The organism is Leuconostoc carnosum, from assembly GCF_014207505.1.
Classification (GTDB): Bacteria; Bacillota; Bacilli; order Lactobacillales; family Lactobacillaceae; genus Leuconostoc; species Leuconostoc carnosum.
Map to the genome: position 1 here is coordinate 50,358 of NZ_JACHGL010000005.1, position 57,671 is coordinate 108,028.

Sequence of the window (57,671 nt, forward strand, 5' to 3'; positions counted from 1 at the left end):
TGGGATTTAATACTAATCCTGGTGATGGAAAAAAGTTTAATGGTTATTTGATGCCACAGCAAGGCTCAATTGGATGGGATACATCTAATCTGTTAGCAACTGCCACTGTAAGGCTTCAGGATGGGAAAGTGATTACTGTTACTCACAAAGTTACCCCAGTAAATAATTAAATTGAGCGACTGCTATTATTTAATTCTAGCTTTTATGTAAGCATAATTTAAATATAATATTTAAGTAGGCCTCTTCGTAATTTTGACGAAGAAGCCTACTTTTATTTTGTGCTGAATTTATATAAATTTTGCTCGTACAATTGAATATTTTGAAGAGATTTAATCGCATTATCTAGCTCATTGTTGATCTGATGATACTGTTGTTGCATTTGTTTGTCGTTTGAATACCATGACAGACTTTCTTGATTAAAAATCTCAAGTGAACTCTCAGTCAGGTGATAGGACAATCTACCAAATCACTTTGTTTTCCAAAAACGCCACCAACTTTTAGGTATGATTCTGCTCAGAAGTCAATAAATTAGACTATTTTTATTCAGTTACTTAGGCAACATTTGAGATACGATTTCGATTATAAAAATTGATATACCAACCAATGGCTGCTTGGACTTCAGTTAATGTTTGGTATGCCTTCAAATACACCTCTTCACGCTTCAATATTGAATGAAACGCTTCCATACGGCCATTATCGTACGGATGTCCTTTGAGTGAATAAGAATGTTTCAAGCCATAATTTTGGCATTTAATATTAAACTCAGCACTCGTGTATTGTGACCCCATATCTGAATGAATAATTAATGGCTTTCGATGCTTATCTAACGCCATCTGTAAGGCACTTGTGGCTAGCTCGGCTGTCATTGTATCGCCAATTTTATAGTCCAATACTTTTCTCTTCTCAGGATCCGAAACGGTCGCTAAATAGACCCATCTGTGATCAGTCAACTGAATATAAGTGATATCTGTTTGCCAAACACCGCTCAAATCATGCAAGTGTCTAATCAGATTGGGTTTTTGCTCAACCGTCACAACAGTTTTGGGTTTGCGATAACGTTTTTGCATGCGGGATTTAATCCCTAATTCACGCATCAATTTGAGTGTCATATACTCAGATACTTTCGGACCGTCGGTTTGTTGACTATAAGCAGCAATACGGCGATAACCATAAAATTTAAAGGTTTTCCAAACGTCTAAAATATAAGGTTTCAGGGATTCTCTACGCTTTTCTTGTCGACTGGGCTGCCAATGGCGCCAGTTGTAATAGGTACTAGGTTTGATTTTAAGTGCACTTAAAATACGCACAAGCGCGTAGCCTTGTGCTAAAAATTGGTTAACTAGCGGCAATCCCACATTACGGACTATTTTTTGGCTAGTAAGATGGCCGCTCAATGCCTGTCAGGCTATGCGTGATAAAATTTCGTTTTCTTCCTCCAAAATAGCGAGGCGCTTCTCTAGTTGCTTGACGTCTTTTAAAGTCTTTGACTGACCCTTGATCATGATTGGGGTAGCTTGTTTAACCCAAATAGCAATAGAATCTTTCGACGGACCAAATTCTTCTGCTAATGATTTAAGTGAACGGCCTTCTTGGTGAAGTTTAACCAATGAATCTTTGAAATCTTGTGAATAACGAATTGACATAAAAAATACTCCTATACTTTCATTTTACGGACTGAATAAAAATAGTCCATTTTTTTAGTATAAGAGCATCAGCTATTGATGCGGCATTGAAGAAGCAACAAGCTGCTAATGATGCTTACGATAAGGAAGAGGCACAATACAAGGTGGACAAAGCCAAGTACGATAAAGACAAAGCCCAATATGACAAAGACAAGGCCCAGTATGATAAGGATGAGGCTGCCTTTGAAAACAGGACTGATGTCAATACTGAAATTCAAGCGCTGACCCAAAATCATGATAATCATGATCAATATGATACTTTTATGACAGCAGACGTTAACCAAAAAACTGGTGAGTTCACACTGACTCATGACATGAATGATGGCGTATCAATCATTGGTCATGGTGTTTTGAAAGGTAAATTTAATTGGAAAGTCACTTCAAAGGGCGATGGATCTGAAGTCATCATTGCAGACTCTATTACTTTAACGTCATACAAGTATACAAATGAACATCCTAACACAGCTGCTAATAAAAATATCAATTTCCACGTCTATGATAATTCTGGCAAGGAATTATTTGTTGTCAATCATGATGGCGAGAGCACCTTTACCAAAGACATCAATAAAACGGTATCACTGGGTACGAGCTTTACTTTGAAACCTAACGAATCAACCGATAAGCAACAAATTTTGAAGGTTGATGATAACTGGGTTTATAATACGCATGGTCAAATCTATACGAAATTTACCAATACAAATAAACAACCAACCGCACCAACACCACCCAAAGCTCCAACTGAACCTGCTAAGCCAACACCAATCAAGGGAACCTATGGCTTGACTCAATTTATTGTGACCCCAGAACCTAAAAAAGATGTTGATGCAGGTCAAAATGCTGGAGATAAGGATGGTTCTGATAACAGGAAGTCTGTGATAAAGGGTGATGAGTTAACTTATTCATTGAAGACAACAGATTTGCCAGCTGATCGCACTGACGATATGAAGACTATCAAGTACGTTGACACATTGCCAAAATAAGTGGACTACAAGTCAGCGAAAGTCTATTCCAAAGATGGCAAGACTGATTTAACCAAGTATTTCAAAATTAGTTATGATAAAAAGACACGCATGTTTACAGCGGAAGCGAATGCAGATTATTTGAAACTGATTAACGCAAATAAGACAAAAGCTTTCGAATTACCAATTGTAGATGTCTATGCGATTGCCAATACTTCAAATGCTAAGTTCGACAACACATACGATATTTGGGAAAACGATTCAAAGACGGAATCAAATACCGTTGAGAACACCACACCTGAAATTAAGTCTAAAAAAGATGTTGAATCAGGCGAGGCAAAAGGTGACTCTGACAAGTCAATTGATGGTGATGAAATCAAGAAGGGGCAAGAAATTACTTATACGCTAACAGTTAACGACTTACCAGCCAACCGTGCCAGCGATTTAAGGACATTTAAATACGTTGATACATTGCCAAAGGAAGTGGATTATAAGTCAGCGAAGGTCTATTCAAAAGACGGTAAGACTGATCTAACTAAGTATTTCAAGATTAGTTATGATGAAGAGACTCGAGTCTTGACAGCTGAGGCTAACGCAGACTTTTTGAAGTTAGCGAATGCAGATAAAACAAAAGCCTTTGCCTTACCAGTGGTTGATGTTTATGTAACAGCTAACAAAGATAATGCCACGATTAAGAATACGTATGACATCTGGGAAAACGGTTCAAAGACGGAATCAAATACTGTCGAGAACAAAACGCCAGGTGTTACACCAACACCCACGCCAAATACGAGCTATGTTGAAGCGCCAAAGGGTGGGTTATATGGGGCGATTGCGACGATTGCACTAGCAGGCGCAGCCTTTGGATTTCGCAAGCCAATCAAGAAATGGTTCCACAAATAACAATATTTGACAGTGCCCCAGGGCATTGTTTTTTTGTTTTGTCCTTATCAATCGATAACACAATGAACAATATACCTTGTTTTGTTATTCACAAAGTGGTATATTTAAGAGGATCAGAAGAGGTCTTGACATGCGATTTCAGTAGTCTGCTTTCATCAAAAATTACAATTAACTTGCAAGAAATTATCATATCTCACTTCATATATTTACTGTTGTTGCATGGCTTTTCAAAACATTTTTCTAAAGTTAAACAGTGAGTCAATCAAACCTGATTTACTGCGCAAATAAAGCCGTCCATTGATGGCTTTTTTGTGTTCGATTATAAACAAGCGCACTTGTCAATTGAGACAGACATAGTTACTTGACGACTATTAATTAAATTGATTAGCACAATATTATGAGAGGATCTTACCAATCGTTTTAGTTAAAATCCAGTCTAATATCAATGTCAATAACAGTCTAACGGCTAACATACACGTCAGTATATTACAAACATATTCACGTGTATGTTAGTCACTATATACGTAAATATAGATGTGTATATAAGCGTGTATATGTTAGCCCATATAATGATGTTATATACACTAACATAAATACATTACCTACGTCTTAAAACCTTGTTATAACACTATTTGCTCAGTTGTTCACTTTTGTTTTTCTTAACATTTTAACTATTGACCGAATGTCAATTTTATAGTCTTATTGAGAGAAGGAATAATTGCCACATGACTAAGAAAAACCCAAATTCCAAATATGGTCGCCTTAATTTTACAGAGCGCGTTACCATCAAAAATATGATTGACGCGGGTAAAACCAATGCGGAAATTGCTCGAAAGCTAAACCGACCTCGAGCAACCATTACACACGAATTGCAGCGTAATGCTCGTGTCATGACTTGGCGTGGCAAAAAGAAAATATTGCGCCATACCTACGAACCTGTGCAAGCCACTAGACGTGCTGAGTATTATCAATCAAAGTCGCATCGTTCACAGCCTAAAATCACACCTAGAAAACGCGAAAAGATAGATTACTATCTCAAAAAGAAACATTGGTCCCCAGAACGAATTGCACATGGTGTGCCACGAATTGGTGTATGCACACGAACAATCTATAACTGGATTCTTAATCGCAACCTGAGTGCAACATTAAATGATTTACCGCTTAAAGGCAAAAGACGCAGGCATCTAAGAGCCAAACCAGTTAATCCAGAACATAAACGGATGATGATTGAAACGCGTTCAATTCACAACCGTCCAGAAGTCATCAATAATCGTTCAACATTTGGTCATTGGGAAATTGATGGGGTGATGAGTCCTCAAGATTCCCAATCTTTCGTGATCACATTTGTGGAACGAAAAACACGTTTTATGGTTGGTGTCAAAGTTAAAAGTAAGAGTTCAGATGATGTCAAAACAGCCATTGATACCTTTATGTCAAGGTTTGAGAATGTTTGTGACAGTATAACATGTGATCGTGGCACAGAATTCACCAGTGGTTTATTTATTTACAGCATTGAAGATACGTATGGCAAAAAGTTATATTACGCTGATCCACAATCACCAGGTCAACGAGGTACAAACGAACGCATGAATCGTGAATTAAGGCGTGTATTTCCTGCTGGTTATGACTTTACTAAGATTACTCAACGTAAGCTTCAAAACGCCATTCAGGACATCAATGAGCGTCCTAGAAATGTGCTCAGGTTTAAAACCCCTGAAAAAGTCTTTACTAAGCGAATCATGGCAGCTTAATCATCAATAGATGCTAAAAATCGCTAATTGTTAAGACAGTTCAAAGTCAATAGCTTTGGGCTGCATTTTTGCGTATAATAATAGCCAGATAAACACGAATTTAGGGTTTGATTGGCTTAAAAAAGTCAAAATGACAATGCAAAAACTAAATATGCGACCAACATCAAACATCAAAAATAAATTATGGTAGCTGAAATTTAGAAACGCAAAACCGCAAATAGCACAAAAACAGTCTTTGTAATCAGATTGTAAACAAATCCGCTATCACAATAGCGACAACGGATTAGCGAAAATCAAATCAATTTTTTTTGATTATTTGTTACTTTAGGGGTTGACCGGAGTCTGTAGAATAGTAAGCATAAGGTTTGATATAGGAGTTGAAATACTTCTGTAACATACCTTGTGCTTTTAATTTTGTAAAAAGGTTTAGTTTATTAAGAAAATCTAAAGAATACAAAAAAGCACAAAAAAAAGGCCAGTCAATGACTAGTCAATTTGTACATTGAAAACAAAATATACTCTTGATTGATAAAATAATGCCTTCGACAACGTTATTAATGAGAATCAAAAATTAAAGTTATTTCCAATAATCTAATTTTATATGATTATAAGCCATCAATCAAGCGCAGGTACAGAGAGAACAGTTTGGTACTGTGTTGAAAAAAATCATAAGACCGATGAGATGAGCACTTATAGTGGCATATAAGTTGCGCCTAAGGCTTATGTTGCATAGCAATCATCAAGTGTGAAAAACTTTACAATATTCAGAGAGAAGCGTTTGACGATGGTTACCAAGGCAAGCTATATACTTTATTTCCATGAGCTGTATTTAACAATTGAAATTTTTCTAAATTAAAATTTTATTATATTTCTTCTTTAGATCATGCACTATTTCATTAAGATCTTTTGTAGATGTGGGGTCATTTTTTTGCAAGTAATCAGCATACAGCTTAATCATATTTGAAGTATCAACACCAAAAGAATTATGTATTTGGTCATTCTCATTGACTATTTCAAGTAAATATTTCCAGTTATCATCATTTAAATCATTAGTAATTAAAATAATATTTTTCAAATAAAGATCTTTTGCTTGTGCATACGATTCAGAGCCCGAAAAAATTGAAATGATAAGTTCATGTAAGATAGGCAATTCATCTTTTAGTTTGAAGCATTCAATTAAATCTAACATATCGGCTGGATCAATAGCTCCATCTATAGAAAGTTTATTTAGATCCGTCCTCATAGAACCTTCGATTTTGATAATTCTTTGAATTTCATCTACTCTGTCTTTATAATTTTCACTATTGATCACAAATGGATATAGCAAATACTTTCCAAGATTTTTTTGGAAATTGTTTTCTATAATACTTTTCTGAGTTTCCGATAGTGCTTGATATAAACGATTGTGTTTTCCTATAAATTTTTCAAAATAATTAACTCTCTCATCTATGTCTGTAAGCTCAACTTTATGTATTAATACTGTGTCACTTATCAATAAATCAGTGTATCTGGTAGGATTGGTCCTTAGTATTGCACATAATGCTCTAAAATTAATATCACGATATTTCTCAAAATTATCTGTTTTACTAATAAATACGAACTTAAACATTGATTTGACTAATTCATCTTTTTGATCATCATACATTTTGTTGAGAAAAGAATCTTTGATGTATATATCCATTTTCTCTTCATTTTCAATTAATAAACTCTGTTTTTCTGCCAAAAAATCTAGGAATTTACTGGTTATGTTGCCAATTAAAGACGGAGAAACAGTAAATAATTGATTAAACAATATATGAAAAAAGTGTGCAACAACGTACCTATCAGGTGTTTCTAAGTTTGCACCAAAGTCATTTAATGATGGATGTGAGCTGAAGTTTCGCCATTTTTTTAATTCAGTTATAGTTTGATATAATGTTTCCGAACTGAGTATAGGTGTCTTGTGTAAAGATTCGATTAGTTTTCCCTCCCAAGGAATCCATTTATCATTTTTAATATTATACTCAATGTTTTCATTAGTAGCATCTATTATTCTTTTCGCCTTCTCGTCATCATAAAGGCTAGATAATACGGTAATTTTCTCGATTAAGTCAACTATCATAACAGAATATAAAGAATTAACGGCAGATCTATAATTATGGTCATTGTAACAATTAATTGCTTCTTTAACGTATTCCTTTGTTTTTGCTGACACAATACGTTCTTGTTCAAATTGAAAGTCCATATAACTATCTCCATTTCCGATTGCTTCAAATAAATTATCCATCTTTTAATATATTTTGTAAATAAAACTATTAACGTTTATTTTGATTTTTCAATATAATTAGTATTCTTTACCAGAGTAATTGGGAAGTCTATTTATCACTAATCAAAACAATCAAGAAAAAGACTGTATAATTTGAGACGTCTGTAAGACACATATTTTAACATACCCGAAGTTAATATTAAAACACTGCTTTTTAACAAAATTTTCTTAAAACAATATATTTTTAATTTGTTCAATATACAATCTATATTATTTAAATATAATCAATCTTACAGTGGTAAAATAATCATTGTAATCAATAGAATGATAATAATTAACTTTTAGGGAGAAATGGTACATGGCACTGATGTCTGAATGGCATAGATGGGATCTTCATATTCACACGCCAGAAACGCTGGTTAATGATAATTTCACCGATGAAAATGGTCATAAGGGGAATAAAGATTTAGTTTGGGAAAACTATATTACTAAACTAAATGATTACGGCGCGGAAGTTTTAGGAATTACTGACTATTTTTCAGCTCAAAATTTTTTTAAGCTGAAGCGGGATCGTCGTAAATGGGGATTGAACTCGGACATTGTTATTTTTCCAAATATTGAAATGAGAGCCAATGATTTGGTTTCAAAAAAACGACAAGATAATGGCAAAGCTACTAGCTACGTTAATATACATTTTATTTTTAGGCCGGATGTTTCAGAAAAGAAAATAACTAAGTTTTTAAGAGAGGTCAGATTTACAAAAGATGGTGGTGAAACTATAAATGTTTTTGAAAACATAGATGAGATTAAAGTTGGATCTAACTTTGTTTTTTTACCAACCACTTCCCAAATTTTAAAAGGTTTAAAATCGGCATTTGGTGAGAAATTTACGGATGAAGTTATGATTATGATTCCAAACAGTGGAGATGGAATAACTTTGTCAGAAGGAAATGGTTCTCAAAATGGAAAGGAGTTTCTAAAAAAAGTAAATCTAATTCAAGCTCGAACAGAAAATGCAAGAGGTGATCAGGAATATTTATTACAAACAGATAATAAATATACGGAGGCATTTCCCGCTGTATCAGGATGTGATGCTCATGATTATAGTAAGATGGAAAATTTTCCTTCATCTTCATATACATGGATTAAATGCGATAAAACTTTTGAGGGACTAAAACAGATAACTTATGAACCAAGGACAAGAATAGCTATACAAGAAACTAAACCACAGGCTTTGCTACCATCAAAAATTATCAAAGAGGTCAATTTGAATGGGAATTTTTTTACAAATAAACATTTGGAGTTTTCTGAAGGGTTAAATACAATTATTGGCGGTCGCTCAAGCGGGAAATCCGTATTACTTTCTATCATGACAAAACTGTCCAGTGGTAAAAATATTTTTAAAAGAGACAATGATGATTATAACAAATTAATTGAAGATTTAAGTTCAGATTCAATATTGAAGTTTGCAGGTGGCAAAACAGCTGATGGCAACGATCAAATCGAATTTATTTATCAAGATGGCCTGCAAGAAATTGCAAGAGACAAAAAGAAACGAAATGTTTTTATTGAAGATACTTTAAATGGAATTGTTAGTGAGGAAATAGAGTTAGCCCAAAAAGGCATGTCCAGCTTTCTTCAAAAAAAACAAAATCTTTTTCGTCAAAATATCGATAAATTGACTACCCTCGAATCCAATATAGCGTCTCTAAGTGAAAGAATATCAGGTTTTCAAAACTCAGTTGCAATCAAAAAGAATTTACAGTCGTTAAAAAGACGATTGTCTTCATTAGAAAGTTCGAATGAACTAGTTCCCCATGATGTTATTAATCCAATATTGCATGAAATTCAAGAAATTCATGCAACTATCAGTAAATTGAAATCAGATAAAAAAGAATTGAATGAGTTCAAAAACATGACTTTACTACAAGTTAATCCTGTTTTAAAACAATTTCATTCTGAAATTTCAACGAATATAATTACAGAGTTAATAACTCGAAGTAATATAATTGAAGCAGAAATTCAAAATCTTATCGATACTGACATTAAACAAATACATGTAGATCTTACAAACATGCAAACAAAGGAATCCGAACTACAAAATTTGGATATATATTTAAAATATCAACTCTCAGAAAAAATTTCTCCGGAGATTCAAGAGATTCGTGAAGCAATTCAAAAACAAGAACTAGATTTATCTAATTATCGAAAGACACGTCAATTATTGGACAAGGCGATCTTTGAACAACGGCAGGTTTATAGGCAGTTACAAATAGATAGTTTTTTCAAAAGTATTTTACAGGAATTTACTATTTATGAAAATGATTCTCTTGACATTAAGTATCGCACAATTGTAAATTTCGATAAATTTATTCAATTATGTCAAAATACTTTCAAAACAACGACAAATAATTTTCGTCAGAATATTTTTGACTTTTCAATGGGAATAAAAAATGAAGAGGATATAATTAAAATAATTCATAATATTGCCAAAATGGCAAGTGTGAACCAATTACCTTTTCGAAATGGACAAAATATCTATACTTGGTGTGAGACCTTTTCACACATGAGTTTTCTAGAATCAAATTATCATATATACTATAAGAGAACTAATACAATAAATAATTCAATCAAATTAGAGAAATTTACTGCCATGTCAGAAGGTAAACAGGCTTTTATTCTTTTATTGATGAAGCTCAGTCTAGCTCCAAAGGATACGCCTTTCTTTATTGACCAACCTGAAGATGAACTAGATAATAAGGCTATTTATGAAGACTTGGTAACCCATCTGCGTAGACAAAAGCTAAGTAGACAGATTTTTGTGGTAACTCACAATGCTAATATTGTTGTCGGAGGAGATAGTGAGTGTGTGACCATAGCGGAAGAAAACATAGATTTAAGTTCCCCATTGGGGCACACCTTTAGTTACAAACAAGGACCAATTGAGGACTTGAGCATTCAGAATGCAATTTGTGAAACTCTCGAAGGAGGGCAAAGAGCATTTAAAATTAGAGAAAGTAGATATACATTTCAATAAATTGCCACTACACTACTAATTACTTTTTAAAACAAGCCAATTTCATAAGAAGCTTGTTTTTTTGTGGAGTGAAGAAAAGTAATTTTAGCTAATAAATTTCTAGTATGAAATAGTCAAATTTAAATACAACCCAATAACATTGAAAAACAGCTGACCAGCTGTTTTTTTATTATAAAAAATTATAACAAGGAGAAAAATTATGGTTAACAAATTTAATAAATTATCACTACAAGGCAAGAGCCTAGGAAAATTAACCTATGTAGGTCGTAACAAAGTTGGGACGAACGGTGATATTTCTGTCGCTGTACTCAATATCAATGACACTCTAAATACTGAAAACATTACACCACAAGCTGGATTTGATTTTACTAAACCTTTTGGTACTGAATTGAAGTTAATCAATGCTTCAATAATTGGTGGTGAAGCTCGTAGTAATCGGAGAGGTGGCGCAAGAGTTGCCACTAAGTCCGGAACATTATTGCCAATGTCTGATTCAAAGACCGATGACATACCCGAAGTAGAATATGATGCTGTATTTGTGTCCGGGAAAGACAAAACACCAGTCGGACGAGTTCGTTCCGCTGATGCCTTTGATAGTAACGATTTGATTTTATTTAGTGTTTCACCAAACTATCAAACTGATAATAGAAATAATCCAGTTCGTGATGATAATGGGGAACCAATTATTTCAAATTACCAATTTAATTTCATGCAACAAAGTAAGTCGGGAGAAATTAACGATGATGATACGTTCATTCGTATCTTAATTGATCCAACCGAAAGCGAGAAATTACAAGTTAATTTGAAGCCTGGGGCAAAGTTAGTACCGCAAGGATTAAAGTTTGCTTTTGTTGGTAATAATGCCACTGATTGGACAGTGTATGCTGATACATTGATACTATTAGATAACACCAATTTCAATAATCATCAGCGTAAGTCGTCATCTAAATCAGAAAATGATTCAAAAGATAAATAGTCCAAGAAAAATTTAGACAAAAATGTATTTTCAAGAGCGTATAATAATTTTAAAGATACAATCAAAATAATACTTCATGTATTATTCTCAGGGGGAAGTATGGAATTATCACAAATTCATTCATTGATAGATGATAATAATAAATTAGATTCTTTCATTAAAAACCAATGTGATTTAAGTATTAACGTCTCTTTTTCGGAACTTTTAGACTTGTTTATTGTAAAGTCGCTGTTAGAACAAAAAAACTATTGGAACACTGACAAATCACTGAGTGTAGATGCGTATATTAGCAATTTAAAAAAAAAGATTTCAAAAACACTAAATACTACTTTTTACTTAACAAACAGTTTAATAACTAATTTTTTGCAACTAAACAAAGACGAGGCTACAAAAAAAACTTTATATTTTAACAAGTTACTTACAGAAAATAAATTATGGACTCGTTTAGATAATAACGAATTTCAACTATTTTTGAATAGTGAATACGCTGAACTATCTTGTATATTAAGTGATAAAAAAGTTGCTGATAAGTTTGAAAACATTATAGTCAATTTTTTTATTGAACCTAATGATAAATTAACTTTACTGTCAAATTTTTTGTTTTTAAGGTCTGCTGTTTTTAACGATTTTGATTCCTTAATATACTTTCCAAAAACTTTTGAAAAAAAATACTGTTTTCAAATCACGGTCAATAAGTTCATAGATTCAATATTACCGCTTAAACCCGATGAAACTTTGTTATTAGCCGATTTAACTTTAGTTAACGATAAAAATTTTTATCTAGACGAAGTTACAAAGACTAAAATTGAATACACATTAGACAAATTTGTGAATAGTTCTCAATCATTATCTACTAAAAATTGGGGTGTAATAGTCCAGTTTGGTCAACATGATCATTATTCACAAAAAGATAATAATATAGTCAACATAACTATTAACAAAAATGCACTTGATTTAACCCATACTGATATGCTTTTGGTTTATTTGCTTTCTATGTATTTTAATGATGTTTACTATCGAAATAACACTGTTGGAGTTATAAGAAGTACTAATGTATTTTCCGAGTTATTTGTTAATAATTTCAATAAGTATAGTTCATTATTCAATAATCAAGAATATTTTGAAACATATAATTTAGCTTTGATTGATAAGCTTTCAATTTATCTCAAAAAAAGGAACACTTCATTTGAAAAATTGATATTTAATTTTTTTGATAAATACATTCCAAATACCTTTAATATTCAAGATTTTAGAGTTGCTTTGGTTGAGGACACACTGCCTTCAGAGACTAAAAACAAGTTATTTGTAATTGAAATCGAATCAATACTAAGACAATTTATCTTGCTCCAAAAAGAAAATAAAATTGATGTTCATAATTTAAAATACATGCATCAACCAAGATATGACAATATTCATTCATTTATAAAAAATAAATATTTAGAAATTAATCAGAATGTCTTATTTAAATATTTTCAAAATGACAATAAAATTATGAAAATATTTAATTCTTTTAATTACGTTGAAGAAAAATTTTTATCAAAAACAACATTAAACAGCATATTGAAAGCAACTCCGCATGTTACCAGATACTCAAATTTATTTTCTACAAGTGAATCTAATTATTTAAGTTATTGTCTTGATAATTCTCTATTTAGTGACGCACTTGCCTTAAGAAACATATATTTACATGGTGCGTCTAAACATTTTTCAGATGAAGATCACCGCATAAATTATCTTCGAATTTTAAATTGTATGTTAATTATTATTGCTAATATTAATGATGAATTGATTTATAAAGTAGATACTCTAGAAAAGATTGAGACTGATAATTAAGCAAAGCACGCTAATGTAATTACAGTATCTTGTAAGAACGCATCAAGGTGTTTAATTAAATAATTGTAAAAGTAAAAATTTATTTAGGAAAGGAGCATAGATGCCCAAAATTCCAAAACTAAAAATCAACTTTGAGTACGAAAAAAAGAAAAAAGAAAAACCCATCAAAATTCCTAAGGCGCATACGTTGAACTTAGGTCGGGTTCGTTCAATTGTCCTATCAATCTTAATAGGGCTTTTTATTTACTTTAGTTATGTGCTGGTTTTAGCCAATGCGACTGCGCATAAGAATAAAACCTTACAACAAACAGTCGCCACTTTGAATCATCGCATTAATCAAGAAAACGCTGGGACAACGAGTTACAATCCACTAGTGGATCAGTACATGACCCAGTTTTTAAAAATCTACTATTCGCCAGCAAGTGATGATTCAAATGGTCGAACGAAACAACTTAGCCAATATTTGGCAAGCAATTTAACTTTGCCGAGTACCGATAAAAATACTGATTTAAAACTGGTTTCATCAACATTGAATGGTATTTTTACAATCGACACAGTCAAAACAGCGCAATACAGTTTAACGGTTGAAGCGAATAATAAGCAAAATCATGTGACAGTGGATATTCCTTACCAACAGGCTAATGAAAAATTAACCGTAATTGGCTTTCCGTATGTCGCCAACTCCATTAATAGTATCAGTCATGTGGGACAAGCTCGATTAACCAATACCGGGAAAACACTGAATAGTGAACAAACCACCACAAAAGTTGCCAAGTTTACCAAACAATTTGCTCAAAAATATGTCTCTTCATCAACGAAAGATATGGCTTTTTTGATGGCAGATCCTGTTGGCTTAGATGGCGCTGTTGATTTTGTTTCACTTGATGATAGTTCCATAAAAGTATCTGGTACTAGCAAAAATCCGATAGTAACGGCAACTATGACCGTCAAAGTTCATGATTCAGATATTGCTCAAGTACAAACAATTCGCCTGTATTTAAAACAACAAGACTCAACTTATTTTGTCACTAAATTTATCCAAGCATAGAGAGGAGAAACAAATGGATATTTACAATGCTTTAAAACCTGTGTTACTAGGACTAGTTGTTATCATAGCAGGTGGTCGCGCTATTCAGCACTATGGTAAAAATGAAAACAAAGATATGTGGGTCACCATTTTAATTGGTGGGTTAATTTATTTCTTTGTCAATGGGCCAGCCAACACTTTAAATGCCTTTTCAGGATTAATGAATTCCGTCTTGAACTTTATTCAAGGATTAGGAGGGTAAAAATGTATAATTATCGTCGGGTGTATACGAACTCCGCCAAGTTTCGCACGATTTATGGCGATTTAAAATTGCCAGTCTTTATTGATTCAAGAGTGGCGGGACTATTAACGATTACCACAGTAATTGATGTGTCAATTATATTTATTTTTCAATTGTATCAAATTCAAAATGGCCGACTAACTTTTGGCTTTGCTTTACTAGTCATCTCACTATTTACCGTTTATAAACTCGATAAAGTTTTGAAAATAGATGATTTACCTTTTGAAACTACGCTTAAATATGCAATCTTACATTACTGGCGTTATTGGTTTCAGAAGAAACAACTTTATCAAGATCAACATTTAAACAGTAATCAGAAAAAATATCAAATATTGTAACTAAAGAGCATGTGTAAGCATGCTTTTTATTATGTCATCGTCAATTCTTAGAGTAGGACAGGTTGGGGCAGTTCCAACCAAATGACACCATAACATGAGTTTATAAAATTACACTCGAAAGGAGTATTACGATGAAAAAATTTCATTTTAAACAGCGTGCGGTAAATACACCAAAGCTACCATATTTCAGGTTAATCATTGCGGTTATCATACTAATAATCGTCATTACCTCATTACTATTTGTATTTCACAATAAACAATCATCAGAATCACATTCAGAAACTAGTCAATCTTCATCACAAGTCCATGATCAACCTACGGAGGGAAAAGACTATACGATTCAATACAGTAATTCATCGTTAATCAAACAATCGACATTGAACACAGCTTTAAAAAAAGCTGGTTTGCTTGATTTTAGCTACTTATTAAACACTAGTGACGATGGTGGAAACGATGCTAAGATTTTAGTTTACTACAATCAAGCCAACCAACAATTAATTTTTAAGTTCTATCAAAATGGTTATCAATCAGACAAGGATTATCAAATTGGTGGCTATGATCTCCAAAAGCAAATGGGTATTCACGGCTTACAACCATCAGCTTTTAATGGGCTACCACTAGTTTATACTTGGGAGAATTTACGAACAAAATAATTAAAAGGAGGAAAACATGAAAAGAATATTAATTATCTTGGCGGTGTTATTGGGCGCGGCTTTTTTTGTACCACAAAATGTGGTGTTCGCTGATGGCACGATTGGTTCAGCTAATGCGAATAGTAGTGTGATTGGCAAGAGTAACAAAAGTAGTTTGAACACAGATACTACCAAACAAACCAATAGTCTCAGTAATGATGGCTCACCAGCAAATCAAAGTGAAAGTACTATCAGAGACAAGCTAGGCGAAACCAGTGGGTCACCTGATATGAATTGGGTGACGAGCAACATTTTATCCAATTACAAATTGTATCACGAAGATGGTTCGATTACTGACTTTGCTTTGGGCGCTTCACATATTGTCACTGATTTATTTACCGCCATTAATTTAAATATTGTTTATCCTTTGTTTGACCAATCCTTATCCACGATGTTTGATCTCACTAACATTACCAATGGGGTAAACAATATCTTAACGGACGTGGGTCAATACACGAAAAGTTCCTGGCAGAGTCAAGCTTTTAAAGGCTTACTTTACTTAGCCTTTGGTGTTGGTCTCGTTTGGGTGTTTGCCAAAACCTTTAATCATGGTGGTGGGTTAAAATCTATATTAACCGTCTTAGTGATTGCTATTATTGGTACCGCTTGGGTTGGTTCAGGCAGTAAAGTTTTACAAATCATTAATACGTTAACTTCGCAAGCCCAAACACAAGTGTTTACCGCTACGAGTAATATCAACCAGACGAGCTTTTCTGATACCGGTGATAGTTTTCAAAATGCTTTACGTTATGTCTACTTTCAAAAAGCCGTAGCACGGCCTTTTGCTTTAGGTAATTTTGGTCAAGCTGATGTTGCTAGTGCCTATCAAAATAAAGAGAAACAAGGGAATCCCTATCGTTTAATTGGGGGCAATGTTGATGACAAAGTAATTGCGAGTTTTGCTAGTAAAAATCATTACATCTCCAAAGACGGTGGTCTTGAATGGTATCAATCAGCGATTGCTTTTATGTCACCGGTCATGTCCGTTGCTTATGGGGTGCCATTACTAATGATTGGATTAGCCAATTTATTAGTACAACTAGGAGCTGTCTTGTTGTATTATCTAGCACCATTTACGATTTTGATTTCATTATTACCAAAATTTGCCAATAGTGCTTTGAAAACAGCCATGGGAGCACTTGGCTTACTTTTTGCAAAAGTTGGTTTATTATTTGGCATCATGTTTGTTTCTTGGGTAGGTAATGTGACTGATGTGGTTGTACCGGTTAAGGGAAGTGCCAGTGCAATGTTAAACTCAATTATCTACATTACCTTAATGATCTTACTATGGAAAAACAAAAGTTGGCTCGTCCAAACAATCACTGGTTCAAGTGTCGCGGATAATGTCATGAATAAAATCAGTATGACCAAAGCGGGTCGTAAAGCCTTAAATGCCACTGGTGAAATGAAGAATCGAGCGAATCAACTATATAGTGGGGCTAGAAGTGGTTTAAATCAAGGCAAACAATGGCGTGATAACTATCAAACGAAACATAATTCAGAATTTGATGACAACGCCTTACGTGATGAATTGCGATCCGAACAACAAGCGCAACGGAAACAAAATCGCAAAGAATACTTGGCCAAAGACATGCAAAAACATGCTCGGAAGATTCGCAAACAGCGAGCTGAACGTTTAAATAAAATGAAACAGCAAAAACATCAAACAAATGTTGCAAAAGATAATACTGACAATCCGCCTCGTTATCAACGTTCTAAAAAGCTCAAAACGGACTGGGTTTCCACACAAGAATATGTAAATCAAGTGGTTAATCAAGAAAAGCCTCGAACACGATATGTTGTCAAAAATACAGCCAACGCCATTACTCACAAACCATACTTACGTGCCAAAAGATTGAAAAAGCGATCACCCAACGATTTCAATCAGAGATTACAACAAAATATTGACCAACACCAACAAAGAAAAGAACGACTGGAGCAGGATTTGAAATGAAGAAACTGCTCAAAGGTTATTTAATAGCGATTCTTGGTCTGGTGTTTTTAATTGTTTTAATCTTAGGTATGTTTGCGGGGAACAGTAACCAATGTCAATCAACAAACACTAGTGTCACGGTGACGACTAGTACCGATAAGGAGGCAGTAGCGCAATCGATTCACGATAATTTGAAAAAAGTCTCTGGTGTCACTGAAGCTGGCATTGCTGGCTATTTGGGTAATATGGAAGTTGAAAGTGGCTTCAACCAGAAAAGTATTGAATCCAATGCTACCTATGATGAAAGCAAAGCCATGAACGCTAGTTTAAGTGGTTACGCTTTTGGTTTGAATCAGTGGGATAGTGCCAGACGGGTGGCTTTATTAACTTATGCCAAAAGCCAAAATAAGCAGTGGTCGGATGCTAGTTTACAACTAGATTTTGCTTTAAATCATGACGGTACTAATTCTGATTTGTTAAAACAAGGGTTGAAAATGACTGATGTCAATCAAGCCACAGAGTTTTTAAGAGCCGAATGGGAACGAGGTGGTCAAGGCACAACCACTAAACGGCAAAGTTTTGCCCGTAATTGGTATGCGAAATTCTCAAATGGCACCTCAAATACAGCCATTGATACCGCAACTAATGGCACCGAAACCACACAAAATACGGATAACACGACCAATAATGCTAGTGGTTGTACAACTAATGTGCCACAAGGTATGGGCACAAGTGGGGCGCCGGTAAAAGAAATACCCAGTGCTTATAAAAGTAAAATTAAAGACACTAATTTTACAGCCACTTCGTCCACGAATACTTATGCTTTTGGACAGTGTACTTGGTATGTTTATAATCGCATGCAAGAGTTAGGAACACCAGTAGAATATGGTTTAGGCAATGGGGCTGATTGGTCTAAGAATGCCAAAGCAAAAGGGTATAAAACGGATAGTCAGCCACATGTGGGTTGGGCGGTTAGTTTCTCACAGGGTGCAGACGGAGCAGATGCCGTCTATGGTCACGTAGCTGTTGTTGAAGCAATCAGTGATGATAAAAAGCATTTCTTAGTCAGTGAATGCAATGTCGTTAGTAGTGGGTCTGGTACAGTGAGTTTCCGTGAGTTAACAGCTGGAACAGGTGTCACCTTTATTCAAGGCAAATAAGAGAAAGGGGTAAGCATGAAAAATAGTCGTTTAATCATCTTTGCTAGTCTGGTGTTAGTTGGTATTTTGATCACACAATTGAATCAGATACCGAATCTCGATAAACAATTAGATCAAGCTAAAGCAACGTTAAAACAAGCAAAAACTAATCAAAAGCAATCGCAAACCATTGTTTCTAGCCCACAAGCACAACAAGATAATGTATCCGGCAGTACAAAAAAGGTTACTTCGTTTGTGAAAACCTTTAGTAATCAACCGACTTCAAGTTATTCCGATACTTTGAAAGGCATGGCATCACAAAAAGTAATTAATGAACTAACCCAGACCTTTGCGTCTAGTGTGACTTTTAGCGATAAGGCACATTATGAAGTACCAATGGTCGCTATTAGAAATGCTTGGGGTTCTGATTTGGAATATTTGTTTGTCGCAAAAAGTGATGCACAAAGTGTGGCTTACACTATCACTTATGATACTGATGAAAAACAAATCACAGATATGTCACGACTAACTTTAAAAGGAGCATTCGATAATGAAAAATAAAATCTTACTTAGCATTATAGGTTTACTTTTAATTTGTCTTGGTATCATGATGTCTATAACTAACGGTAAACGTGCGCAAATCAAACAGGTTAGAAACCAAGTGTCGCAAGTGAATAAGCAACAAAAGCATGTGACTACTCAAATGAATCATATACAAACCACGTATAATGCTAACGACGAGCAAGCAAAAAATGATTTACTAGCATTTGCAAAAACCTATTATACTTTTAGTAATCAATCAGATTATGACAAACGTTTTAGTAAAGTGTCCAGCATTTTAGCATTATCTAAAGACCAGGAAAACAATTTATTTGATAATGGGCTTGATGCCACTGGTGGCTCACGTATTGATAATTTGGGTCTAACTAGTCATTATCAAACAGCCACTAGTTATACTAGTGATTTAGACAATCAAACAATTGAAGCCCTAGCAACTGTTATTATTCAAACTAGTGGGACAGGTCAAAAGGCAATCAACCAAACTGTTCTATTGCATGGCTTGTTTGATATTCAAACACAGAAGTTAATTTCAATCAAAATAAATATAGTACAATATTAAATAATATTAGGAGGATTTATCATGCTAATGGGTCTAAATCACGATCAATTTTTATTAATGAAAAAAGGTACGAAAAAAATTGAAATTCGGTTGAACGATGAGAAACGTTCAGATCTTAAGGTAGGTGAGGCTATAACTTTTAGAGATACTGCAACTAACGAGAAGTTGACAGTTACGGTTGAAAAAATAAATAAGTTTAAGACGTTTAGAGAATTGTATAGTAATTTTGATGCTATTGTAGTCGGTAGCCCAAAAAATGATAGCTTAGACAAAATGGTTTCAGATACTTATACTATTTATTCGCCAGAACAGGAAAAGAAATATGGCGTATTAGCACTAAAGGTCAATATAATTGATAAAGAGGAAAAATGAAAAAAAGAATAAAAAAACTTGATAAAAACAAACCATCATGGTCACTAACAAAAATAATCATAATCAAAGTATTACCGGTCATTGCATTTCTAGTGGCTGGTTTTTTGTTGGTTCCGTACGGATCGATGTATTTCCAAAACAATAAAGTGGCTAATGTTAACACAAAAGCAGAAGCAATACTCTTCTACAATGCCAATTGTCCACATTGCCAAAAGGTCTATCCCAAAATATTTTGGCATAATGTTTTGCACTTTAACAATGAATCGAAACAGATCCAAACGATTAATATTCAAAATGCTAATAACAAGCACTACTTTGCTGACTTTGCCATTCAATCGACACCAACATTCATGAAAACAACCAATACCAATCAAAGGTTAGTTTCTACCAGTAGCCAACAAATCAATCAATTTATTCAGACAGGAGGTCATTAATCTATGGGTAAAAAAGTAAACATCAAATATGAAAATCCAGTCGTGCAGTATCAAGATAACTTGCTATTAACTACGGTCGGTGACGTTTGGGCTTATTATCAACTCAAACCTTTTCAAATCAATGTTGCCAATGCTCAAGACAAACAAAGCTTTAAAGAAAGTTTTATTGATGTCTTTGAACGCTTACAAAAATATGATGATGTTGATTTGAAACTCATTCCCGCTGACATGGACTTAGCTGGACGGATTCAAGGCACTAGTCCTGATTGGGCTAAAGATATATCAGACGTTGCGCAATACTATATGGGGCAAGAAGAAATAAATATTTTAGAAAGTGAATTCCAACCGGCTATTCGTGATGAATTTTATATTGGGGTCAAACTCAAAAATACTAATGTGGGCGATGATTTAAAAGACAAGTTTCAATTTGCCACGGATTTAATTTTAAGACGTTTAGCAGAAACAATGCGTTATCAAGTGAAATTTGATGCCTATTTTTTTGACCGCTTTACGGCCATGAACGATGATGTGCTCGGTATTTTAAGACCGTTAGATGCCAATAAAATCAGTGAAGCTAAACTGATTAACTTATTAGGCACAAGTTATCATCATCAAAACACCAAAGACTTTGCTAATATGCGGGATACGACTTTTGATTTAGCCAAAATGGGCATCGTAAAACGAGAAACCAAAGAAACAACCGATTATATTAGTCAATTGGTACTTAATCTACCAGACCGTTTGGATAATCTAGCTCTGATTCCGGAAATACAATCCTTTAAGTTTCCTGTTGAAGTTCATATCAAAGTCAACTTTCCCCAACGTGACGGCTTTAAAGGCATGAAACAAGAAACTCGAAGTTCGAAAGGAAAATATAAAGATGAACTACGTGATGCCTTAATGAGTGATGATGACAGTTCGCAACGGTCTAAAACCAATTATGCTTTAGCACAAGAACTAGCTGACGTGATGGATTGTAAAGATGCCTTTATGCAGTGGCTACTGGTGTTAGTTATTCGTGATGATGATTTAAAACATTTAAAACAAAAAATTCGTATGGTCAAAACTAGGTTATCCACGTTTAATCGTGATATCGAGGTTTTCCAACCCAGTTTTAATCAAGAAATGTTGTTATATCAAAATTTACCAGCAACGAACTTAGGCGTGTTTAAACGGTGGCGACAATTCACTACAGCGCCTGCTTTAGCGCAACTCATGTTTGGCACCAGTCATGAATTAGGTTCAAGGACTGGTTTTTATATTGGTCGAGTATTGGACACTAACCGTTATTTTAGTATCGATAGTGCGGTTGCTTCGTCAAGAACATTATTATTAATTAATCCAGTTATTGCCAATAAAGGGATTGTTGGGGCTAAAACTGATAGTCCACATATTGCCATTACTGGAGATACTGGTCAGGGGAAATCGTTTTTGGTTAAAATTCTGTTACTTTATCTAGCGATGTTTGATGTGAAGTTACTTTATGTAGATCCCAAACAAGAAGTTAGACGTTGGTTTAAGGCCTCACTACAAGAGAATGATAATCCGTTCTTTACCGAGTTGATGAATGCTTTTCACTATGTGACTTTAAATGCCAATGATAGTGCTAACGTTGGCGTTTTAGATCCGATGTTAACGCTCAACAGTCAAAGTACCATTGATGAAATTCCGAGCGTTTTGACTTTGGTTAAAGAGATGCTCGTACAGGTACGTGCTATCTCACAAGATATGGAGTTGGACACTGTTTTAACCAATGCCATCAAGCAAGTTTGTAATCAACGTTTAGCTGGAGAGAAAGTAGGCACCATGGCCATTGTTGATATTTTGAAGCATGGTTCTGAAAAAGCCAAACAGTTGGCTAATTACTATGAGAGTGTCATTCCTGACAGTATGTTAAAACTGGCGTTTAGTGATGGACATACCGATAGTATTGAATTCAATAAGCAACGGACAATTTTAGAAGTCACTGGGTTAGATTTACCCCATGCCAACCAGAAGTCGAGTAGTTATACAGAAACACAAAAGTATTCAGTTTCGATTATGTTGGCACTAGGAAAATACTTAGAAAAATTTGGGCGTGAAGATACAACTAGATTTAGTGCTGAAATCATTGATGAGGCGTGGATATTTAATGCTTCACCAGCTGGACGAAAAGTATTAGATGGCATTAAACGTTTGGGACGTTCGGAAAATAATATGTTGATTTATTCCACCCAACGAGTCGGTGATGTCAATGATGAAAAGAGTAATGGGCAGTATGGCCAGATATTTGCTTTTGATAGTGCTGATGAACGAGAACGAGAACATATTCTTCAACACTTTGGCTTACCAGTTAACAAAACCAATCTGGAAATGCTCAAAGATCTGAAAAAGGGACAATGCTTATTCAGAGATATTTATGGACGTGTTGGCAAGGTAGTAATTCATTCGTTATTTGAAGAATGGACGAAAGCCTTTAAGACCGTTGATAAGAATGCTGGCGCAGAATTAGAAGCACAATACAGTTAGGAGTAAAAAATGACACAACAATTTACAATACAAGATTTATTACAGTATTACCCCAAATATGAGGAGGGCATGAACTTAAATAAAGATATTGTCCGAAATATTCAAAAATGTTCAGATGACTTTCATGCTTTACTGATGGAAAATAAAACATTAAATCGAATAACTTGTTTACGTGATTTAGATATTAGCTTACAGTGTTTTTATGAAAATGCGCAGGAATTACTACAAGAAGGACGAACTGATAGTTTAGATATTTTTGGTTGGTATTTAACCATCAATGATGACTTTCGTTATGCTAAAGACAAATTACGAGGCAAAACAATTTATGTTTAGAAAACTCAAATATAATGATCAATATCTATCAAAGATTTTATTTAAAAGAACTTTGCTTTTTGTTTTGATTTTAGCAACATTTTGCTTTGGCTTTTGGTACTGGAATATTTTTCAAGCAATGATGCAAGGAAAATATAGTTGGTGGTATTTGTCGCCTATTATTTTAAGTATTTTGTTAACGGCTTTATCTGGTTGGGCTGTTTTTTGGTTTTATAAACATTATGCCCCAAAACATACTGATTTTTTCTCTCGTTACTTAAAGCGGATTGAACTTCGACAAATGATTAGTTTACTAGTTGTTTCTAAAGGCTTTTTTGATACAGAAACCGCTGAGAACAATACTTATTTAACCTATTATCCTAAACTAAAAATTAAAATGAAACACACGACTGGTCAATTATTGATTGAAGAGCCAATTGATGGTGAAAAGTATATGGCCCAATTTGCGAATGGTGATTTTGACCAAAGTGTTGAAACAGCTTTATTAGCTGACCGACAAACAACTGAATTTTTGAAAAACAAGATGATCAGTACGTTTGCGTTTGAACCGATTAAGTTTAGACGGCAGTTATTGGCATTACAGCCACAAAAAGGTCGGTTACAACTTGCTAAAGGGATTGATTGGAAATATGACACTTTTTATAATGCGTTAATTTCTGGAAATGTGGGTACAGGTAAGTCCTATACGATATTTGCTATTTTAGGACAACTACTGCAATTAACAAAGTACGTTGATATTATTGACCCCAAGCGTTCTGACCTAGCCAGTTTGAAATATATTGATGCCTTAAAAGGTAGAGTGCACAGTACACCCACAGAAATCAATCAAGCAATCATTAAATATTATCAAAATATGATGGCACGAGCTGAAAAGATGGAGAAGATTAAAGCAACCGGTAAGATTGGAACTTATAAGGATTATCATTTTGATCCATGCTTCTTAGTGTTTGATGAATTTGGTGCTTACCGAGAAATGAATGACCGGCTAACATTTAGTGATCCCGCCTATGAAGCCTATCAAATAGCTATGTCTAATCTCAATGAAATTGCTATGCTCGGTCGTGAATTAGGATTCTATCTTATTATTGGTATGCAAAGACCTAGTGCAGATAGTTTACCAATGGCGATTCGTGGACAATTGAATTTACGGATTAACATGGGTGTGCCAACACCAGAAATTGAAAAAATGGTCTTTCCAGACAATGACAAACAACTTCGTCCGTTATCTTCAAATCTAAAAGGATGGGGCTTTATCAAAGTAGGTGATAGTCAAGTACGTGCATTCTTTGCACCAGAAGTCCCCAAAGATTTCAACTTACATGAATGGTTAAGTGAGCAGATTAGAAAACGAGGACAGGTATGAACTTAAAAGAAAGAAAAAGCAACGCAAAAATTAATTGAAGTCGTGAGTTAATAAAATTGGTCTAAAAAGTATTAGTTTGTGAAAATTAACAATTTAACGACTTTGTGAAATTAAAAGATAGTGTTTTGAGTGGCTTGTGAATTTTGCTATTTCACAAACAAAAAAAAGGCTCTTGAAAGCCCGTCTCTGCGTTACTTTGTATAGCCTGCCTTATGTTAACTTTGATTGGTATACCTATACTATGTTAATTAAAACTATTTATCCATTGTTTAGCTTGGCCATAAGGATCATTTGTCTGTATGTCTGGAACAATTGGATCATTAACATATAATTTATTTTTACTATCCTTTACTCCAGCAGTTGTTAAGTACATGGTTGTTCCTGTATATAACGAAAAAGGACGATTAACACTAGTAAAACTGGCACTGTTTTGACCAAAATACTTAACTTTTGAAACCTTCTTAAGGGCTAGGGCAGTCATTTCTCCTGAACTACCGGTTTGTTTATTGATGATTACTGCAACCGGTACATTTGTTAGTTTTATATTATGATTCAAATCAATTGATGCTCCTCCAGCATTAATCGTACCTTTTTTTAAGGATATTCTCTCACTGGTACCATCGTGGGAAACAAAAGAAAGAATATTACCATCTGGTATTATTGATGAAATACCAAGTATCATAGGTGCCATATCACCACCATTGTTATTACTTAAATCAATAATAATACTTTTAATTTCGTGCTTACATTTAAATAAAAAATCGTTGATTTTGTTAGCATATTCATTGGCTTGTTGTGTATTTCCTTGAAATTGTGGTTCATGAATTGTAACTAGACCGTTATCATTAATGATTGTTGGTTCTTCATAATGTTCTGTTTCTGTGGTTATTTGTTTTGTGGTTACAATTTGAGAATGTTTTCCTCCTGCAACTTTTATAATTTTTTGGAGAATTGCATCAGCTTCATCGTAATTATGTACAGAGTGCATATCTACTAAAGCTTTTTTCTCAGTTTTTTGCCATGCCTTACTATTAGTGAAATAGCCATAAGTATTCATTTTCTTTATTGCAATTTTTCCATATCTTTCTGGTGAAGGAGGTAGCAGATAAAAATTAATATTAGGACCATAAATGTAAATTACCATTATAACTGCCAGAATGAAACAAGCAAAAATACTTGCGATTATCGTGAACCATTTTTTCATGTATAAAATTCTCTCTTTTTGAAATATAAATGCTTTAAAAGCACTTAAGTTTCATTTTAACACTAAAATAATTTGCATAAAATACTCTACGATTATTCTTTTAGTTACGAGAAAAAATTAGAATGGAGAAATTATTATGATATATCATGCTAGAAGTCCTGACACAAATACTGGTTATTAACATATATTTATTTTTGATTATTAGAAAGAGTAGGAAAAAAATATGACTTTTGACGTTAAAAAAGTACAATCACTATCAGAACAATCAATTGCTGATTTAAAAACAATTGAGAAATTAGGAGATTTGGAACATCTCTCACAGCTAAGCGATGAATTAAAACGAATTCTTGCTGATGGTAATTTGGAAGAAATTAGTCCGATGTTGCCACCATATATTACGGAAATTCGGAAAAATATTGGGTTCTTATTGGGTAATTATAAGTCAATTAGAACGCATGCGATTAATCGTGATAAAGAGCTAAATTCATTGCTGGATCAACTCTCACGAATCAAGTAAATAGGTAACGTAAACAAGTTGATGGTCTAATTCCTAGATAGTCAACTTGTTTTTTGTACATAGTGCTTGCTTGAGTAGAGTGGTTCGACCGACCGGGAGAGCCAGTGCCACGCCCTGCCCTTAGCGTAGCGTAAGAGGGCAGGGTGCGTGGTCGCGGTTAAACACGAATGACCATGAGTGTCAGCGACTGGCACGCACTCTGCTCAAGCAACCACAAAAAAGACTTTAACCCCCAGTTACTAACAGGGGGGTTAAACCGGTAAAAACGCTGAAAGCGTCAACCCAATATGGGGAATAAACGCTGATATGAAGCGATTTAGATTAAAAAAAGCAAATGTCCGGTTGAAAACGTCAAATCGGACATTTTGAGAAAGGAAAGCCGACATGATAACGATTAATCATGAACCAAAAGCCTACACACCTATTTTTTTAGGGACAACTCAACATAGCATACGGTTATCGTTAGAAATCATTATCATGATTGGTATGAAACGGCATGATGAAATTATTGAAACTTATAACGTGACCGTCTCGACTATTGCGTTAGGACAATTACCTAACATTGGTAGTGAGATTGCGATTGATGAAATGACCGGTAGTGAGTTATCCGGCTTCAAAGCAAAAGTGAGGCAGTCTGATGCGCAAAGTAAAAATACGGTTTCAACTGAATTAGAACAATTAGTTGATTTAAAAAATGTTGGTCGCTATCAACTGTTGAAAGGAAAAAAGACAATGACACAAGAATTAAATGTACCAGAATTAACAAATAATAATTTGATATTAATACGACAATTACTTGATGTAACACAAGAAGAATTGGCAATTACTATGGGTATCAATGAAAAAACAATACGACGTATTGAAAATAAAGAACAAGGTATTAGTGAACGTTTTGTAAACAATTTACTATCAGTTTATCCAGATTTAGCTCAAAGTATTGAAGTACAATTCGATTGGATTTCGTTGACGTTCCCAGAGTTAACTTCAAAGCAAGTGATTAATGATATCCTCAATATTCAACCTGATTTATTTTTGGAACGCCCAACATCACAAAACTTCTACACGCGTGAAATGGCATTTGCTGGCGAAAAGAACATTTATATTCAAGACTTTGCACCGATTAAAAACCCTGAAACACAGGCCATTGAACAAAAGTATGGGACAACTTTATATTTAACTGGTAAAGGCACACGCCTATTTGAAAAAGCTTTGTTAGAACAAAATATTAATTGGCATGAATTTTTTCAAAAAGCGAGACAGTATCGAGGACATTTAACTCGGTTAGATATTGCCATTAACGATAAATGGGGACTTCTAGATATGAATGACCTTGTAAAAGCCGTGCAAGAAAAACGGTTTTGGAGTAAATCAAAATCCTACGCAGTTCATGGCAACGTTGATGATGGTTGGACAGTAAACTTCGGGAAATCACCGTTTGTTATTCGTGCTTACGATAAGCGCAAAGAACAAGCCAGCAAAGGCTTTGACACAGACGTACAAAACCGTGTGGAATTAGAATTACATCAAGATAAAGCAGAATATGTCATTGATGAGTGGTTTGATCAACATAACAATAAAACATTAACCGAAATTACCTTTGACATTCTGTATACGTATCTTTGGTTTACTGATAAGCCGATTAAGGAAAAGCTACTAAAAGCTGATAAAGTGCGTGACACGATTGAAGATTCCGTTGAACCAATGCCCGCTTGGTCATTACTAACTGCTTTAGGTCATAAAATGAAATTTATTCGTCAACCCAAAGAACAAAGTATTGAACGGATTGAAAAATGGGTTTTAGATTCAGTTGTTCCTAGTCTAGCAGTCTTAAAGAAAACTGGTCATTGGGCAGAAGTGATTGAAGCCATAAATAGTGCTGAATTATCTTCTGAACAACAAAAGTTGGTTAAGGCTACGATGATTAATGCGATTACACAGGCTAACCAAAAATTAACTATTAACTTTGAAAAACCTCAAAAACGTTATCAAGAAATTTAAAAAGGAGAAAATAATGACACAAAAAATATGGTTACAACCAGACCAATTAGAAAACTACGTCGATCAACTACAAGGTTTCAGACACATGTATCAATCATTATTGACCGTTTTAGCATCTGATCGTCAGAATTTTGAGTTTAAACCTGGGGCACCAAACTTCCAAAACACACTCCAGATGTCAATGAAGTTACATCGTTACATTCAATCAGTCCAATCACAAACCTTTGGTGATGTCCTGTTTTTCGGTAAAAAGTTAGATAAACAAGTACAAACTTTAGTTGAAACCAGTATTGCTTTAACCTTTGAGTACCGTGACTTAACCAACTTATTGAATGGCCATGATGTTAATAGTGAAAATGGTATAAATCTGATTGAAACCCAGTTAAAACAAGCGAAAAAACAGCTTTATGAAGCCAACTGATAAGTAATATTAGGCTATTAATTTTTAAAACGTTTATCATCTTGATGTTATAAATGTTTGTTAGTCTAAAATTGTACATTATTGAGCAAAGGAGAATGAAAAAATAAATGTCAGCAGAAGAACCAAAGAAAAGGAAACGACAACCACGATTAAACGAAAATCAACGCTATTTAATCGAACATTTGTGGAATAATGAACAACTCTCACAAACTGATATTGGGCGTCAATTAGGTTATGACCCATCAGTGATTAGTCGTGAATTAGACCGTGGCAATGTGCTAGACTTCTCTAATCTAGACCGTCACACTTTATTAAAAATGAACATTCATGCACGCATTAAGTACTCAGCGCAACGTGGTCAATATATTGCTACTAAAAAGCGTTTTCGTATGGGACAAGGACTTTTACTAACACCAGAACTAAAAGAACTAATTGAACACTGGATTAATGTGGAACATTGGACACCTGAACAGATTGCCGGCAACGTGCAAGATGTAGAAGTATCGTCCTCAACTATTAGAGACTGGTCAAAAAGGGGGCTAATTAATATTCGTACCCACAAATATCATCGTCAAGATGGTTCACCTAAGCAACGAGAATTAGCCAAGAATCAAAGAGCAAGACAAAGAGAGATTGCTCGCTTACGAGAAAACTTACAAAAGAGCGGTGAGTTAGTACGCCATTCCATCTATGATCGTTCACCAGTCGTAGCTAAGCGAAAACAATTTGGTCATTGGGAAATTGATTTAGTGTTACCAATGAAACAAAACAATGGGCAATACCAAGACCATTCAGCTATTATGACCGTCGTTGAACGAAAGACACGCTTTTATGCTTTGATTAAAGTTAAAAGTAAACAATCAAAAGATATGATTGAAGCGTTTAAATTATTTTATGAACGCTATGGTAAATCAGTAAGAACAATTACCGCTGATAATGGGTCTGAATTTATTTCTTGGGATTTTTTGGAATACGTTCAAAAAGAGCTTAAAATCAAGCTCTATTACTGCACACCATCATCACCACATCAACGAGGTTCAAATGAAAACCGCAACGGTAAATTACGTGATTGGTTCCCCAAAGGAACTAGTTTTAAACCTGTAAGGCAAAGACAGTTAGATGAAGTTGCTGATAAGATGAATGCCATGCCAATGCGAATCGCCTTACAAGGTAAGAGTCCAATTGAGCTATTTGATAAAGAATATAAAACGATGCAGAGGTATCGCCGTGCGTATGAGAAAAGAAAAATTAGGAGAAATCAAGATAAATAATATCTTGTGATAAGATTTATTGTTATTTAAGTGACTTCATGAACTACTTTGTTGTATTATAAAATTATGCTTCAATAAATACTATGTAAATTATTGTTAGACAACACAGCGTGAGTTCCTATTAGTGAATTCTTTTAAAAATGGTAATGAGGAATAAGTAAATTCATGGATATTGTAAATTACATTGAGGGAAAGTATCGAGAAATTAAACCGTACGAAGATATTGAGTTTTTAAAATTATATTCATGGGTGAATCAATCCCAACTAAAAAGTATTTTTTCAACGGTGCATCATTTAATGGTCAAAAATTACAGCCGTATGAATGAACGCCTGCCAACAAATGAGCATGTTAACCATTTTTGGGCTGAGAACAGTCGAGAATTACTTCTTGCAATCGAAACTATTCAGGGACTGCATAGAGTACTTGACGGCAGTGAATATGCTTTTGATATTGATTCTTATTATAGTTCTATAATTGAAAAATCATTATCATTTTTGTCTAAGAGTAGTGGGAGTGAAATACCAGCTCATATGGGTAAAGTTGAAATTTACTACACCATACCAATTTTTGTTCATAGCAACTTAATTAATACATCAATTAGTCAAAATGACAAACGGTATTCTGTTCTAAAATCCATAGGTGAGGGATCTTATGCTAAGGTGTATAAATACAAAGATGAATTTTATCACAAAAATTTCGCTTTAAAACGAGCAAAGAAAGACTTGAATGCTGAAGAAATTAAAAGATTTCATCGCGAATATGATGAAATGAAAAAATTGAATTCCCCATATGTTGTCGAGGTTTATAGTTATTTGAATAATAACGAGTACACAATGGAATATTTAGACTGTTCGCTTTCAAATTATATTGAAAAAAATAACCAAAAACTTAGTTATTCTGAAAAAAGAAATTTGGTAAATCAAGTTCTGAAAGCATTCAAATATCTTCATTCAAAAGAATTACTACATCGCGATATCAGTCCTAGTAATATTTTGCTGAAGATTTATGAAAATGTGGTAGTTGTAAAAATTGCAGATTTTGGCTTAGTAAAAGTTCCAAATAGCCAATTGACAAACCTCAATACTGAATTAAAAGGTTCCTTTAATGACTCTGGCCTGATTACTGAGGGATTCCAAAATTATGATATACTTCATGAAACATATGCTTTGACGAAATTAATATTTTTTATTATTACTGGGAAAACAAACGTTTCCAACATTAAAAATCCATCTTTAAAGCAATTCGTTCAAAAAGGGCTATCTGCTGATAAGTCCAAGAGATATCAATCAGTTAGTGAACTGAATATTGCTGTAAAAGCAATCAAAGAGTGATAATTATTATAAAATAAATCAATCATAATAAAACAATTAATTTAAGAAAGATTTTTCAAAACAAATTGGTCGTCTCTATTATGATGAATAATGATTGCAAATACCAACTACCAGCATTAGCAAAACAGATTCATGAATAATCAAATTCCTTTAGAAAGCACTATAAAATTCCATGCCCAAGAATAAAGATACGGAATACCGTTATATCAAGACTCAAATCAGACTCATTATTAAATCTATTATTCAAACACTAAAAGCAGATTTGGAATCAGTGGAAGCGGATCTAAAAGAACAAGTTTATCGATTATATGTACCACAGCAACTTATATCCAGCACAAGTAAATCTTTATTAGAACAATTCGAACAGAATGTTCAACAAGCTGGATATACAACGTATATCGTAGATCAGTCATCACGTTTTGAGCAAGAAAATACTGTGTTTATTAAACTAACTGATCAGTGTATCAATTATGATCATAAAAAGTTGACCCAGTATTTAATTAACGAAAACGCGTATGTAAACAGTACGAGCTTTAAAGATTTAGAACATGTACGAATTAAAGCAGATCAAAAATATCACGGAATCTAAAAAAATACAGATTACCAAATGTAAAAATTTGAAGTATCTGTATTTTTTTAGCAACTTAGATGTGGAATTAAGATGTTAAACAGCCTAAAAATAATGATAAGAAACCGTGGACAGTGATTTAACATTGATGTACGACATTGGTATAATAGAATAAGAAGTGTCTTACAAATAAAAAAACAACCAGTGAAATTACAAAAAGATTTCCGGAACTTTACTAATTGATTAAACATCTGGTAAATGACTTGCAATCTACCCAACATTATTTAGTTAACATAATATATATTATCAAAAGTAAATTCAATAAGGCAGATTCTGTCAACCCACAATAAATTCATAGCTAAACTGTGTTTATAAAACTGCCATCATTCGATTTGTAAATCTTTCACTACAAAAATTTGTAGAATGCAACAGTTTTTTCCCTTGATCTGCAGAAACAAATCCATTCTTTTCATAAAATTTTCTAACAATAGGTTCTTTCCTTCATCTGTTAACAAAACTTTTTGCCTATTTTGAGATAAAAATAATGAATATTATATCTAAACAGTATACTCTACACAGAACCAATTTTTACATCACTTTTCAGATGGCACTTCACCTAATAGTTTTTTCTGTAACATAACAGATTCTTTCAATAACATATTAGTCTCATTTTGTGATTGTAATAATTTTTTAGTTTCTTCTAACTGAGCATTATAGCCCAGTGTTTCGGATTTTTCTTTCACAAAAAACTTATTAATAAACTTAACAAAAAAGAAAACACAGGCAGCGATAGCACCTAGTGTCAATACATTTTTAAAAACTTCTACAAGAGGTGTCAGAATGTGTTGCCATTCAGGACTATGATTCTGCGAAAATATAATTAACGATAAAAAGTAAAAGATTCCCGTAGCTAATTCAATGACACTTTGAATCAGTTTCGTCAGACTGCCACCCACAATCACACCAATTGATAATTGAATAATTGCAGGTGAAGTCACAAATTTTCTAAATTGGTTAGCTTGCGTTGAAGCTAAATCAGTATCTAAAGTAAATTTATATTTATTAAATATATATTTTTTCATTTCGCTCCCAATTATTCATCATTTTAATAACTATTATTATTCCATGATTATGGCTCTTTTTCAACTCCAACTGCATTAAAAAAAGCCATCAAATATAAATGATGACTTTGAGATAAAATAATTAAATTAAGCTTCATCATACCACGAGTAGTGATACATCTCGCCGACTGGCTTGTCTGTACGTTCATACGTGTGAGCACCAAAATAATCTCGCTGTGCTTGCACTAAGTTTGCTGGTAATACCGCTGAACGATATGAATCATAATATGCAATTGCTGCAGACAGTGAAGGTGTTGGTACACCAGCACTAACAGCTAATGCTATCACACGTCGAGTGGCATTCTGATAGTTTTCAGCGATAGATTTAAAGTAAGGATCCAGCAATAAATTATGCAAACTAGCATTTTTAGTAAAGGCATCAGTTATTCGTTGCAAGAATTGCGCGCGAATAATAGCACCTGCTCGCCATAGTTGTGCTAGTTCACCAAATGGCAAATCCCATTTATAAACGTTAGATGCCATACGTAATTGATCAAAGCCTTGTGCATAGGACATAATTTTACCAAAATAGAGTGCCTTTCGCAAATCTTCTTTTGTTGTATCAGTATCACCCGCAAAAGTAAAATCTGGACCTGCTAATACTTTCGATGCTGCAACACGATCTTCTTTCATTGCAGATATATAGCGAGCATACACTGATTCAGTAATGAGCGATTGTGGTGCGCCCACTTCTAGAGCAGACTGTGAAGACCATTTCCCAGTACCTTTATTTCCAGCGCGATCTAAGATAACGTCAACAATTGGTTTGTCTGAACCCAAATCATCTTTTCTGGTTAAAATACTAGCAGTAATTTCAATTAAGTAAGAGTTGAGTTCACCTTTATTCCAATCGGCCAGTGTATCTGCCAAATCATTCGAACTTAACTTCAGCACACGCTTCAAAATATCATATGATTCCGAGATTAATTGCATATCACCATACTCAATCCCATTATGAACCATTTTAACGTAGTGTCCAGCGCCATTTGGACCAACATAAGTCACTGTTGGTTTGCCATCTTCTGGCGCTTTTGCGGCAATTTGCTTCAATACTGGTTCTACTAAATCATAAGCCGCACGCTGGCCTCCCGGCATAAGCGATGGCCCCTGTAAAGCGCCTAATTCACCACCAGATACACCCATACCAATAAAGTTAATACCTGCTTTTGCTAACTTTTCTGAGCGACGAATCGTATCCTCAAAAAATGTATTACCACCATCAATGAGCATATCACCTTTTTCCAGATGAGGTAGCAATTCATCGATAACAGCATCCGTACCACGACCAGCCTTGACCATCATTAAAATACGGCGAGGTGCTTTAATCGACTGCACAAATGATTGGATTGTGTAATTTGGAACAAAATTCTTATCAGCATGCTTATTAACTAAGTCATCTGTCCGTTCACGTGAACGATTGTAGACCGCAACATGAAAACCACGTGATTCAATATTTAAGGCTAAATTTCTGCCCATTACTGCCAATCCGATAACACCAAAATCTGCTTGATTCATTTTAATACCTACTTTCCTTTCAATCGTGTTGTACTAAAAATTACCTCATTAACGAAATTAAACGAGATATAATGTAATCGCTTACATTATATCTCGTCAATACCTTGTTGTCAAAAAATGTTCTAAAAATAACAAGAGTGTGTTATATTCACCCTATTTATTCATTATTTTTTTGATTGCTGGAATCATTTCCTTTGGACTCGTCATTGGTGCAAAACGTTCTACAACTTGGCCGTCTTTATCAACTAAAAATTTTGTAAAATTCCATTTGATTGTACTGCCTAGGCTTCCCTTACTCATATCTTTCAAGTATTTAAAAAGTGGATCAGTATTCTTACCATTTACCGAAATTAAATGGTGCATTGGAAATGTGACACCATAGGTTAATCGGCAAGATTCAGCGGCTTCATGACTGGAACCTAACTCTTGTTTAAATTGATTTGATGGGAAACCTAAAACGACAAGCCCTTGGTCCTTATATTCCTGATAAATAGCTTCTAGTTCTTCAAATTGCGGTGCATAGCCACACTTTGTTGCTGTATTGACAATAATAAGAGGCTGCCCACGAAAACTTTCAAGTGAATATGCTGTACCATCCTCTTTTAAAACTTCAAATTCATATACACTGGTTGCCATAAATTTCCTTTCTAATCATTATCCTAAATGTATGCTTAAATACCATACACAGTTAATAATACCTAGTTTCATTATAGCGCTAACTATGAAAAACAAGTATTTATTTGATTTAAATATTATGGTTTCTACTAACATTAATTTCAGAAATTCTGAATATAAAAAGTAGCAATTTTCTATTAGAAAATTACTACCTAGCATGAATATTATTGTTCTTTACTTAAATCTATTAAGATTTTTGCTTGTGATTTATCCTGTGTTAGTGCTTCAAATCCATTTGAAACAATGTTTTCAAGAGTAATCATGTCAGTAATAACTGGCTTGACATTAATCTGTTCACTACTTACAAGATCAACTGTTTGTTGGAAAGTTTCCTTCGAATAGGCGATAGTCGTTGTTAATTTAACGCCAGCATTCATCAGTTTCATTGGATCAAAAGTAATCGGACGTGCAAATATTGACACAATGACAACAGTACCACGAGGTCTTGTGGCATCTATGGCTTGTTCAAAAGTTGGTTGTACGCCAGCTACTTCAAATGATACATCTGCACCACCAGGAATAATATCACTAATTGCAGCAATAGTATCCGACACTTCCGCGGGGTTCACAACATCAGTTGCACCCATTTCAAGTGCTTTCTTTAAGCGTACATCAGACAGATCAACTGCTACAATTTTAGTAGCACCAGCTGCTTTGGCAGCAGCGGCAACTAATACACCAATTGGACCAGCACCAAAAATAACCACCTTTTCACCAAAACGTAAACCACCTTCTTTAACCGCTTGAACGGCAACAGCTGTTGGTTCAATAGTTGCAGCTAGCTCCAGAGAAAATTCTGTTGGTAAATGATACAAATTTTCTTCGGGAACATTAACATGTGATGTAAACCCACCATCGGTACTCAAACCAATGAAGCTATAACCATCATACACATCAAGATCACTGGCCAAATTTCCCTTAGTCACCGTTGGGTTAATAGCTACATGATCGCCAACTTTAAAATTGGTAACATCTGTACCGATTTTTTCAATAATACCTGAAAACTCGTGTCCCATTGTGAGTGGTGCTTCTCCACCAGTTAGTTCATCAGGCTGATCAACAGGAATAAAAACTGGTCCTTCAAGATATTCATGTAAGTCACTACCGCAGATGCCTGCATATGCTACACGCACCACAACTTCATTTGACTTTGATGGTTTTAATTCAACATCTTCCACACGAACATCTTTAACACCATGCCATACAGCTGCTTTCATTAAATCTCTCCTCTAGAATAATAAATTTTAGGTTAAAAAACCCAGACTTTATTATACAACTAAGTTTGGTTTTTTTGTGTAAATTCACCAAAATGATTAACGAATGCCATGAATAAAAGGTCATTCTTAACATAAAATGAATAATTGTTCACATTTAACTAATCTGTCATGCTTTACCATCAATATCAAAATAACGCCATGTGCCGTCCGATAATTGCCTTGACTGATTAACAACCATCTCACCGGAATCAGCATCATAATAATGTACTGATCCTTGGCTATCAATAACTTCTTGACCTTTTACTTGATGACAATTATTATCAAAATACATCTTTTTACCATTAATCGTTTGATGCCCTTTAACCGCTACACCATCTGCACCAAAATAAGCCCATGAACCATCTGACAGTTGTCTAAATTGATTAACAACCATCTCACCGGAATCAGCATCAAAGAATCGTAAGTGACCTTGTACATCAACAACTTCTTGACCTTTTATTTGAGCATAATTATCATCAAAGTAAAGTTGCTGACCATTAATCGTTTGATACCCTTTAACCGCTACACCATCTGCACCAAAATAAGCCCATGAACCGTTAGACAGTTTTTCGAAACGGTTTACTATCATTTCACCTGAATCGGCATCATAGTAACGAATTCTGCCTTGCGTATCAGTCACCGTTTTTCCCTTGACTTGACTATAATTATCTTCAAAGAAAAGATTTTGCCCTTCAATGATTCGGTTACCCTTGACAGCCACACCATCGACCCCGAAGTAGGCCCATGAACCGTCAGACAGTTTTTCAAATCGATTAACTATCATTTCGCCGGAATCAGCATGATAATAACGTATTAAGCCTTGTGTATCAACTTTTTCGCGTCCTTTAATTTGACGATAATCATCATCAAAATAAAGTGCTTGTCCTTTAATTTGCTGAGAACCTTTAATTGCACTACCATCTGAACCAAAGTAAGCCCATGAACCGTCAGCTAATTTTTTAAATTGATTACTAATCATATCCCCAGAATCATCAGAGAAATAATACATCTTACCATCACTAGTAGTTATAAACTGATCTTTTGCTTGTACACCATCTTGGTTAAAATACTGTACTATTTCTTCACCATTAATGTGTATTGTTGTCATGCCTTTGTTTGCCATAGTACCATTCTTATCAAAATAGTGCCATTGCTTATTATCATCCATAAAATAGACATTAATCAATTGCTTACCTTGCTTATTGAAATAATAGACATTTCCGTTACTATTTTCCATATAAGCATCTTGCAATTCAATACCATTTGGCAAAAAATAGTAACCAAAACCATTAATTTTTTGAAATCCATAAGTCATATACCCATTTTTATTAAAGTAGTACCAATTTGATTGTTCATCTTGGATAAACGTATCTTTTGCTTGGTATCCACTAGTTGAAAAATAAGTCATGCCTTTATTATCATTAACAAAACCCGTACTAGCAGTTTGATTAAGTAACTGTTTAGGTAAAAATGCTTGATTTTGATTTGATGAACTCACCTTGAAATAATCATTGGTAGCCCAATCTTTTAAGACATAATAAGCACCACGTCCCTGTATATTACTACCATTAAAATACTTTGCTGACCATTCTTTAATCTTTTCACTTGGATCCATGGGTACCCCAGTAGAAATTTGCTTAGTTGTAAATAATGATGGATATAATTTTTTAATTGTGTCTAAGAATTCGCCACCATATAATTTTTGATATTCTCCGCCACCTACAGTTTGGGCTGCATAAAGCGTTTTATTAATCACAGAGTTTTCATTATAAATGCCCGAATTATTAACACGTTGCGCAGTTACAATTTGTTGTCCAGTCAAATTATATATTTGATCAGGTACCCAATCAGCCATCGCTTGAATTCCTGCTTGGTGCAGTGATTTAATTGCATCACGTAGTTGGTCAATTGTCCCATATTTTGTTGGTGTATCAAATCCTAGATCATAGCGATCTGTAAAAGCATAACCATTTTGGATAATAGAATCCAAGAATCCTCCTTCAGTACTTGATCGATATTGTGGTGGAAACTCAAAACTAGTAATCCCCCAGCTCTTATATAAATCTGAATTTTTGGCGATAATCACATTAGCATATTCATCTTCATTAGTTGGAAAAGATTGAAAATTTGAGAATCCTTCGTAAATTACCTGAGAATCTAGTGCAGCATTTGAATGAAATGTTTGTCCATTTTTAACTTCATCTACAGAATAACTTTCGGTAACTGCTGTTTGTTTATTATCAGCCCCAACTGGTACCCAAACAGCTAAATAGCCAGAAACTTGCGAATTCGCAAACCCTTTTATTTCAGAAGCATCAAAAGTTAGTTCACCATTATTATTCGTATATTTTATTAATGCATCACTAACATCCGAATCAGATATATATGTGGCAATGCCATTTTTTGTAGTGAGTAATACTGGTCGATAAGCTTGATTTTTATGGGCAGCTCCCATTTTTACAACTACTTGATCGAGTTGATTTAACTTCAGGTCAGGATTATTAGCCTCGATAACAGCTATCCCCTGTGTTCTTGTGTCATTAGTCCCCTGCTCGTCTGCTGTCATAGCGCCTTTACCATAACGTACAGAAGTCAGTACGCCACGGTTCCCATTTGCAGGCATACTGCTATCACCAGCCATATAATGCATCGCCATTTGTTGACCACCAGCAACATACTTTAAACGAGACTGCAACAATGTGTTAATTGCATCATAGTACGGTGATTTGTTTGCCATATATTGGCCATCATCGGTAAAGAGATCGCCATAATATGCTCGCGGTACTGTGTCTTTATTGGTTAGCAATAGCGCATATGTGCTAGGAATATTATATTGTGTAAACTCTTTATTTGTTTTTAATTGATCGGCATTGTAGATTTTAAATGCCTGTGTTAACTGATCCAAGGTTGGCGTTAACCCATCTGAATTAGGATCAATTCGTTGCTTGATAATTTCAGCAATTACGGTTTGTACTTCACTATCATGTGCACGAACAAATGAATAATTTGGACGTGCTACATTGTTAGTTGTGTCTATTGTACGGTCAACTAAGCTATTAGTAATTAGTGGTTCCAAACCGCTACGAACACTATTGCCGTTTTGATCAGCCGTGGGCATGGTCAAAGAATACTTTAGCGACAAGCGTAATTTGTTATCCATTGATAATTGGTTATCATGATTATCTTTGACATATTCTGCATCGTTATCACTCCAATCTTCTAAAATTGACAAATGCTGATTAGCAACACTGTCACTTTTATCAACACCATATGCTGCTTTCATATAATCTGTTGCAATTTGTAATAAATCAGCATCGACATTATCAACAGCATCAACACGTATACTATCAAAATTTGCGTCAGCATCTTGATTGGTAATTGACCCCAAATTTAATAGATAATACATCCAATTTAATTGTTCGGCTTGAACAGCAGGGTTTGAATTATCAACATCATTAGCTAATAAGAAATCATAACCACCTTGAGTTGGGTCAGTAGAATAAGAATAATAACCTTTTTGATTTGTTGGTGTACGATTCAAAAGTCGGTAATCTGAATTTGCATCAGGTGTTTTATCACTATTAACATATAATAATGCACCACCTTGTAGATGATCTTTATCATTTCCAGTTGTTGCATATTCACTGGCAATATTCCAATTAGGTTGACGTTTAACAAAATCAGAAACATTATTTTTTAGCCACTCAGTTTGCCCATCGTGGCTAATCTTTTGTTCTATTTTAATTTGTACATCCTGTGCGGCTTGATTTAAGACACTTTGACTATCTTGATTAGAATATTCAACTTGACTATTACTTAAGCCGATGCTTTTCATATAATTAAGATAGTTAATTTGAGTCACTTTATCAGGCCACCAAGTCATCAAAAGTGGACGAAAATCATTATTGGACGAGGATGTCCAATCTTTACCATTAACTAATATATCCTTAGGTCGATACCAACTATCCGCTGTTAAATAGCCATCAATTTCAGTAAAATTATCTGCAGTATCACCATGTACAGCATTATGTTTGGTAAAATTATTATTTTGACTTGTCAATCCTTCTTTAAATTGATAATCATTGGTTGGTACAAGAAAACCATTATCTTTGTCGAAATACAATACATGTCCATCGACTATTGTTGTAAAATTCTTCTTTTTTTGACCATTATCGTCAATATAATATGTCTTACCATCAATCGTTTGAATATTTTTAGAATTATATTGAGTTGGTGCAGTGAGTGATGCCGTTTGTTTCTCATCTTGTGGCGTTGAGATAGATTTATTGGAACTTGTTTCTTTTTTGTTGTCTTGATCACTGTTTGAATCTATTACTGGACTAGTTGCAGGGTCTTGATTCTCATCTGGTTTAACACCAACATCTACCTGATCAGCTTTCTCTACTCTATCATCAGCACTATTCTTATCTCGTAACGGCGTCGGGTTATTATCTTGGTTTGCCTTCTGTATATCGTTGGCAGCAACTTGACCATTTTTATCTGCTTTGTTAACAGAATCATCATCGTTATTTGGGTCTACTACTATATTGTTAACTGTATCTTTTTGTTCAGTTTTGTTAGCATCAGCTACTTGACTACTTTTATCAATTTTATTAGCAGAATTATCGTCACTACTTAATTTTGATTGATCTTGATTTGCAATCGCTTGATCCACCACAACCGCACGATTATTGTCCGTTACTTTTTTATCTTTCGGTACGTCAATTGTGACAATATAATCATCATCGCTATTCTGAACACTTTTCGGATTATCAGGTATCACTTTTACTTGAGCAATTTGTCCACTCTGTGTTGTATCAGCATAAACTTGTGGTACAGATAAACCAAGCCCTAATGATGATAACAATCCCGCAGTAACCCATAATTTGCCGGACTTATATAATTTTTTACGACAAGTCGTTTCTTTATTTCTCATTCTTTTTTCCTCCAAAATTGTTATTCCTTCTAGCAAGTGTATCTCACCTCATCTTGACAGAAACAACCATTTCAATATACACTAATGAAATGTATATTCTCGAAATATGCAAAAATGAATATTAGATTTAGGAAAGATAAAAATGATAACAAATAACTCTATAATTAGAATAATTAGAAATTCTAGAGGGATATCACAGAAAGAATTAGGTGACTTAATTGGATCACAATCCATGATTTCTAGAATAGAGAATAACCAAACATCTCCCACAGATTATAATTTACAAAAAATATGTAATATATTGAATATACCCATTGATGATTATTTTAATGCGGTATTTGGTAAAAAAAAACAGCTTATCAGTAATCAAATCAAAATTAGAACAAGCATACTACAAGCAAGATAAAACAACTTTACAACAGATCTCTGATTCAACTCAAGCCATATCTGCTAACCATTTAGATAATATTTCATTGCGTCATTGTTTTTTAATGGCACAATCAACACTTTATCATTTGGACTTCAAATTAGCCACAATGCCTGTCCAAACTGAACTCAAAGATTATTTTTTTTGTATTGATCATTGGCAATATTATGACCTTTGCTTGCTTTTTTTCGTCGCTAATATGATAAACGTTGAGAATATGAAACCTTATATTAACGATATTATTGATCAATATCTGCAACAAGACATGTCTGATACTACTTCTCATATGGTAGCACCAGTGATAATTGCTATTTTAGAAGCAGCTATTATGCAAAATAAATCTGCTATGACTAACAAATTGTTAGAAAAGATTGATTTGGTTAAATTTCACGACCAAGACTTTGAGTTTCAAACATATTTATTGTTTTGACAAGGTATCTCTGAAAAAAATATGAAAAAAATTCATGATGCCTACCATATTACAAAGTGTCTTCATATCACCCATACACTCAATATCTTCAATCATATATTAGAGTATTATCATATTAAAAAACATGATTTATTGTAACTTAGCCTAATGTATTATTATATAAAAAGTCACCCGGAGTCGTTTAAAACGACTCCGGGTGACTTTTTATATAATTATGAACAACGGCATTTTTATGTCTGCTTGGCTGCTCTTATTAATGTCCTAAGGTCCATCCACCGTCAATGGGAATCACAACACCATTGATATAATCTGCTTGTGGACTTGTTAAAAATAATGTTAAATCAGCTACTTCTTGTGCAGTGGCCCAACGTTTTGCCGGTGTTTGTTCAGCCACTTTTTTAGCCATTAGACCTTCACCCATAAAATCAGCAGCATTCATTGGTGTATCAATTGCACCTGGTGCAATTGCATTAACATGTAACCCATATTTGGCATAGTCAAAAGCTAACTGCTTAGTATATCCAATAATTGCATGCTTACTAGCAGTGTAAGCGACACCGCCACCACCAGCAGTGAAACCAGCAATAGAAGCCATATTAATAATATGGCCCTGCCGCCTTTTAAGCATTTTTGGCAATATTATATTACTTAATATGAACATAGGTGTTAAATTAGTATCTAATACTTGTTGCCAATCAGATAGTTTTGTCTCAAGTGAAGTTTTATAACCATCCAACATTCCCGCGGTATTCAATAAAATATCTACATCACACATTTCACTTATCGTTTGCACAAGTTTCGTCAAATCAGCATGATGACTTAAATCAATTCGATATGAATGTAAATGTGGATGTTGAAAGGGTATTTTCTGATTATCTAAAGCATAGATAACTGCACCAGCATCCAGATAAGTATGTAACTGGCAAAGACCTATACCAGATGCAGCTCCGGTTATCAAAATATTTTTATTTGTATAAGTTTGTTCAATCATTATTTTGACAAATCAACCACTTTACTTAAAGCATAAATAACCACACCACCAACAATTAATGAGACAATCTCACCCGGTACAAGGGTAATATAGTACGCTACCCATTGCGCAAGGATACCACCTTTGGATCCGGACGGAAATGCACCGCTAGCACCAATGCTAAACGCAAAAGTAAATTCAGCTGCTAATATTGCCATCCCTATTGTAGCAACTACCACCGAACTAATTATGATTTTCAAGACAGCACTATTAACACGACGAGTTAATAGGTAAGTTATCCCAGTCATAATAAGCGTACCCAATGTGCCAAATACCCAATCAATCCAACCTAGTGGCGACACTAAATTAGCAATAAAGACACCGAGCCCAACAGCTAATATGTAACGCTTATTCCAAGCAGCTAAATGATTTAGTCCTTCTGAAACACGTAATTGTACAGGACCAAAAGCGACAGGTTGAATTGCAAAAGTAATCACTGCATAAATAGCAGCCACCACGGCTACCATAGTAATATTACGCGTTTTCGTGCTATTTTTAGTTGATAAAGTTTCTTCCACAGTAAAAATCTCCTAGTTTTTTTAAGCGGGATGGTTGATGAACCGCCAGATATGTTAGTACAAAATGAAACAGTAGAAATATATTATTTCAAATATCTATATATATTAAATATTAATCATTAATTGTTCCCATCATCCATAAAATCCTTTAATTGCTTTGAACGACTTGGATGACGTAATTTACGAAGTGCTTTTGCCTCAATTTGACGAATACGTTCACGTGTCACACCAAATACTCGACCAACTTCTTCAAGTGTTCGTGTACGCCCATCTTCCAAACCAAAGCGCAAACGTAAAACATTCTCTTCTCGATCAGTCAAAGTTTCTAATACTGATTCCAACTGCTCACGTAACATTTCATAGGCTGCTGAATCCGCTGGTGAAATAGCTTCATTGTCTTCAATAAAATCACCTAAATGTGAGTCATCCTCTTCTCCAATAGGCGTTTCCAGAGAAACAGGCTCTTGAGCAATTTTAAGAATTTCTCGCACTTTATCAGGGGTCAAATCCATTTCCGCCCCAATTTCTTCAGGCAATGGTTCACGACCCAAATCTTGCAACAATTGACGTTGGATACGAATTAATTTATTAATTGTTTCGACCATATGAACTGGAATTCGAATTGTACGCGCCTGATCAGCAATTGCACGAGTAATAGCTTGACGTATCCACCATGTAGCATAGGTTGAGAACTTAAATCCTTTGGTATAGTCAAACTTATCTACGGCCTTCATTAGCCCCATATTACCTTCTTGAATTAAATCCAAAAACTGCATGCCACGGCCAACATAGCGCTTAGCAATTGAGACAACTAACCGTAGGTTAGCCTCTGCTAATTCTTGTTTGGCTTCAGCATCACCATCTTCAATACGTTTGGCAATATTAATTTCTTCATCACCCTTTAACAGGTTAACACGACCAATTTCTTTAAGGTACATACGAACTGGGTCATTAATTTTAATCCCAGCTGGTGTTTCTCCGGCTTGATCCAATTCTTCTTTTGAAGGTTTGTTTTGCTTAGCTTTCAAAACTTCAGGCGCTGGCTCACCCTTTTCATCAACAATTGCAATACCAGAATCTTCAACCTTTTCCATCAAACGCTCAATATTTTCACCATCTAGGTTAAACGGTTCTGCTAAGCGTTTAGATAAATCTGCATACGTAATTGATTTAGCTGGCTTGTATTCAGTAATAAGACTTTTAACAGCCTTATCATACTCAGGATTTTTAATAATCCCTGATTTTTTAGCAACTTTTGGCTTTGAAGCTTTTCCTGCCGCTGCTGCTTCTTCAGGTGTCTTACCTTGAGCCAATGCCAAAAGTTCAGCCTTCTTAGCACGACTATTGTATGAAATATGGTTTGCATCTAAATAATCTTTTATGTCTGCAATTCTGCTTGAAATCGAAATAGTTGCCATGTATTGTTTTCTCCCATGTTAAGCGTATGTTTCAAAAACCGAATAATGAAAACACCGCGTGCTTATAATTGTTGCTTCTTAATATTAATTAATTCTGTTGTGAGTTGTAACAATTTTTGATTATCTTGCTGCTGCGTAGCTAAACTAATTAATTGTTTTAGCTCACGAATTTTAGCATCTACTGGTGCTTCTTGCATTATAATATGTAAATAATCATTAATTGCTTCTTTTTCAATAGACAGATCACCATATACACGGTCGATCGCCATAATTTTTTGATTTAAATCTGGTTTTTGAATGAAATCCATATACTGCGCTAAATTAAACTCTCCAGAGTATTGGTTTTGATATATGTTAGTCAACATCATTAATAGTTGATAGTCTGGATGCACAAACGCAAACCCTTGGGTCTCTATCACCTGAGCCATTACTTGTGGTGACTTGATCATTGCCATAATTAACGCGCGTTCAGCCTGTTCTACCTGTGTAATATTGCGATTAATATTGTTTTGTATCGCTATGCCATTACTAGATTGATCAATTGACACGTTATCATATACAGGTTGTGACTTAACAAAGTGTTGCGGGCTATTATTAGCTTCAGATTTGTTGGTCTGTTCTAATTGCGCCTGCAAAGCAGATTTCGCTGTACCAAACTCATTAGCTATACGCGTGAGTTGAATATCTTGCTCGACAGGCGTTGCCTGCTTTAAAAGCTGCATGACTTCTTGTAAAAAAGCTAAGTATTGTGCTTGATTACTTAAATTTTTTCCAACACGTGAAACACTAATTAAAAATTCAACTGGTGTTTGAATGTTTTGATGAAGCGCTTGTTTCAGCGTTGACAGCCCTTGCTGCAATCTCACTTCATCAGGATCTAACTTATCAGGTAAGTGAACAACACCAATCTCAATATCTTTAGTATTCTCCTGAATCAACGTAATTGAACGTTGAGCCGCTCGTTGTCCAGCTTCATCGCCATCATAAACCAATAAAACACGATTAGCTATGCGCACTAAATGCTGCACGTGTTCCTTCGTAAGAGCAGTTCCCATTGTTGCCACAGCATTTTCTTCGGCAGCCATGCTAGCCGAAATAACATCCATAAATCCTTCAAAAATCATGACTGTGTTTGTTTGGCGAATCACATTTTTTGCAAGATCAAAATTATATAACAACTTACTTTTTGTAAAAAATGGACTTTCGGGGCTGTTCATATATTTGATTTTGTTATTATTATCCAATGCTCGACCGGAAAAACCAACAACTTGTCCACGATCTGATTTAATTGGCCACACAATTCTACCAGCAAATCGATCGCGCATCTCACCTTGATCATTAGTAATAAACAATTCAGATGCGTGCATTAATTCATGGGCAAGATTTTGGTCTTTAGCATAGCCTAATAGTGCGTTGTCTTCTGGTACAAAACCAATACCAAATTTTTTGATTATTTCATCATCTAATTGTCTGGTGTCATGCAAATAACTTAGTGCTTGTTCGCCAGACGTTGTGTTGAGTAAAATATGCTGATATAACCTCTGTGCTGCCGTATACAATTGATAAATACCTTGTGTCGTGTTATCAACTGGATGCACCACACTTGCCGAAATACTGCTGTCAATTGGTAAATCAATACTTTCAGCTAAAGACAGAATGGCTTCAGGGTATGTCAATCCCTCTTTTTCCATGATAAAGGAGAAGACCGAACCTGATCGACCACAAGAAAAGCAATTGAATACTTGTTTATTCTCCTCAACAAACAATGACGGGTGCTTATCATCATGAAATGGACAAGATCCAGTCCACTGTCGACCGCGTTTAACGAGGTTAGTATACTCACCGATAACATCAACAATATTTACTTTTTGACGGACTTCAGCAATGAAATTTTCAGGAATACGACTTGCCATAGACCACCTTTCAAGACAACAAAAGTCGCAAACTACAGTCTGCGACATATTATTTAACTATACACAGTATATATCGAACATACGGTTTTGTCAAGAGCCCAAAAGTGGATAAAAAACTGTTATAACAGCTTTTCTATTTTTCGTATTCGGGATTATGTTAACCAAGAACAAATCATCAACTGGTTCTTGTTTGCCGTAAGCGTCGATATTTATCCAACTCTGTCACAATTAATACTATCAAGCCACTAATTAAAACTATCAAGCCACTAATTAAAACTATCGCCCAGTGATTGAATGATAGTCCAGCAGTTGTGAACACACTTTGCATAAATGGCACATACGTGAAGATGAGCTGCAGAATGATCATTGCACCAATAGCCACAAAAGCCATCGGATTTGTCCAAAAGGCGCGACTAATAGCTAATTTTGATGTTCTTATATTGAAAAGATAAAATATCTTACCAAAAATAATTACATTAACTGCCATCGTACTAGCAACGGCAAAGCCCGTAACAGAGTTAACAGTTTCAAAAACAACTAATGAAACTGCTGCAATTATGGCACTGACATAAACCATTTGAAAAACATCATAACGGCTCATTAGCTTTGCAGAGGTTTTTCGAGGTGGACGAGACATAATATCATCCTCTGCAGGTTCGAAAATAAAAGCTAATTGGAGAGTTAGTGCCGACACCATATTAATCCATAATAACTGTGTTGCGGTTAATGGCATTGGCTGTTGTAATAAGATACTAAAGACAACAATTAACCCTTCAGCAAAACTAGTTGGTAATAAATACAAGATTGTTTTACGTATGTTATCGTAAAGACGACGTCCTTGCGAAATGGCCACCTGAATTGTTGAAAAGTCATCATTGGCTAAGACCATATCTGCAGAATCTTTAGCCACATCAGTCCCTTTAATACCCATGGCAACACCAATATCGGCACGCTTTAAAGCAGGTGCATCATTTACGCCATCACCTGTCATTGCAGTAACTAAACCGTTAGCTTGATACGCTTCAATAATTCTTAGTTTATCTTGCGGAGTTGTTCGAGCAAAAACATCATATTGTGTAACAATTGCAGCTAATTCAGAATTTGACATCTGTTCAATTTCTGCACCTGTTAAAGCATGAAGTTCATCAGCTAAATTCAACTGTTGCCCGATTGCTTTAGCAGTGTCAACACTATCACCTGTAATCATTTTAACTCGAATACCAGCTTGACGCATATCTGTAATCGCATCAACAACTTCTGGCCTAGGGGGATCAATAATTGCGGCTAGTCCCAATAATTCTACATGATACTTGGTTAAAATATCATGTGTTACAGTATCCTCTGTTGCAGGAACGTCAATATAACCAACAGCAATCACTCGTTTGCCAGTTTTAGCAAACTGAGCTGTCAAATCTGACCAATAGCTACGGTCAAAATCATTGTGACCTTCAGCTAGTTCAAATATTTTATCTGGAGCACCCTTAATAGCAATAAATCTGTTGTGCTGTTTGTTTTCTACAAGACGTGCAATATAACGATAATCAGAATCAAATGGCATTAAATCAATATTGGTTAATTCAGGCGTTTTTATTCCAAATGCTTTGTAGTAAGTTGATAAGAAAGCGGCATCAGTTGGTTCTCCATTGATTTCCCAAGTACCATCTTCTTGCACCAAAAAAGTGTCATTGGCTTGATGCCCCATAGTTAAAAACATTTCCAACTTTTCATCTTCAGTTGGTGAAACAGCCTGTCCATTCAGTAAAATATTACCTTCTGGTTCATATCCTATTCCAGTTACAGTATAGTGATTATTATCGATGACAATATCTTGAATCGTCATCTCGTTTTTAGTCAGAGTACCTGTCTTATCAGAAGCTATGATATCTACAGCTCCCAAAGTTTCAGCCGCAGGCAAAGTTTTAACAATGGCATTTTTCTGTGTTAATTTTTGAACACCAGTTGCTAAAATAATTGACGTTGCAGCAGGTAACCCTTCTGGCATAGAACCTACAATCATGGCAATGATTGCCATAATTAACGTAGGTAGCTCATATATCTGCAAAAACCAACCTAGTCCAAACATAACTACCGCAACAATAACAATTAACCATGAAATGCCACGACCAAGGCCATCCAGCTCTTTAGTCAAAGGTGATTTATTCCCTGAAACATCAGCGACACTTTGAGAAATTTGACCAATTTGTGTTTGCAAACCTGTCATCACAACAATACCTGTTGCACTACCATTAGTCACTGCAGTTGAAGAATATGCCATGTTACTACGTTCAGCTAGTGGAATTCTACCCTCTAATACAAGATCATCTTTTAAAACTGAATCTGCTTCTCCTGTTAATGATGATTCTTGAATGCGAAGATTATCTGCATCAATAATACGTAAATCGGCAGGTACGTGGTCACCTGCTTCCAAATAAACAAGGTCCCCCGGAACTAACTCACGTGCAGGTATATCAAACCGTGTCCCTTGTCGAATCACAGTCGCATCGACAGACAACATATTTTTAATTTTGTCCAAAGCATTACTGGCATTCACTTCTTGAAAATACCCAATCAACGCGTTAATTATGACAACCAAACCAATAACAATAGAATCAGAGTAATGTTGCATTAAAAGTGTTAATAAAGCTGCTGCCAACAAAATGTAAACGATAATATTATTAAACTGACGTAAAAAGACAACCCATTTAGGTACTGATTTCAACGTAACTTCGTTATACCCATATGTTTGTACACGCTTTGCTACTTGCTCTTCATCAAGTCCTTCAGGATAATTTACCTGAAGATCCTCAATCACTTGCTCTGTATCTTGGTTATGAAAAGGTGGTACAGTCGATAACGGTACGTCATCCGATTCATTTACTTTTGTATCCATTAATCAATAAACTCCTTAAGAGAAATCATTTCTTTGCGTCTTGCTATTTAAGGTTGGCCGCTACATTAATTCAATGTAGTTAGTCAGTTTCCCACGCAGATGCGCCGCTACTCCCGCAAGGTATTAATTAGTCGAATAAAATGTGACTTAGTCTTAAACTTCTAATTATAATTATATCATGTTCTCAATTTCTATTCAATTTTGAACGACATACCTTGATGTGATAACAATAATAAAACTGACAAACATTTAGCTCATGACAAATATAAATCTTTAATTGGCGCAAAAGTTCGGCGATGAATTGGTGTAATACCTAACTTCTTAAGACCATCCAAGTGTTCCCGCGTACCATAACCAGCATTTCTAGAAAAGCCATATCCTGGATATTGTACATCATATTCAGCCATCAACCGATCTCGTGTCACTTTAGCAATAATACTAGCAGCCCCAATTGAATTACTAATAGCATCACCTTTAATCAGTGAGATCTGTGGTAGATCCAACTTTAGTTGCATCGCATCAACCAATAGATATTCAGGTTCTGGTGCTAATTCTTCTACAGCGAGTGTCATAGCCTGCCGAGCAGCTTCATAAATATTAATTTTATCAATTGTTTTGGCATCAACTACACCGATGCCAATTGAAATGGCCTGTGAAATAATAATATCATAAAGTGAATGACGTTTTTTTGCCGATAATTGCTTTGAATCAATCACCTCATATGCTTGAAAATCATGTGGTAAAATAACTGCAGCAGCAATTACTGGCCCTGCTAACGGTCCACGGCCAACCTCATCAATACCAGCAATATGTGAAAAACCTTGATCCCAATAGGTTCGTTCAATATCAAATCTATGTTGAAAATCTGCACGTTCTTTATCACGCTGCAACCGATTATTATGCCAGATTTTTAAAGCAGCTTGCACCCCAGCGCGTGGGTCATTTTGCCACGCGATTAGCCGACTGTCATTCAGGTCAGTTATTTTTTTTAACATTGACTTAATATCAGCAACTGTCTCAGACATCTTTATCCTCAAGTATATCCAATGTAAATGAACCTAGTTTTCCTTTTCTCAAATCAATGAGGATTCGTTCACTAGCTTTATCATAATCATCTTTAAAACCAAGTTTTTCAGTGATAGCCAACAAAATTTGCACATTATCTTCATCAAAAATTTCAGTTGTTAAATGATAACGATCAATAATGGCCTTTGGACGATAATTACGAAAAAAAGCAATTAAAAATAATGCGGCATCGTCTTTCGCAAAAATGGTGTCTTTCACCGCACCAGTCAATGCCAGTTTCATTCCAATGCTCTGATCCTCGAACTTGGGCCATAAAACACCTGGAGAATCAAGTAATTCTAACTTTGTTGGTGTCTTTAACCAAGCCACTTTCTTAGTCACACCAGGCCTGTCCGCCGTTGGTGCCACGTTTTTCATCACGAGATGATTAAGCAGAGTGGACTTTCCAACGTTTGGTATACCACTAATCATGGCACGAATTGGCTGGTCATGGATGCCACGTGCTAATTGTGCTTCTTTCTTTGATACCACTGCTCGTCGCGCGGCCTTGGTAACCAACTGCGGTGTTTTAGGATCTCTTGTATCTAATACTAAAACTGTATGACCTTCTGACTCAAAATAAGCTTTCCATAGTCGTGTTTGATCTGGATCAGCTAAATCTGCTTTCGTCATAATGAGCAGCCGTGGTTTTGATCCAATAAGTTTATCAACCTCTGGATTACGAGAACTGGATGGTATACGAGCATCCACCAGCTCAAAGACTACGTCAACAAGTCTGAGGTTTTCTCGCATCAAACGGAAAGCTTTTGCCATGTGACCTGGAAACCACTGAATAATTTGTGCCATAGTTATCACCCTTTAACACTAGCAATAGTGCTAGCATTCTCCTATCTATCAGCTTGGTATATATCCCAAGCCTTATCAAATGTTGTCATGGAAATTAAATATGTTGTATTTTCTTCCAAATAATTGGAAATGTCATCAAAATTAGTACTTTGTTTTGGAAAAGCAGAATCCAAAAACGCATTATTTGCAAATTGCTGTATTTCATTAGCTGAAACGGTGTTGCGATTGGTCATTAACCAATTATAAAATGAACGGTCACTTTTTATCATTAGCCAATCCTCCTTGAAATACGAATTTATCAGCTGCCATATCAATTTGCTGCGCCCGAAAGCGCATACCTTGAGTAACTGGCAGCTCACTCATATTAATGTAAATTTGCTTTTTCTTTGGGTTAATTGAAACAAATTTTGGCGCATCATAACTTGATTTAACATATTGCATCACTGTTGTAATTGGTAAAGGTAAATCACCAATAGCTAATTTTTTCGCTGTTAAAATAATATTCCCGTTTTTGGTAACTTCAGGCGTTAATGACATACCAAAAGTAAATTTATCGCCAAGAAACTTCGTAGTCCCATACATCATAATATTATCTTCTACTCGAAAAGAATAGCCATTATCATTAGATTCACTCAAATAATAAGCTACTAACGCATTAATTTGTCGTTTATTTAATGAAACGTCAAACGTTGCTTCAGATTTAGCAATTTTTGATACTGTGTCAGTTTCATTGACTGGTTGTGAAGCTGATTTAAATAGTAATACAGTACCTATTACAAGCACAATCACTAATGTCCAGAAGGCCCAAAACCACGGAGATACATGCTTTTTTGGTGCTGTGCGTTTCTTTATTGTTTCATCAGCCATTGATTTTGCTCCCTTCTCATGACTTTGAACAACGCATTGGTCATATAATTATAACCCGTATTATTAGGATGATAATTATCAGTTGAACTAATCCACTGATTGTTAGTTACCACTTCACCTGTCAATGCAGAAGTTGCCGCCTGTTGCTGACTTTTAGCACTTGTCTGTTTTTGTGCTTGATTACTAAGCGTTGTCTGTGCTGATTTTGTTTTATACTGCCCAAATGTCAAATCAAATGTGCTGACATAGTAACTATTCTTATCTTTTTGAGACAATTTATAATTAACAGCATTGAATAATTTAACATCTGAATTCAAATCAGTTCGGTTAGGAAAATGAACAAAAAGCGGATTATAGTTGCCAAAAATAAAAATCGGCACATTACGATTATACTGTCGAATATTTTGAAATAACGCAGTCAATTGTTTCTCATATTTAGTCTGACCAGCTTTGACAGCTTGTGTCAATTGCCCACGGGTTTTAACAAAGGCATTTTCCAATAACAATTGTTGTAAATCATTGCCCCCTGATGTTAGTACAATGACATTGGCTTGCTTAATTTTTTCTTGAAAATCCGACTGATTTTTTAAACGTTGTTGAATTTGATCAGAACGATCGCCTGCCTTCCCAAAGTTAGACATGCTTACCGGTATTTTGTACTGCTCATTGATTTTTTTTGAAATTCTGCCTGAATAACCGTGAAGATTATTATTATCGCCAACACCTTCAGTCAGTGAATCTCCTAATGCGACCAAATTAATGTGTTTAACTTGTTGTTTCGTTTTGTGATTGCTACGTGCATTTTGAGTTTGCGTTTGTAAAGTGTGCACGCCAAAAACAACCGCACCAAGAGCGATTATCATTGCTATAAAACTGACGACAACTTTTTTCATCCGAATACTCCAAAAAATAGACTTATTCTATTATAACAAAAAATGTCATCTACCGCTGGATGTTCCTAACCTTAATTCCGGTTTCAAAAGAAAAAGGTAATCACATTGGATTACCTGCTCCTAAATTGATTTCTTTTGCCCGAGTTCGATAATTTTCAAAATTGTGTCAGTTGCTTGCGACATCACTTGTGTTGATATATATTCGAAACGCCCGTGCATATTTTCGCCACCAGCAAAAATATTAGGTGTTGGTAACCCAAGAAATGTAATTTTTGAACCATCTGTACCGCCACGCACTGGCTCAATTATCGGCTTGATATTTAATGCTAACATGGCCTGTTCTGCTAATTCAACAGCACGCATATCATCCTTTAAAATTTCACCCATATTGTAATACTGATCTTTCAATGTTACTAAAACACGTTGTTCCCCAAAATACTGGTTCAAACTGTCAGCAATATCAAATAGTTTTTGTTTGCGCACCTCAAATTTAGTACGATCATGATCTCGTACAATGTACCGCATTTGTGCTTCCTCAGGTGTCCCTTTGATATCCATCAAGTGCCAAAAACCTTCGCGACCTGAAGTATGTTCTGGACGGTCATTTTCCGGTAATTGTGCATGGAAATCAAATGCAACTTGAATTGCGTTAACCATTGTGTCCTTAGCAGTACCAGGATGAACATTGCGACCTTGAATATTAATCGTAGTACTAGCTGCTGAAAATGTTTCCCATTCAAGTTCTCCAGCTGGGCCACCATCAATTGTGTATGCAAAATCAGCTCCAAAAGCTTTTGTGTCAAAGTTATCAGCACCAATACCTATTTCTTCATCAGGACCAAAAGCAAATCTGATATCACCATGCTTAACCTCTGGATGTTGAACCAAATATTGGGCAGCTGTAATAATTTCAGCCACACCAGCTTTGTCATCTGCGCCAAGCAATGTTGTACCATCAGTTGTAATCAATGTATGACCCTGATATCTTTTTAAACTTGGAAATTCAGCAGGATTTAACGTATACCCACTATGACCTAACTGAATGGTTGATTGACCATCATAATTGTCAATCATTTGAGGCTTAATGTCTGCCCCATTAAAATCTGCTGTGTCCACATGTGAAATAAATCCAATGGTTGGTACATTATCGTCATCACTATTTTTTGATAATTCGGCAAATACATAACCATCCGGCATAGTACGTACGTTTTCTAAACCAATACTTTTTAATTCTTCTGTTAAGTTAGCTAAAAAAGCAATTTCTTTAGGAGATGATGGTACGCTAGTTGAATTTTCATCAGACTGTGTATCCACGGCAACATATTTCAAAAATCGTTTGACAAGTTCTGGATATTTTTCTGTCATGTTATTGTGTATGATTGCGCTCAATTAGGCCAATCACAATTCCTTTCAATATTTAATCGATCAAACATAATGCCATTTCAAATCTTAAATATAAGTATAGGGGTCGGTATTCGTGTTAGTTGGAGAGACTAATAAAGCATCCCCAAACCAATCATGCACCTTTACAGCCATTTGCGCATTTGCTATGGCTTCCATATGATGATCTGGATCTATGACAACAAAATCTGCCGCTAAAATGTCGTGCCCAATATGATAATAAATATCAGCGGTCACATAGGCATCAGCACCTGCAGCTTGGGCGACTGCCCACCATTTGCCACCATCACCACCAAGCACTGCAATTTTTTTTATTGGTCGATTAAGATCTTTAGCGATCACACGAACAGCTTTTACATGAAATAAGTCACGCAACCGTGCTGCATAATCTTTCACACTAACAGTTTTGGGCAACTCACCAATACGGCCCAATCCAGTTTCACCATCGGCATTAGGTTCAAGTGGTTGGGTATTTTGTAAACCAATTGCTTGAGCAAGCCAATCGTTCATGCCACCTTTTGCACTATCCAAATTCGTATGTGATGCATAAACAACAATATGGTGTTGCAGTAAATCAGCATACATTTTATTTTGTGGGTTAGTCAAGTCAAGATTTTTGGCTGGAAAAAACATCACTTCATGATGTGCCCAAATAAAATCGACCTGGTGATTAATCGCTTCTTGAACAACTTCCGGGCGCACATCTAACACCGTCATCACCCGCTTAATCACTTGGTTTGGATCACCAATTTGCAGACCAGTTGGATCTCCTGCTTCCGCAAGCTGTTTGGGAGCGAATTGTTCAATTTTTGTTATTAGATCTTGTGCTTTAATCATGATAATACCTGTTTAATTTCATTGTAGCGTACCTGCCAATCGCGATAGGCTTTTGTGTCCATTTTATTTGCAGCTTCCAACTGTGCAAAAATAACTTGAATACGATCAGATTCTTTTTGCCATTTCGCGATGAATGTTGCTGACTGTTCAACACGAAGATATGGACCAAAATTCAAATCCATATGTGATAATTGTTGTGAACCCAACGTGGCCAAAATAACCTCATAAAAATGATTGTCTTCTTGTGTCACGCTTTCAGCCTTAATTTGATAACCATGTTCATTTAACCAATTTCGGACAACAACTTCATCAGTATTAGCTTGTAAGATTAATGTTTCAAATACCTGGTGGCGATCAAACGCCGCTGTCAATATATCACTGATTAAAATACCACCCATACCAGCAATTGTAACTGTGTCAATATGATCATCCTCATAAACAGCGGAGAGCCCACCAGCTAGGCGTGCTTCTGCTTGTCCTAATAAATCACGACGTTTTAGCTCATGAGTTGCGTTATCAAAAGGTCCTTGAGCAACCTCGCCGGCCACTGCATATGTAATATGGTGCTTCATTAATAGGTAAGCTGGTAGGTACGCATGGTCAGAACCAATATCTGCTAATCGTGCATCACTCGGTACGAAGTCAGCCACAGCTTGCAAGCGTGGCGAAAGATGTATACTATTCATAATCAAAATCCTTTAATATTAGTATATCATGTCAACATTATAAAAATGTGCTAAACATGTCATTAACTGTTAGTCCAATACCTGGACGTTGTGGCACATCCATAAAGCCTTTATGAACTGCCAATGCTTCCTCAGTGATATCTGTCTGAAAGTAGTGCTGACTATCTGCTATATCGCCTGCAAAAGCTATGCCTTCTAGACTAGCTAGCGCTAAATCAACACCACGACCGAGATTGCTACTCAACATACCGCCGATCCATGGTCGAATGCCAGAAATTTGTGCCAATTCAATAGCTGCTATGGCAGCTGATATGCCACCAATTTTACCTTGCTTAATCGTTACAGCTCGAGCTGCTTTCAAAGCAACTAAAGTTCGAATATCATTAATATTATTAATACTTTCATCCAAACTTAATAACTGTTTTGTCTGTAATTGAAAATGAGCATGATCTACAAAATCAGTTGCCACAAAAGGTTGCTCAATAAATAATACATTATCCGGTAATTGTTTAAGTAGTTCAACATTGTTTGGCCTGAAGCTACTATTAGCATCTAAAGAAAAATGTTGCTGTGGAAATTGCTCTAACAAGCGGGTTAGTTGCTCAATATGTAAATTATCCGCCTGAATTTTTAGTTTAATGCGCTGATACCCTTCCGAAATAGCTGACCGGATATCACTCGCTGAAACATCTAATCCAAAAGCAATACCCACTGGTACTTTAGTCATGC

50 protein-coding genes (1 of these 50 only partly in view) are annotated in these 57,671 nt (G+C 35.0%); 27 read left to right on the forward strand and 23 right to left on the reverse strand.

What is annotated here, in order from left to right; genetic code table 11:
• Window positions 1-551: 551 nt before the first annotated feature.
• Both HNQ98_RS06355 and HNQ98_RS06360 read right to left on the reverse strand, forming a co-directional pair.
• The gene (locus HNQ98_RS06355) at window positions 552-1,355 is read right to left on the reverse strand and encodes an IS3 family transposase (protein WP_221429590.1); all 804 of its coding nucleotides are present in this window, start codon (window positions 1,353-1,355) and stop codon (window positions 552-554) included.
• A 45-nt stretch (window positions 1,356-1,400) separates the two neighbouring features.
• Complete coding sequence (locus HNQ98_RS06360) at window positions 1,401-1,643, reverse strand: transposase (protein WP_004912700.1); 243 nt, start codon at window positions 1,641-1,643, stop codon at window positions 1,401-1,403.
• Window positions 1,644-1,729: 86 nt separating this feature from the next.
• On the opposite strand from HNQ98_RS06360, the gene HNQ98_RS09300 reads away from it, so the two are divergent.
• The 3 genes from HNQ98_RS09300 (at window position 1,730) to HNQ98_RS06370 (ending at window position 5,295) form a co-directional block, all read left to right on the forward strand.
• Window positions 1,730-2,662: a hypothetical protein gene (locus tag HNQ98_RS09300; RefSeq protein WP_259655127.1), complete on the forward strand. Its 933-nt coding sequence runs from the start codon at window positions 1,730-1,732 to the stop codon at window positions 2,660-2,662.
• On the forward strand, window positions 2,663-3,544 hold the full coding sequence (locus tag HNQ98_RS09305; RefSeq protein ID WP_259655126.1) for an LPXTG cell wall anchor domain-containing protein: 882 nt from the start codon (window positions 2,663-2,665) through the stop codon (window positions 3,542-3,544).
• 725 nt (window positions 3,545-4,269) lie between these two features.
• Entirely contained in the window at window positions 4,270-5,295 is a 1,026-nt protein-coding gene (locus HNQ98_RS06370; RefSeq protein WP_184285000.1) for an IS30 family transposase, read from the forward strand.
• Between the two features lie 847 nt (window positions 5,296-6,142).
• On the opposite strand, the gene HNQ98_RS06375 is transcribed toward HNQ98_RS06370, so the two are convergent.
• On the reverse strand, window positions 6,143-7,519 hold the full coding sequence (locus HNQ98_RS06375; RefSeq protein ID WP_220730290.1) for a hypothetical protein: 1,377 nt from the start codon (window positions 7,517-7,519) through the stop codon (window positions 6,143-6,145).
• 379 nt (window positions 7,520-7,898) lie between these two features.
• Between HNQ98_RS06375 and HNQ98_RS06380 the strand changes: the two genes are divergently transcribed.
• The 16 genes from HNQ98_RS06380 to HNQ98_RS06455 all read left to right on the forward strand — a co-directional run bounded on the left by HNQ98_RS06380 (window position 7,899) and on the right by HNQ98_RS06455 (window position 24,946).
• The gene (locus HNQ98_RS06380) at window positions 7,899-10,577 is read left to right on the forward strand and encodes a TrlF family AAA-like ATPase (protein ID WP_220730289.1); all 2,679 of its coding nucleotides are present in this window, start codon (window positions 7,899-7,901) and stop codon (window positions 10,575-10,577) included.
• A 199-nt stretch (window positions 10,578-10,776) separates the two neighbouring features.
• The gene (locus HNQ98_RS06385; protein ID WP_184285003.1) at window positions 10,777-11,553 is read left to right on the forward strand and encodes a hypothetical protein; all 777 of its coding nucleotides are present in this window, start codon (window positions 10,777-10,779) and stop codon (window positions 11,551-11,553) included.
• Window positions 11,554-11,652: 99 nt separating this feature from the next.
• Window positions 11,653-13,386 (forward strand): hypothetical protein, encoded by a 1,734-nt coding sequence (locus HNQ98_RS06390; protein ID WP_184285004.1) that lies wholly within the window; start codon window positions 11,653-11,655, stop codon window positions 13,384-13,386.
• Window positions 13,387-13,486: 100 nt separating this feature from the next.
• Complete coding sequence (locus tag HNQ98_RS06395; protein ID WP_184285005.1) at window positions 13,487-14,434, forward strand: conjugal transfer protein; 948 nt, start codon at window positions 13,487-13,489, stop codon at window positions 14,432-14,434.
• Between the two features lie 13 nt (window positions 14,435-14,447).
• Window positions 14,448-14,675 carry a TcpD family membrane protein gene (locus HNQ98_RS06400; RefSeq protein WP_010007026.1) on the forward strand — a complete coding sequence of 76 codons (228 nt, stop codon included), beginning with the start codon at window positions 14,448-14,450 and terminating at the stop codon, window positions 14,673-14,675.
• A 2-nt stretch (window positions 14,676-14,677) separates the two neighbouring features.
• Window positions 14,678-15,052, forward strand: a complete 375-nt coding sequence (locus HNQ98_RS06405) for an MFS transporter permease (RefSeq protein WP_184285006.1) — start codon at window positions 14,678-14,680, stop codon at window positions 15,050-15,052.
• A 131-nt stretch (window positions 15,053-15,183) separates the two neighbouring features.
• Entirely contained in the window at window positions 15,184-15,705 is a 522-nt protein-coding gene (locus tag HNQ98_RS06410; RefSeq protein ID WP_184285007.1) for a hypothetical protein, read from the forward strand.
• 16 nt (window positions 15,706-15,721) lie between these two features.
• Window positions 15,722-17,698 (forward strand): CD3337/EF1877 family mobilome membrane protein, encoded by a 1,977-nt coding sequence (locus HNQ98_RS06415; protein ID WP_184285008.1) that lies wholly within the window; start codon window positions 15,722-15,724, stop codon window positions 17,696-17,698.
• Window positions 17,695-18,837 carry a phage tail tip lysozyme gene (locus HNQ98_RS06420; protein ID WP_184285009.1) on the forward strand — a complete coding sequence of 381 codons (1,143 nt, stop codon included), beginning with the start codon at window positions 17,695-17,697 and terminating at the stop codon, window positions 18,835-18,837. Before HNQ98_RS06415 ends, HNQ98_RS06420 begins: the two co-directional genes overlap by 4 nt.
• A gap of 15 nt (window positions 18,838-18,852) precedes the next feature.
• On the forward strand, window positions 18,853-19,377 hold the full coding sequence (locus HNQ98_RS06425; protein ID WP_184285010.1) for a hypothetical protein: 525 nt from the start codon (window positions 18,853-18,855) through the stop codon (window positions 19,375-19,377).
• Window positions 19,367-19,936 carry a hypothetical protein gene (locus tag HNQ98_RS06430; protein ID WP_184285011.1) on the forward strand — a complete coding sequence of 190 codons (570 nt, stop codon included), beginning with the start codon at window positions 19,367-19,369 and terminating at the stop codon, window positions 19,934-19,936. The genes HNQ98_RS06425 and HNQ98_RS06430 overlap by 11 nt, the downstream gene beginning before the upstream one ends.
• 21 nt (window positions 19,937-19,957) lie before the next feature.
• Window positions 19,958-20,308 (forward strand): ASCH domain-containing protein, encoded by a 351-nt coding sequence (locus tag HNQ98_RS06435; RefSeq protein WP_184285012.1) that lies wholly within the window; start codon window positions 19,958-19,960, stop codon window positions 20,306-20,308.
• Window positions 20,305-20,742 carry a thioredoxin domain-containing protein gene (locus HNQ98_RS06440; protein WP_184285013.1) on the forward strand — a complete coding sequence of 146 codons (438 nt, stop codon included), beginning with the start codon at window positions 20,305-20,307 and terminating at the stop codon, window positions 20,740-20,742. Before HNQ98_RS06435 ends, HNQ98_RS06440 begins: the two co-directional genes overlap by 4 nt.
• Before the next feature lie 3 nt (window positions 20,743-20,745).
• The gene (locus tag HNQ98_RS06445) at window positions 20,746-23,250 is read left to right on the forward strand and encodes an ATP-binding protein (RefSeq protein WP_184285014.1); all 2,505 of its coding nucleotides are present in this window, start codon (window positions 20,746-20,748) and stop codon (window positions 23,248-23,250) included.
• Window positions 23,251-23,259: 9 nt separating this feature from the next.
• The gene (locus HNQ98_RS06450; protein WP_019040321.1) at window positions 23,260-23,583 is read left to right on the forward strand and encodes a hypothetical protein; all 324 of its coding nucleotides are present in this window, start codon (window positions 23,260-23,262) and stop codon (window positions 23,581-23,583) included.
• The gene (locus tag HNQ98_RS06455) at window positions 23,576-24,946 is read left to right on the forward strand and encodes an ATP-binding protein (RefSeq protein ID WP_184285015.1); all 1,371 of its coding nucleotides are present in this window, start codon (window positions 23,576-23,578) and stop codon (window positions 24,944-24,946) included. Before HNQ98_RS06450 ends, HNQ98_RS06455 begins: the two co-directional genes overlap by 8 nt.
• Window positions 24,947-25,190: 244 nt before the next feature.
• On the opposite strand, the gene HNQ98_RS06460 is transcribed toward HNQ98_RS06455, so the two are convergent.
• Window positions 25,191-26,150: a S41 family peptidase gene (locus tag HNQ98_RS06460; protein ID WP_223318849.1), complete on the reverse strand. Its 960-nt coding sequence runs from the start codon at window positions 26,148-26,150 to the stop codon at window positions 25,191-25,193.
• 223 nt (window positions 26,151-26,373) lie between these two features.
• On the opposite strand from HNQ98_RS06460, the gene HNQ98_RS06465 reads away from it, so the two are divergent.
• The 6 genes from HNQ98_RS06465 to HNQ98_RS06490 all read left to right on the forward strand — a co-directional run bounded on the left by HNQ98_RS06465 (window position 26,374) and on the right by HNQ98_RS06490 (window position 32,278).
• Window positions 26,374-26,667, forward strand: coding sequence for a hypothetical protein (locus HNQ98_RS06465; RefSeq protein WP_184285016.1), 294 nt, complete (start codon window positions 26,374-26,376; stop codon window positions 26,665-26,667).
• A gap of 384 nt (window positions 26,668-27,051) precedes the next feature.
• Complete coding sequence (locus HNQ98_RS06470; protein ID WP_184285017.1) at window positions 27,052-28,665, forward strand: replication initiation factor domain-containing protein; 1,614 nt, start codon at window positions 27,052-27,054, stop codon at window positions 28,663-28,665.
• 13 nt (window positions 28,666-28,678) lie between these two features.
• Window positions 28,679-29,086: a hypothetical protein gene (locus HNQ98_RS06475; protein ID WP_184285018.1), complete on the forward strand. Its 408-nt coding sequence runs from the start codon at window positions 28,679-28,681 to the stop codon at window positions 29,084-29,086.
• Window positions 29,087-29,193: 107 nt separating this feature from the next.
• Window positions 29,194-30,357 carry an IS30 family transposase gene (locus HNQ98_RS06480; RefSeq protein ID WP_184285019.1) on the forward strand — a complete coding sequence of 388 codons (1,164 nt, stop codon included), beginning with the start codon at window positions 29,194-29,196 and terminating at the stop codon, window positions 30,355-30,357.
• A 165-nt stretch (window positions 30,358-30,522) separates the two neighbouring features.
• Window positions 30,523-31,689, forward strand: a complete 1,167-nt coding sequence (locus HNQ98_RS06485; protein ID WP_184285020.1) for a protein kinase domain-containing protein — start codon at window positions 30,523-30,525, stop codon at window positions 31,687-31,689.
• 172 nt (window positions 31,690-31,861) lie between these two features.
• Window positions 31,862-32,278, forward strand: a complete 417-nt coding sequence (locus tag HNQ98_RS06490) for a hypothetical protein (protein WP_019040575.1) — start codon at window positions 31,862-31,864, stop codon at window positions 32,276-32,278.
• Window positions 32,279-32,850: 572 nt separating this feature from the next.
• Here HNQ98_RS06490 and HNQ98_RS06495 read toward each other — a convergent pair.
• The 5 genes from HNQ98_RS06495 to HNQ98_RS06515 all read right to left on the reverse strand — a co-directional run bounded on the left by HNQ98_RS06495 (window position 32,851) and on the right by HNQ98_RS06515 (window position 41,760).
• Window positions 32,851-33,339: an MscL family protein gene (locus HNQ98_RS06495; protein ID WP_135197411.1), complete on the reverse strand. Its 489-nt coding sequence runs from the start codon at window positions 33,337-33,339 to the stop codon at window positions 32,851-32,853.
• Window positions 33,340-33,465: 126 nt separating this feature from the next.
• Window positions 33,466-34,893: an NADP-dependent phosphogluconate dehydrogenase gene (gene gnd / locus HNQ98_RS06500; protein WP_184285021.1), complete on the reverse strand. Its 1,428-nt coding sequence runs from the start codon at window positions 34,891-34,893 to the stop codon at window positions 33,466-33,468.
• A gap of 153 nt (window positions 34,894-35,046) precedes the next feature.
• Window positions 35,047-35,529: a glutathione peroxidase gene (locus HNQ98_RS06505; protein ID WP_014974285.1), complete on the reverse strand. Its 483-nt coding sequence runs from the start codon at window positions 35,527-35,529 to the stop codon at window positions 35,047-35,049.
• Between the two features lie 203 nt (window positions 35,530-35,732).
• Window positions 35,733-36,785, reverse strand: a complete 1,053-nt coding sequence (locus HNQ98_RS06510; protein ID WP_135197409.1) for a 2,3-butanediol dehydrogenase — start codon at window positions 36,783-36,785, stop codon at window positions 35,733-35,735.
• Between the two features lie 166 nt (window positions 36,786-36,951).
• The gene (locus HNQ98_RS06515) at window positions 36,952-41,760 is read right to left on the reverse strand and encodes a glycoside hydrolase family 70 protein (RefSeq protein ID WP_135198109.1); all 4,809 of its coding nucleotides are present in this window, start codon (window positions 41,758-41,760) and stop codon (window positions 36,952-36,954) included.
• Window positions 41,761-41,902: 142 nt separating this feature from the next.
• On the opposite strand from HNQ98_RS06515, the gene HNQ98_RS06520 reads away from it, so the two are divergent.
• Entirely contained in the window at window positions 41,903-42,166 is a 264-nt protein-coding gene (locus tag HNQ98_RS06520) for a helix-turn-helix domain-containing protein (protein ID WP_172600969.1), read from the forward strand.
• Window positions 42,090-42,617, forward strand: coding sequence for a transcriptional activator (locus tag HNQ98_RS06525; RefSeq protein ID WP_260399557.1), 528 nt, complete (start codon window positions 42,090-42,092; stop codon window positions 42,615-42,617). The genes HNQ98_RS06520 and HNQ98_RS06525 overlap by 77 nt, the downstream gene beginning before the upstream one ends.
• Before the next feature lie 253 nt (window positions 42,618-42,870).
• On the opposite strand, the gene HNQ98_RS06530 is transcribed toward HNQ98_RS06525, so the two are convergent.
• The 14 genes from HNQ98_RS06530 to menC all read right to left on the reverse strand — a co-directional run.
• Entirely contained in the window at window positions 42,871-43,608 is a 738-nt protein-coding gene (locus HNQ98_RS06530) for a 3-oxoacyl-ACP reductase (RefSeq protein ID WP_014974280.1), read from the reverse strand.
• Window positions 43,608-44,114, reverse strand: a complete 507-nt coding sequence (locus tag HNQ98_RS06535) for a QueT transporter family protein (protein WP_221429594.1) — start codon at window positions 44,112-44,114, stop codon at window positions 43,608-43,610. The genes HNQ98_RS06530 and HNQ98_RS06535 overlap by 1 nt, the downstream gene beginning before the upstream one ends.
• Window positions 44,115-44,284: 170 nt before the next feature.
• Window positions 44,285-45,583, reverse strand: a complete 1,299-nt coding sequence (rpoD, locus tag HNQ98_RS06540; protein ID WP_014974278.1) for an RNA polymerase sigma factor RpoD — start codon at window positions 45,581-45,583, stop codon at window positions 44,285-44,287.
• Window positions 45,584-45,645: 62 nt separating this feature from the next.
• Window positions 45,646-47,496 (reverse strand): DNA primase, encoded by a 1,851-nt coding sequence (gene dnaG, locus HNQ98_RS06545; protein WP_135197407.1) that lies wholly within the window; start codon window positions 47,494-47,496, stop codon window positions 45,646-45,648.
• Between the two features lie 175 nt (window positions 47,497-47,671).
• Window positions 47,672-50,386 (reverse strand): HAD-IC family P-type ATPase, encoded by a 2,715-nt coding sequence (locus tag HNQ98_RS06550; RefSeq protein WP_184285022.1) that lies wholly within the window; start codon window positions 50,384-50,386, stop codon window positions 47,672-47,674.
• 254 nt (window positions 50,387-50,640) lie between these two features.
• A complete protein-coding gene (gene rnhB / locus HNQ98_RS06555; protein WP_135197405.1) occupies window positions 50,641-51,411 on the reverse strand; it encodes a ribonuclease HII in 771 nt (256 codons plus the stop codon).
• The gene (gene ylqF, locus HNQ98_RS06560) at window positions 51,404-52,258 is read right to left on the reverse strand and encodes a ribosome biogenesis GTPase YlqF (RefSeq protein ID WP_135197404.1); all 855 of its coding nucleotides are present in this window, start codon (window positions 52,256-52,258) and stop codon (window positions 51,404-51,406) included. The genes rnhB and ylqF overlap by 8 nt, the downstream gene beginning before the upstream one ends.
• A gap of 41 nt (window positions 52,259-52,299) precedes the next feature.
• On the reverse strand, window positions 52,300-52,527 hold the full coding sequence (locus HNQ98_RS06565) for a YozE family protein (protein ID WP_014974269.1): 228 nt from the start codon (window positions 52,525-52,527) through the stop codon (window positions 52,300-52,302).
• A complete protein-coding gene (locus tag HNQ98_RS06570; protein ID WP_014974268.1) occupies window positions 52,514-53,125 on the reverse strand; it encodes a YpmS family protein in 612 nt (203 codons plus the stop codon). Before HNQ98_RS06570 ends, HNQ98_RS06565 begins: the two co-directional genes overlap by 14 nt.
• Complete coding sequence (locus tag HNQ98_RS06575) at window positions 53,107-54,018, reverse strand: GDSL-type esterase/lipase family protein (RefSeq protein ID WP_135197403.1); 912 nt, start codon at window positions 54,016-54,018, stop codon at window positions 53,107-53,109. The genes HNQ98_RS06570 and HNQ98_RS06575 overlap by 19 nt, the downstream gene beginning before the upstream one ends.
• Window positions 54,019-54,138: 120 nt before the next feature.
• On the reverse strand, window positions 54,139-55,383 hold the full coding sequence (gene pepT, locus HNQ98_RS06580; protein WP_184285023.1) for a peptidase T: 1,245 nt from the start codon (window positions 55,381-55,383) through the stop codon (window positions 54,139-54,141).
• Window positions 55,384-55,467: 84 nt separating this feature from the next.
• Complete coding sequence (locus tag HNQ98_RS06585; RefSeq protein ID WP_135197401.1) at window positions 55,468-56,256, reverse strand: Nif3-like dinuclear metal center hexameric protein; 789 nt, start codon at window positions 56,254-56,256, stop codon at window positions 55,468-55,470.
• The gene (locus HNQ98_RS06590) at window positions 56,253-56,942 is read right to left on the reverse strand and encodes a tRNA (adenine(22)-N(1))-methyltransferase (RefSeq protein ID WP_184285024.1); all 690 of its coding nucleotides are present in this window, start codon (window positions 56,940-56,942) and stop codon (window positions 56,253-56,255) included. The genes HNQ98_RS06585 and HNQ98_RS06590 overlap by 4 nt, the downstream gene beginning before the upstream one ends.
• Window positions 56,943-56,979: 37 nt before the next feature.
• Window positions 56,980-57,671: the 3' portion of an o-succinylbenzoate synthase gene (menC, locus tag HNQ98_RS06595; protein ID WP_135197399.1), read on the reverse strand. The gene runs 400 nt beyond the window's last position; 692 of the gene's 1,092 nt are visible here — the last part of the coding sequence; the start codon falls outside the window, past its right edge; its stop codon occupies window positions 56,980-56,982.

Excerpts from the sequence above, each read along its gene's own strand:
- gnd (WP_184285021.1), bottom strand. The coding sequence starts at position 34,893 with ATGAATCAAGCAGATTTTGGTGTTATCGGATTGGCAGTAATGGGCAGA.
- HNQ98_RS06520 (WP_172600969.1), top strand. The coding sequence starts at position 41,903 with ATGATAACAAATAACTCTATAATTAGAATAATTAGAAATTCTAGAGGG.
- rnhB (WP_135197405.1), bottom strand. The coding sequence starts at position 51,411 with ATGTCTGAGACAGTTGCTGATATTAAGTCAATGTTAAAAAAAATAACT.
- HNQ98_RS06425 (WP_184285010.1), top strand. The coding sequence starts at position 18,853 with ATGAAAAATAGTCGTTTAATCATCTTTGCTAGTCTGGTGTTAGTTGGT.
- dnaG (WP_135197407.1), bottom strand. The coding sequence starts at position 47,496 with ATGGCAAGTCGTATTCCTGAAAATTTCATTGCTGAAGTCCGTCAAAAA.
- rpoD (WP_014974278.1), bottom strand. The coding sequence starts at position 45,583 with ATGGCAACTATTTCGATTTCAAGCAGAATTGCAGACATAAAAGATTAT.
- ylqF (WP_135197404.1), bottom strand. The coding sequence starts at position 52,258 with ATGGCACAAATTATTCAGTGGTTTCCAGGTCACATGGCAAAAGCTTTC.
- HNQ98_RS06375 (WP_220730290.1), bottom strand. The coding sequence starts at position 7,519 with ATGGACTTTCAATTTGAACAAGAACGTATTGTGTCAGCAAAAACAAAG.
- HNQ98_RS06485 (WP_184285020.1), top strand. The coding sequence starts at position 30,523 with ATGGATATTGTAAATTACATTGAGGGAAAGTATCGAGAAATTAAACCG.
- HNQ98_RS06565 (WP_014974269.1), bottom strand. The coding sequence starts at position 52,527 with ATGATAAAAAGTGACCGTTCATTTTATAATTGGTTAATGACCAATCGC.
- HNQ98_RS06420 (WP_184285009.1), top strand. The coding sequence starts at position 17,695 with ATGAAGAAACTGCTCAAAGGTTATTTAATAGCGATTCTTGGTCTGGTG.
- HNQ98_RS06515 (WP_135198109.1), bottom strand. The coding sequence starts at position 41,760 with ATGAGAAATAAAGAAACGACTTGTCGTAAAAAATTATATAAGTCCGGC.
- HNQ98_RS06590 (WP_184285024.1), bottom strand. The coding sequence starts at position 56,942 with ATGAATAGTATACATCTTTCGCCACGCTTGCAAGCTGTGGCTGACTTC.
- HNQ98_RS06430 (WP_184285011.1), top strand. The coding sequence starts at position 19,367 with ATGAAAAATAAAATCTTACTTAGCATTATAGGTTTACTTTTAATTTGT.
- HNQ98_RS06465 (WP_184285016.1), top strand. The coding sequence starts at position 26,374 with ATGACTTTTGACGTTAAAAAAGTACAATCACTATCAGAACAATCAATT.
- HNQ98_RS06360 (WP_004912700.1), bottom strand. The coding sequence starts at position 1,643 with ATGTCAATTCGTTATTCACAAGATTTCAAAGATTCATTGGTTAAACTT.
- HNQ98_RS06490 (WP_019040575.1), top strand. The coding sequence starts at position 31,862 with ATGCCCAAGAATAAAGATACGGAATACCGTTATATCAAGACTCAAATC.
- HNQ98_RS06440 (WP_184285013.1), top strand. The coding sequence starts at position 20,305 with ATGAAAAAAAGAATAAAAAAACTTGATAAAAACAAACCATCATGGTCA.
- HNQ98_RS06535 (WP_221429594.1), bottom strand. The coding sequence starts at position 44,114 with ATGGTAGCCGTGGTGGCTGCTATTTATGCAGTGATTACTTTTGCAATT.
- HNQ98_RS06400 (WP_010007026.1), top strand. The coding sequence starts at position 14,448 with ATGGATATTTACAATGCTTTAAAACCTGTGTTACTAGGACTAGTTGTT.
- HNQ98_RS06385 (WP_184285003.1), top strand. The coding sequence starts at position 10,777 with ATGGTTAACAAATTTAATAAATTATCACTACAAGGCAAGAGCCTAGGA.
- HNQ98_RS06380 (WP_220730289.1), top strand. The coding sequence starts at position 7,899 with ATGGCACTGATGTCTGAATGGCATAGATGGGATCTTCATATTCACACG.
- HNQ98_RS06530 (WP_014974280.1), bottom strand. The coding sequence starts at position 43,608 with ATGATTGAACAAACTTATACAAATAAAAATATTTTGATAACCGGAGCT.
- HNQ98_RS06480 (WP_184285019.1), top strand. The coding sequence starts at position 29,194 with ATGTCAGCAGAAGAACCAAAGAAAAGGAAACGACAACCACGATTAAAC.
- HNQ98_RS06575 (WP_135197403.1), bottom strand. The coding sequence starts at position 54,018 with ATGAAAAAAGTTGTCGTCAGTTTTATAGCAATGATAATCGCTCTTGGT.
- HNQ98_RS06455 (WP_184285015.1), top strand. The coding sequence starts at position 23,576 with ATGTTTAGAAAACTCAAATATAATGATCAATATCTATCAAAGATTTTA.
- HNQ98_RS06390 (WP_184285004.1), top strand. The coding sequence starts at position 11,653 with ATGGAATTATCACAAATTCATTCATTGATAGATGATAATAATAAATTA.
- HNQ98_RS06450 (WP_019040321.1), top strand. The coding sequence starts at position 23,260 with ATGACACAACAATTTACAATACAAGATTTATTACAGTATTACCCCAAA.
- HNQ98_RS06405 (WP_184285006.1), top strand. The coding sequence starts at position 14,678 with ATGTATAATTATCGTCGGGTGTATACGAACTCCGCCAAGTTTCGCACG.
- HNQ98_RS06510 (WP_135197409.1), bottom strand. The coding sequence starts at position 36,785 with ATGAAAGCAGCTGTATGGCATGGTGTTAAAGATGTTCGTGTGGAAGAT.
- pepT (WP_184285023.1), bottom strand. The coding sequence starts at position 55,383 with ATGACAGAAAAATATCCAGAACTTGTCAAACGATTTTTGAAATATGTT.
- HNQ98_RS06585 (WP_135197401.1), bottom strand. The coding sequence starts at position 56,256 with ATGATTAAAGCACAAGATCTAATAACAAAAATTGAACAATTCGCTCCC.
- HNQ98_RS06370 (WP_184285000.1), top strand. The coding sequence starts at position 4,270 with ATGACTAAGAAAAACCCAAATTCCAAATATGGTCGCCTTAATTTTACA.
- HNQ98_RS06470 (WP_184285017.1), top strand. The coding sequence starts at position 27,052 with ATGATAACGATTAATCATGAACCAAAAGCCTACACACCTATTTTTTTA.
- HNQ98_RS06395 (WP_184285005.1), top strand. The coding sequence starts at position 13,487 with ATGCCCAAAATTCCAAAACTAAAAATCAACTTTGAGTACGAAAAAAAG.
- HNQ98_RS06525 (WP_260399557.1), top strand. The coding sequence starts at position 42,090 with ATGCGGTATTTGGTAAAAAAAAACAGCTTATCAGTAATCAAATCAAAA.
- HNQ98_RS06415 (WP_184285008.1), top strand. The coding sequence starts at position 15,722 with ATGAAAAGAATATTAATTATCTTGGCGGTGTTATTGGGCGCGGCTTTT.
- HNQ98_RS06550 (WP_184285022.1), bottom strand. The coding sequence starts at position 50,386 with ATGGATACAAAAGTAAATGAATCGGATGACGTACCGTTATCGACTGTA.
- HNQ98_RS06495 (WP_135197411.1), bottom strand. The coding sequence starts at position 33,339 with ATGAAAAAATATATATTTAATAAATATAAATTTACTTTAGATACTGAT.
- HNQ98_RS06505 (WP_014974285.1), bottom strand. The coding sequence starts at position 35,529 with ATGGCAACCAGTGTATATGAATTTGAAGTTTTAAAAGAGGATGGTACA.
- HNQ98_RS06475 (WP_184285018.1), top strand. The coding sequence starts at position 28,679 with ATGACACAAAAAATATGGTTACAACCAGACCAATTAGAAAACTACGTC.
- HNQ98_RS06435 (WP_184285012.1), top strand. The coding sequence starts at position 19,958 with ATGCTAATGGGTCTAAATCACGATCAATTTTTATTAATGAAAAAAGGT.
- HNQ98_RS06445 (WP_184285014.1), top strand. The coding sequence starts at position 20,746 with ATGGGTAAAAAAGTAAACATCAAATATGAAAATCCAGTCGTGCAGTAT.
- HNQ98_RS06570 (WP_014974268.1), bottom strand. The coding sequence starts at position 53,125 with ATGGCTGATGAAACAATAAAGAAACGCACAGCACCAAAAAAGCATGTA.
- HNQ98_RS06410 (WP_184285007.1), top strand. The coding sequence starts at position 15,184 with ATGAAAAAATTTCATTTTAAACAGCGTGCGGTAAATACACCAAAGCTA.
- HNQ98_RS06460 (WP_223318849.1), bottom strand. The coding sequence starts at position 26,150 with ATGAAAAAATGGTTCACGATAATCGCAAGTATTTTTGCTTGTTTCATT.